Source organism: Arsukibacterium sp. UBA5043 (genome assembly GCA_002415085.1).
GTDB lineage: Bacteria > Pseudomonadota > Gammaproteobacteria > Enterobacterales > Alteromonadaceae > Alishewanella.
Genome location: DIBV01000007.1, coordinates 57,672 through 102,707 on the forward strand (window position 1 = coordinate 57,672; position 45,036 = coordinate 102,707).

The window sequence follows — 45,036 nt, forward strand, 5'->3', positions numbered from 1 at the left end:
AGCCGCGATCCGCTAATGGGTATCCGCGACATAGAAAATGTGCGGCAGCTGGCGCAGCAGCAGGGCTTTGTCTTGCAGCAGGATTGCGCTATGCCAGCCAATAATCGCTTACTATGCTTCGCTAAAAATTTTCAGGTAACAGAGGCTTAGGTTACTTTATGTTTTAACTTGTACTCTGCTTTTATATATTCCTTACTTCGCACGATATCTGCCAATACCTCAACCGAGGTCCACATATCAATAAAGCGCAGATAAAGTGGGGTAAAACCCAGCCGTAAAATATTGGGTGCCCGAAAATCTGCTATTACGCCCTGTTTTATCAATGCCTGGCACAATGCATAAGCATCCTCGTGCTGATAGGCCAGTTGGCTGCCCCGCTCCGCTTCGTTGGCGGGCGTTAGCAGCTGCAAGCTCTGCAGACACTCATGTTGCTGAACTAACTGGTGAAAACAGTTACTGAGCTGTAATGATTTCTGGCGTAGTAATGTCATGTCAACATCATTGAAAACATCCAGTGCTGCGTCTAGTGCGCTCATCGATATGATTGCCGGGGTGCCAGTGAGAAATTGCTCAATGCCCTGCGCTTTCTGGTAATGCTTATCAAAGGTAAATGGCGATTTATGGCCCATCCAACCAGTTAACGGTTGGAGCAGTTTGTGATGATGGCGCTGTGCTGCATAGATAAACGCTGGTGCGCCAGGGCCACCGTTGAAATATTTATAACCACAGCCAACAGCAAAATCTACGTTGCAGGCATCAAGCGCAATGGGTAGCGCTCCGGCACTGTGAGCTAAATCCCATATCACTATAATACCTTTGGCTTGTGCCAACGCGGTTAGCCTGTGCATATTTAAAAGCCGGCCGCTGCGAAAATCTACCTGGGTCAGCATCAGTACGGCAGTCATGGCAGCTAACTCAGGATCAGCTATCGCCTGCTCCAGAGCTAAGTCGTTGTCGCTATCATCAATCAATTTTAAGCTACAGTTTTGCTTACCCAGCAAACTGGCCAGGCCTTCGACCATATATAAGTCGGTTGGGAAATTACCCGCCTGCGACAATACGACTGTACGTTCAGCATTGTTCGCTTGTTGAAGCAGCATAGCGCTACTAAGTACTTTAAATAAATTGACTGACGTTGAGTCACAACAAATTACCTGACCGGCTGCAGCCCCGGTTAACTGTGCAATTTTTTCGCCTACTTTGGCAGGAAGATCGATCCAGCCATGGCTATTCCAGCTTTTAATGAGATCTTGCGACCACTGCTGTGATAAAACATGCTGAGATCTTTCAGCTGCCACTTTTGGCATAGCGCCCAGTGAATTACCATCGAGATAAACGGTGTTTTCAGGCAAAATAAATTCATCTCTCTTTTTTGCCAATGGGTCTTGCTGGTCAAGTTGCTGCAAATATTTTAGGTTAATCTGGGCCGGGCTTGGGTTCGTCACTGTGCAAATAACTCCTGCAACGTTGCAATAAATTTTTTATACGCCAGCGTTTGAGGATGGATCCAATCAAAATGCCCGGCGTCTGCTACCAGCTGGAACGGCATTCCGCTGCCACTGGCCTGAGCAAGCGGCACGATACTATCAGTTGTACCGTGCAATAACATGGTTTTGGGGTGCATTGCCTGCTGCTGTGGGTTTGCTTGCAGATAGTATTCGGGTTGTTGTTCAGCGCTGCCTTGTAGAAATTGGTGGGTGGCTTGTTGGCAACTATTATTACCAACACTATAACCAGGCATATCAGTAATCGCTGCCAGACCAACTACCCCTTTTATTGCAGGTAAACCAGACAATACTGGCTGATGATAACTTTTGCCTGCCGCTAATAACGCCAGCTGTCCGCCTGCAGAATGGCCCGCTAGTACAATATTATTGCTATCAATTGGATAGCCGGATAATAAAGAGGGAACACTACTTATCCCTGCTAGTACATCGGTAAAACTGCCTGGCCAACCGCCCCCACTATCGCCGGTACGGCGGTATTCCAAAGACCAAACTGCAAAGCCTTCTGCCGCAAGTGCCTGACTAAAGGCTCTGCTATGACTTATATCATAGGCATTTAACCAGCAGCCACCATGAATAAACACCACAAGGGGCGCCTTTACCGGCATTGTTGCTGTTTGCGGCAGATACAACTGCCCATACTGCAGTGGTTCAGTACCGTAGGTCAGCCTGATACTGCTGTCGGTATAAGATAATGCTGCCAGGCTGCTATAGCTGACATTATTGATTATGTGCAGGCTGGGCAATTCAGCTGAAGCGCTATTGCTTTGCTCGTCATCAGGCAGCTTCTGAGCGCAGCCGCTGAGCAGCAGAACCGCTCCGATTAATATTGTTATTAGTATTTTAATCATAACGTTAACGATAACACGGTCAGATAATTATTTACTAAGCAGTGTATTACCGTCGATGCGTTACTCATATTCAAATTTAATCTGACTTAGTACTAAATTCTCTGATCAGGTTGGGGCTTCGCCTTGTATTTGCGGCAGGCTAAGCCAATATCTTTAAAATACCTTTGTTTGCTGGCGTAACCATTTAATCAGGAGAGAATAATGAGTAATAACTATACCCCACCAAAAGTATGGCGTGCCGACCAAGAAAGTGGCGGCCAGTTTGCCAGTATTAATCGCGCTGTTTCTGGCGCCACTCATGACAAAAAGTTAGAGCAAGGCAAACATCCTTTGCAGTTGTATTCCATGGCAACCCCAAATGGAGTGAAAGTAACAATTTTATTGGAAGAATTACTGGAAGCGGGCGTTAGAGATGCAGAATATGACGCCTGGCTTATCAGCATTAAAGACGGCGACCAGTTTGGCAGTGGCTTTGTTGAGTTAAACCCTAACTCAAAAATTCCGGCACTGCTTGATAAGAGCACGGGAAGCCGAGTATTTGAATCAGGCTCAATATTGCTCTACCTTGCAGAGAAATTTAATACCTTTATCCCCAAGGAGCCTGCCCAACGTACTGAAACCCTAAACTGGCTGTTCTGGCAAATGGGCAGCGCACCGTTTTTAGGTGGCGGTTTTGGCCATTTTTATGCATATGCTCCTGAGAAGCTTGAGTATCCTATTAACCGTTACACCATGGAAACAAAACGCCAGCTGGATGTTTTAGAGAAACAATTGGCTGAACACGAATATATCGCAGGCGAAGAATACAGTATTGCCGATATGGCTATATGGCCGTGGTACGGAGCTCTGGTGTTAGGCGATCTTTATGATGCTGCAGCGTTTTTACAAGTACAAGACTACCCTAACCTGCAGCGCTGGGCAAAACAACTTAACAGTCGGCCAGCTGTGCAACGAGGCAGAATTGTCAATCGTAACTGGGGGAGCGGTTTGCAGTTACCCGAGCGCCACGGTAGTGCTGATTTTAGCGCGATAACCGCCGGTAGTTAATGCTACCAACCACTTACTGTCTGGGCCGATCTGGCCCAGATATAAGTTACGCCGATCCCTGCCGACCAGCCACCATTTTGCACCACTAACGGGCTATGCTGATTTTTAGCACGAGTTACTGTCTCATACCTGGCAAAACTAAAACCGCGCCATTTCGATGAGAATTTTTTGCTGATAGCAGCCGAAAACCTTAAGGCAATTAAACCTGGTTTAGCATCAAACTCAGGTCGTTCATTGGTAGCAAATTGCTCGGCAACCTGATAGAACCTGTCGGTTAGCTTTTCACTGCCAAATAACGCACTTGTGCCGAAGGTGTAGCTTAAACCGCGGCTAGTTGTAACATCAGCAAACAGTGATGGTTCAAAACTTACCCCAGTGTAACGCATGCCATCCTCAACATCGAATGCTGCCCGCACCGGCATATCCAGACGAAGCCTGCTTCCCCAGATATTATCACTAATGGTCCAACGCAGACGCGGACCTGCCTCAACCAGTGTGCCGAGTTCAGGCATTCCTGCCCGCTCGTCTATATCGCCATCAGAAGCGCCCAGAGCGGCAGCGAAGCCGACATCAACTTCCAGCTTTTCGCTTTTGTACGCCCGCAATCCGACATTATCACGATCTGCCCTTAACAAGTCGCCCCGGTAAATCAGATAAGGCAGAATAAAATTACGCTGCACTTGTTCATTTGCGCCAGGATAGGCCAACTGCTCAATGCTCAGGCCAAGCAAACCCGCTTCCCACAATGGCAGATCCGTTGCTGGCTCAGCGTCTGCTGTAGCATAAAATAAGCTGCTGGTTATCAATGCTAAGGTCGTTTTTACTCTGTTACTCATGGGGAGTTGCCACCTGTCTGGTATTTGAGTGAGTTAAATAAGGCTCAAGTAATTGCCAGATATTAACCCTGGCCCTCAGTCGGGCCGCCAGTAAATATAAGCCAGCGATTTTACGGTGTAAAAATAAAGCATCAGCCGGCGGACTGTGCCAGTAGTTTTGCTGCGTACTAAGGGCCGTACCTGCGTCCCGTAAACGTCTGGCTAAATCACTCTGGCCAAAATCAAAGGCGGCATTCTGGCGCAAAGGTTCGCACGCCAGCTCAACTAAATTCAATACTGCTGTTTTCTGTTCAGGTAAGATAGCCTGACTGAAAAAACCAATCGTGCTTAACGCACTAGCCATTGCCGGCTGGTTATTGCTACAAGCGGCACTGAACAATGCCCGATAGCCATTGCTTATGGTATCGGAATAGTCGCGACAGGCGCCAAAGTCTAGTAGTACCAGCTGCTGGCTATCTGCGTTATACAGGTAATTTGCGAAATTCGGGTCTGTTTGTACCAGTTTAAATTCAAATAACTCTCTGAAAAATAGTTTAAACATCAGCCGGAGCACTCTGTCCCGTTCCGCTTGCGGTGTATTCAGTAAACTTTCAATGGTATCACCCTCAACATAAGACATTATCAGGATATTAGCGCTGGTAAGATCCTGGTACACCTTAGGTAATAGGTAAGTGTCATCATCAGCAAAATAATGCCGATACCGTTGCAAAAACGTCGCCTCTTTTAAATAATCTGCCTCGTTTTTCAGTTGGATTTTAGCTTCAGCTAACAGGCCATGATAATCCATTTCTGGCGGGATCAAGCCGCTTAACCTTAATAAAGTCGCAACATTATCAACATCACTGTCAATACTGGCTCTTACTCCGGGATACTGAATTTTCACCGCCAGTTTGTCGCCATTATCATGATAGGCCTGATGCACCTGGCCAATTGACGCTGCTGCAATAGGTTTAAACGTAAAGTCTGCAAAATGCTGCTGCCACTGCTCTCCCAGGTTCTGCCTCAGCACTTGCGATAACTGTTTAGCCGGCATCGGGTTGGCATTGGCACGTAAGCGTGCCAGTAAATCGGTAAGTTCGGCTGGCAATAAATCGCCGCTATCCATCGACAGTAGCTGGCCCATTTTCATCGCGGCACCGCGCATGTGGGCCAGTTGGTCAGCAACCCGCTTAATATTTGCCGGGGTAAGCAGCATCGCTTTGCCGCTGGGTCTGTTCCCTTGGGCTAATTGCCGGGCCCCTTCTGCTAACATACCTCCGGCGACGCGCCCGGCAAGCGAAGCCAGACCACCTATCCGCCTGATCCTATTGCCAGGTACCTCTGACGTCTTATTAACCATCACTACCCTTACGGTTGATACTCAATAGCAGAAGATACGTGGCCGGCTACCGATAAGCTCAGTAAATGGTGTGATAAATTTTTCTCCCAGCTCAGATGTTTGTCATCTGTGCCGCCTCCGCATCAATAATCTCCCGTTCTCTGTCATCGATATGTCCGTCTGATTTTGCCGCTGCAATAACGGCAATCAGTATTGCTTTGCTATGAACTTCAACTTCTGCTTCAGAGACTCTATCAATATTAGAAAAAAATCGGATTATTTCACGAGGTGATAGTGCTGCAGCAATGCCTGCTGTTCGCGCTGAAAATAGTCAGCAATGGCGTTGTTTAACGGGCTGGGGTTGAAGTGATAGAAGCCATGACGGACAACGGGAACAAAACCTCGTTTAAGCTTATGCTCGCCCTGCGCCCCAGCATCGAACCTGGCTAGGTTATTGGCAATGCAATAGTCGATTCCGGCATAATAACAACATTCAAAATGCAGTTTATCAAACTCTGCCAGGCAGCCCCAGTAACGGCCATACAAACAATCACTGGATTTAAAGCACAGTGAAGCAGCAACCAGTTTTTCGTTAAGATAGGCGGCGAACACCACGATGCTTGTTGCCATTTTCTGGCCCCACAATTGCAAAGTTTCCGGAGTTAAATAACCGTTGTGGCCAGATCTCTTCTGATAGGTTGCCTGATAGAACTGACTGAACTTTCGCCAGAACTCAGCATCCAGTTCTGTGCCGGCATGATGTTGGATGACGATATGTTGTGCGGCAACCTGACGGCGTTCTTTACTGATTTGTTTGCGTTTACGCGAGGGTAATGCCGTTAAAAAATCAGAAAAAGTTTTATAGTTGTTATTGTGCCACTGAAACTGTACATCGAAACGCTCCAACATATCACTTTCACGCATCAAGTGTTGCAAAGGTAGGTCTGGATACAAACATTGAAAATTACTGCAGGCCAGTTGTTGTTGGTGCTGGGCAATGGCGTTAAATAACAAAGCAAATATCTGGTCGGGCTGTTCCGTCGCAGCAATTCCTAATCTTGGCCCTTCAGCCGGAGTAAAAGGCACTGCACAGAGTAATTTGGGGTAGTACGCCACGTTATAATGTTGGTATGCATCAGCAATCGCCCAATCAAACAGGTATTCGCCGTATGAGTGCAGCTTTAAATACATCGGCATCGCCGCTACCAGCGTGTCGTTCCGAAATAGCAACACATGCTGTGGCAGCCAACCACTGCCCTCGCCAACACTGCCTCCCTGCTCTAATCCAGCAAGAAAAGCGTGTTGGCAAAATGGCATATCAGTATCAAACAACCGATCCCAGGCAGCCGCATCCAGAGCAGTTAAATCATCACATAGCGTTATTTCTATCATTAAAAGTCATTTATTACTATTTTGTGGTAATGCCAACCATGATCAATCAAGCCTTTGTGCCGCTTCCAATTCACGCTCCAACCGGTTACTTTCGTCAGCCCGTGGTTTAGCAAAGCGAGCCAGAGCGAGATAAAGAACCGGGGTAAGATACAACGTAAATATCACTGCAATACCCAGACCGCCAAATACCACCCAACCAATTGCATTCCGTGCTTCAGCGCCTGCGCCGGAAGATAAAATCAGCGGCAAGCCACCTAATAGCGTTGACAACAACGTCATGGCAATTGGCCGCAGGCGAATTTGTGCGGCTTCCTCTACGGCTTTACGCACAGAGTAGCCACGATCGCGTAACTGGTCAGCAAACTCAACCAGTAAAATAGCATTTTTTGCTAATAATCCGATTAACATAACCAGACCAATCTGAGAGTAAATATTGATTGAGGTACCGGTTAAAAACAACGCAAATAACGCCGCAGCGATACCAAATGGCACGGTCGCCATTACTACGATGGCACTGTTGGCACTCTCAAACTGGGCGGCTAAAACCAGCAGCACAATAACAAACGCTAACACATAAGTTAGCGTGACTTCACGGGCGGTTTCCTCAAAGGTTAATGCTTCACCTAAAAATACCAGGCCGACATTTGCAGGTAGCTCTTGTTGCGCTAAAGTACGTAATTGTTCAACCGCCTGCTCCAGGGGGAAATCTACCGGCAATTCCATTTCCATTTCAATTGCCCGGCGCTGTGCCTGGCGTTCCAGCTCCGCAGCGACACCTTCCTCTGAAATATATGCCAAGCTGGATAGCGGTACTAAGCCGCCTAAACTTGAACCCACATAGAGGTTTGCCAGATCGGAAGGATTAGTAACCGATGTTGCTGCCGCTTGCAGAATGATGGGTACTGATTGATCACCGACATTCAGATCAGCCAGGTCGTCGCCATTTATTGCTACGCGCAAGGTCGCAGCAATATCCGACAATGGCACACCAAGCTCTTCTGCCCGGCGCCGGTCTATATTTACTCTTAACTGGGGTTGCGTGGGTTGATAAGAAATACGGGGCATTCCCAGTTCAGGCATTTGCTGCTGAATAACCTTTGAAAATGCTTGTGCAGCAGCAAAAATGCCAGCATAAGATTCGCCGGTTAAAGCTAACTCCAGGCCGCCACCCTGGCCGCGTAAGTTTAAACTGTTAGAACCAAAAGCGCGCGCCGGAGCGCCCGGGATGGCCGCCAGCTGCGGGCTGATCTGATTGATAATCTCCTGTTGCGATTTGTCACGTTCACTCCAGTTTTTAAGTGGCACGGTAATAAATACCAGGTTTGGATCCCACTGGCCAACCACCGTATAAATAGAATCGATATCACCACCATTAACATAAGGCAGTAAAATTTCTTCCATTTTATCGGCTTGCCGGTCCATAAAGTTTAAACCAACCCCATCAGGCCCCCGGGCAAACACCCGGATGGTGCCACGGTCTTCGCTTGGCATCAATTCGTTATCAAGTACAGTGTATAATGCACCTGCCCCGCCAGCGGCCAATAAGCAGGCAATAAATACCATCAGGGCATGATCCAAAGTCCAGTGCAAACTTCGGCTGTATACCGTTAACAGTCGGTTACCTATTCCGGCGAACATATTCTTTGCGTTCTGTTTAATCGGCAACCTTGCAGTTAACGCGGGTACCAGCGACAACGCTACAAAGGATGAAATGATAACGGCGGCTGCTAATACGCCACCGAATTCACGGAATAATCGCCCGGCGGTTGACGGTAAAAATGCAATCGGCACAAAAACAGCAACTAATACGGCGGTAGTTGCCACCACGGCAAAAAATACCTCACGGGTGCCGATGACAGCGGCAGCACGAGCACCAAGCCCCATGCTGCGTCGGCGCTGAATATTTTCCGACACCACAATGGCATCATCGACAATCAGGCCGGTGGCAAGGACCAATGCTAACAAAGTTAAAATGTTAATTGAAAAACCCATTAACCAAATTGCTGCTAATGCGCCAATCAGTGATACCGGAATGGATAAAGCAGGCACGATAGTGGCGCGCCAGGAGCCGATAAACAGCCACAGGGTAAAAATAACCAGCAGTACCGTTAGTGCTAAAGAGGTAATCACTTCACGTACTGAACCACGGATAAATTCAGCATCATCAGACGTGACCTGCAATTGCAGTTCCGGAAAGCGGCTTTCAACATTTTTTACCAGCGCCAACACTTCATCAGAGATTTCAATGGTATTCGAGCGAGCCTGACGAATGATGCCCAGGCCAATAACCGGTCGACCATCCAGTCTCACCATGCTGTTGGCATCTGCTGGTCCAAAATACACTGTGGCAACATCTCCAATCCGGGTATCACCACTAATGATAATATCCTCTACCTGCCCGGCGCTTACCGAGGTCGCATCAGCTCTGACAATAAGTTGTTGGTCGGTGGAGCGCAGGCTACCAGCGGGAACATCAAAAGGTGCCTGCCGAAGCGCTGCAGCAACGTCAGTAACCGCCAGATTGAAACTGGTTAGTCGAAGTGGATCAAGGATCACCCGTAGTACGCGTTGCCGGTCGCCATTTAATCTGACATCGGCTACACCTGGTATGGTTAAAAATAAAGGGGCAAGGTCGGTTTCAATGCGTTCGGTCAGGGTTTCTAAATCCAGGGTGTTGCTGGAAACGGCAATACTGACCACAGACTCTGCATCATTATCTGCTTTAATAATAGCCAGGCGTTCCACCGCCTCAGGCAGTTCACGCTGAACCCGGCTAACGGCTTCACGGGTTTCGTTGGCAGCATCATCTAAATTAACACCCGGCCGGAATTCCACCCGCACCCGTGAACTCCCTTCTTCACTCGAGGCATTAATAGATTTGACACCTGATACTCTGGCGACGGCACCTTCAAGTCTGCTGGTCACTTCGGTATCTACCGTCTCTGGTGAACCGCCGGGGAAACTTGCTGTTACCGATACGATTGGTCGATCGACATCAGGTAACTCACGAACTTCCAGGCCATTGATGGCGGCAATACCGGCAATAATGATTAACAGGTTCAGTACAATAATCAGAACTGGCCGGCGAATAGACAGTGACGGTAAATCGCTATGGATTGGATTCGGGTTCATAAACCGGCCCTTTGCACATTAGCAGCCTGCACACTCTGCCCGGCACGCAAGGTTTGGACCCCTTCGGTAATTAACATATCACCTTCAGCTAAATCGGCCGCTACCAGTAACCGGCCACTGAGTCGCTGTTTTATCTGCACGTCGACTTTTTTGGCTTTATTATCTTGTTCCATCCAGACATAAGCGCCGGTGGCGCCCCACAACAAAGCGGCTTCAGGTACAACGGCATAAGCTTCTCCGCTAACTTCAAGTTTCACCCGGAAACTCATGCCAGGGCGGTATAAATCGTCGCTGTTATCAAGCAGAGCCCGTACTCTGATGGTACGGTTAACATTGTCTATGCGGGAATCTACCTGACTAATTTCGGCGTCAAGATTTATGGCGTCACCCTGCCAGGGTTGCAAGGTAAGTTCAGGTTGCTGTTGCAACATGCTCAGGGCAGTTTCCGGAGCCCTGAAATTAATTAATAACTGGCTGCGGTTATCCAAAGTGGTTATCTGGGTTTGCTGCGTAATTCTATCGCCAATTTCAACATCGGTTAAACCAACGACGCCGGCAAACGGGGCTCTGACGGTGCGATCCGCAAGTTCCGTTTCGGCCTCTGTCAACGCCACTTTAATCAAATCACGCGCCGTAGCCGCATCATCCAGTTGGATTTGAGGTACTGCGCCCTGTTGCCGGCTGGTTGTCAGTCTCTCCAGCGTACGCTCAGCATCAGCAAGCTGGATCCGAGCCCGGTCCACCGCCACCCGTTGCCGACGTGCGTCCAGTTCCAATAAAATATCGCCACGCTGTACTTTCTGGCCAGGTTTAAAATGAATTGCAGTGACTTTATCGGCTACAGCAGGATAAATAACCACTGATCGCACTGCTTCAGCTGAGCCAACCGCTTCAATCTGCTTAGTAACACGTTCGAACTCTACAGGCATACTGATCACCTGAGCAGCCCTACCTGCATCGCGGTTCTGAGCAACGGTGCTAAAACTGACACCGTTAACTAATAATAATACGGCGAGGCATATCGCGTTTTGCCATGCTGTTGTCATGTAATGTCCTTCTGCGGCATATTCGCCGTTAATTTACTGGAAAAACCTGAGTGAACTACGTCATTGTCCGCGCGACTCAGTCAGGTCTTTCCGACAGAAAAATGTTTGGTCACATCAATACCTGCAATATACGGTTTTTAGCTGATGATGATCACTAAACTCGCTCAATTGGCGACAGGCTGCGGTAATTTGAGTTAAGCGGTGCATGTGCATCGACAGCACCGCATCTGACTGCTAGCATCGTTTAGCATTTTAGCATTTTAGCATTTTAGCATTTTAGCATTTATACCTAAGCTCAGAGGCAACGCGATGGCCGAAGCAATTATCAGTAATAAACATAGTGTTTATTCCAGCAAGATCCGCTGGTTTATATTTAGTCTTATCGTGATCAGTGTTGTTTTATCCTGGAGTGGCATTATTGATCGCTACACTACTGCTTACATTGATGATGCCTTAATTGAGGCCGGTTCTGCTTTTTTAATTGCCAGGGGCATGAATGCCCTTATTTCTTTTTTGCAATCTGTCACCTTTGAATTCAGTGTAGGAGTTGGTGGCTCTGTTGGCGCAGGTGAGATCCTTGATCCCCTGAACGATCTGGTTGAACAATATTCCTCGGCCATGAAACTGGCTATTGGTTCACTGGTGATTCAAAAAGTATTACTTGAAATTGTCAGCGATACTTTTTTCAAAATAATACTGAGCATTTCCGCATTATCTGTACTGATTAGCTCACTATTACCCGGGGTGTTTACCTCAGGCTATTTAAAGATGCTGCTGCTACGTTGTTTTTTAGCGTTGTTGTTTCTGCGTTTTGCTCTGGTGGTAGTCGTGGCCGCTAATGGCCTGGTTGACCGGGCCTTTTTATACGATCGCACCCAGCAGCAGATGCATATTCTGGAGTCTATTGAAGGGGTTCAGGATCAGGGAAATCAACTCATTAATCCGGCCCTGAGTCGTGACCTGACAGAAGATATTTCGAGCTTACAGCTGCAATTGGCAACAATCAGTCAAACACTGCAAAAACTAGAGCAACAACAACCAATGGCACAACAGGAGCTTGGCCGCCTCGAACAACAATTAAACAATCTGTTGCGCGAGCTTGGGGTACTGCAACGGCTGAATTATCTTAACCCTGATCCCAGAGTTGAACAATTAACTGATAAAATAAAACAGCGCCGTACAATGCAGCAGCGCTGGCAAAATGAGCAGCAAAGCCTGCTTCGCCAACAGGCTGACATTCGTAACCAGATCCAGCTTGCCGAGCTGGCTTTAGAAGGAAAAACACCGGGCTTCTTTGCTGCTATTGCTAATAGCTTTAATTCACTGGGGGATGGTATAGCTGCGGTTAAAGACGCGGTAAATCCCCGGCAGGTTTATCAGTTAAAGCAGCGGCTGGACAATGCAGTAACCAATATTCTTAACGTCATGGCCTTGTTTTTTTTAAAAACCCTGTTGTTACCACTTTTATTTTTGTACATGTTAAATAAGGGATTTAAGGTAATCTGGCAAAGTAAGCCAATAGTAATCTAGTATGTTACCCGCTACTATCTGCGCCTGAGCAAACAGGTATAAGGATTTAAATTCATGTTGTATATGGTGATGTTAGGTGGCAGCCACCCGAAAGCGAATGTTGAATTACATGATGTGGTTTTTGTTGCCGGTGATAACCTTGAGCAAACCTATCCGCAATTACGCGCATTATGGTTTGCCGAGCCAAAAGGGCTACATATTGATGCCTGGATGGCCATATCTGGTGTAGACCGGTTTGCTGTTACCTTAGCCGATACGCCTCAGACCAACGGCCCTAAATTGTTTTTTATTAATTTAGGTGGCTATCTCAGCAGCCTATTCGGTGAAGAACACCGTTATTTCATGCTGGTTGCGGATAACAAAACTCACGCAAAGCAACTGGCAAAACAGCAACTTAATCTTGAATGGGACAAACCTCACACCGATAATGTGTTTGAAGTGGAGCAATGCGTGGCAATAGAACAGGTTGCCGGGCGTTTTGTGCAGTTGCACCCGGCAGAGCACCAGGGTTGTTACTTCGAAAATGACTATATTGTCATTGACTAAGTTAGTATAAAGTAACGGGTTACCAGTAATGCGCCGACACTGACAACCCGTAAAGCGTTATGGCTTAGCGGGTTTCACTGCTTTTTACCTCGTTAACCCAGTTTTTCACTCGTCGTTCTAGTACGCTAAGTGGCAAGGCTCCACCGGTTAAAATCGTGTCATGAAATTCACGTATATCAAAACGCTCTCCCAACTCCTGCTCAGCATAGTGGCGTAATTCACGTATTTTAATCATGCCAATTTTGTACGCTGTAGCCTGGCCAGGCATCACGATATATCGCCGTACCTCAGACACTACCGCGCCTTCAGCAATCGGCGTTTTTTCACGGAAGTAATCAATAGCCTGCTGTTCGGTCCAGCTTTTGCTATGTAGTCCGGTATCAACCACCAGGCGTACTGCGCGCCACATTTCGGTAATAAGCCTGCCAAAATCTGAATAGGGGTTCTGATACGCCCCCATTTCTTTGGCCAGCAGCTCAGAGTAAAGTGCCCAGCCCTCGACGTAGGCGGTAAAACCAGCCTGAGTCCGGAACGTTGGTACAGATGTTAACTCCTGCGCAATTGAAATTTGCATATGATGACCTGGACTACCCTCATGATAAGCAATCGCTTCCATTTCATTTTTCGGCATAGAACGCATATCCGACAAATGGGCGTAGTACACGCCGGGTCTGCTGCCGTCTGGCGTACCCGGGAAGTAGTGCTGAGCAGCACCTGGCTGTTCCCTGAAAGGTTCAACCCTTTTTACAATAAGACCGGCCTTTGGCAACGTGCCAAAAAACTCAGGCAAGCGACTGTTGATAAAATCCAGATATTGCTGGGAATCGTCAATATAGCCCTGACGTCCCGCATCAGTGTCCGGATAGTAAAACTGATCATCTTTTTTTATAAATTTGAAAAACTCCTGCAGATCTCCAGGAAAGCCGACTTTATTTTTTATTGCTGTCATCTCAGCGGTCAGCCTTTCCACCTCGTTCAAGCCAATCTGATGGATTTCTTGAGCAGTTAGATCTGTGGTCGTTGATACTTTCAACTGGTGGTTATAGTAGGCTTCACCGTTTGCTTGTTTTCCAACCCCGGTAGCGACCGAGTCGGTATTATCAATATCATCCTGCAGCCATTGCTTCAGACCGCTGTATGCCGGTTGAAAATACTGCTCTAAGGCCATTCTGGCATCATTACGAAGTTGTTCTGCCTGCTCATCACTGATTTTGTCGGCAGCAATCAGGCTGCTGATTTTAGCCTTAGTGTCGGCCCATAGCGGAATGTCCTGCTCAGAATCCGTTAATGGAGCGCCGGCCAATAGATTATCAAGCTGCTGCATCACGCCTTCATAGGCAAAGCGTGGTGGCCGTACCCCTTGCTCAGCATTTTGCTTTGCCCGTTGCAGTAAGTCGGTAATCGCTTTGCTTATCCCTTCAATTCGCGTCACATAGGCCTGCATATCCTCTGCACTATCAACTTTATGAAAATTGATTAGTATTTGTGGTAGTAAAGCGTGGATGCCCTGCATTTGGGTAAATACAAAATTATTGGTTCTGAACGCGGCACCGGCTTTTGCCATTTCATACTGGTAAACCCAGACGTCGTATGATGTTTGTGCTTCAAGATCAAGCTCATCGTAATTAAAATTGGCCTTCAGTTCAGCAACACTCGCCGCCAGCCAGGCCAGCTGTTGTTCTTCAGCGGCAATAGTGACATCGTCAATTTGATCATATTTGTCTTTGCGGCCAAGAAAAGTCATCTGCAATGGACTTTGCTGTAATTGCTGCTCATATTTTTCTTCAAACCACTGGTTCAAACGCTCTGTGGTGGAAGAAGCCGCTACCGTGGCCTGAGCCGTAACCGGATTTTCAGCTGAATTGTTTGTGGAGTTTTCGGGGGCTGGGCTACAACCGGCCAGAATGCCGGCGACAGCAATACATAACAACGATTTGCGCATTACAGTTCCTTATTAACGGGCGAATATAATTCTCAGCGTACCGTTAATAAGGAGCATAGTCTAAGCACTAAATGTAACAAGGTTTATCCGTCTGACTTGGAAACGCCTTTGTTAACCACTAACCCGTTTATAGTGGCGGTATTGTGGTTTCCAGAAATTATCGTCGATCCGTTGTTGTAACAGATTATCTTCAATCTCCAAAGCCAGTCCTTGTTGCTGCGCCACTTTAGCTACGGCAAAAGCGATTTTTTTGCTCAGCTCTGCCAGAGCAGTAAAAGGAGGTAATAGACCACCTTTACCGGTATTAGCTAATGGCGAGGTCGCTGCTAGGGTTTTGCTGGCTGCCCGCAGCATCTCATCACTGATTAAGCGGGCTTTTACGGCAATAACACCCAGCCCGATACCCGGGAAAATATAGCTATTATTACACTGTGCAATATGATGTGTTTTGCCCTGGTATTCAATCGGCGCAAAGGGGCTGCCGGTTGCAACAATCACCTCACCGTCGGTCCACTCAATTACCTGCTGTGGCGTAGCTTCTACCTGTCGGGACGGATTACTTAGCGGAAATATAATAGGTTTGGCACAGCCTTTTTTCATTGCCCGCACCACCTGTTCAGTAAACAGGCCGGCCTGACCTGACACACCAATCAGTATGTCGGGTGTGGCACAGTGCATCACATCCAGTAAGCTGGGATAATCACCACTGTAATTCCAGTTAGCAATGGCGCTGGTGGTTTGGGTCAGCGCCTGCTGAAAATCGCGTAAATCCGGCATGGCATCAGTCAGCAACCCCGGGCGGTCAATCATAAAAATTTGTGTACGGGCCTGCTGCTCTGTAATTCCTTCGGCTACCATCTGACTAATCACTTGCTCAGCAATACCACAACCGGCTGAGCCGGCACCAACAAAGACCACTTTCTGCGTACTAAGTTTTACCCCTTTGCTTAGGCAGGCGGCAAGTAGAGTACCGACAGTAACGGCAGCGGTGCCCTGGATATCATCATTAAAACAGCAAATCTGATCACGATAGCGCTGCAATAACGGCATAGCATTGGGCTGGGCAAAATCTTCAAACTGAATTATCGCCTCCGGCCAGCGCCGTTTTACCGCCTTGATAAACAACTCAACAAATTCGTTGTAATCTTCCTGATTGACCCGTTTTTGCCGCAAACCCATATACATCGGATCATTTAACAGTTTTTCATTATTCGTACCAACGTCGAGCATAACCGGTAAGGTATAAGCCGGACTTATGCCACCACAGGCGGTATAAAGCGAGAGTTTACCGATAGAAATACCCATGCCGCCGATGCCTTGATCTCCGAGTCCCAGCACCCGTTCCCCATCGGTTATTACGATGACTTTGACTTTGGCTTTTGTGGCATTACGCAGTACATCATCCAGATTATAGCGATCTTCAAAGCTGATGAATAAGCCGCGGGCACTGCGGTAAATGTCAGAGAATTGTTCACAGGCGTCACCAACAGTGGGGGTATAAATAATCGGGATCATTTCTTCCAGGTGTTGCTGCACCAGCCGGTAAAACAAGGTTTCATTATTGTCCTGAATGGCCCGCAGATAAATATGCTTGTTAATCGCCGTATCAAAACTTTTATATTGCATATAAGCCCGGCTTACCTGCTCTTCTATCGTTTCAAAACGGGGCGGAAGCAAGCCAGTTAGGTTGAATACAGCACGCTCTTCTTTGCTAAAGGCACTCCCTTTATTTAATAGCGGTGTTTCTAATAAGGCTGAGCCGGAATAGGCGGTATATAACGAGGCTTTAACTTTTACTTCAGACATAACAGTGTTCCAGATAATAGCGCCGGCACTGCAAACAGTGCCGGTAAAGGATTGGATTAATAAATAGTGCTGATACGGGGGTTTAAAACAGACAGGATAAATAAACCTTCAGTATTGCAAAAATCGATAGCCTTAATTAAGTCTGCTTGTTCCAGATGTAATAATTCCAGCACAAAGGGATCAATCAAAGATTTAATACTATAAATATCAGGGTGCTGATTGGCTAATGCCATCCGCACTGCCAGGTAACTGATTAAGATATCTGGCTCTGCGGCGTTAAACTGGGTGCTGTGCTGCCGGGTCAGGGGTTCGACAATGCTGTCAGGCAACTGCCATAGGTTTAGCAGCTCGCCGCCACACGATGCGTAGGTAAAACCGAGAATAGTTTGCTGCAATTGCCAAGGTTTGACCTCATCATTGTAGTTCTGACAATGAGCTGCATTGTCTGGCGCTTGCTGCATTACGACTAACTCACCAATATTGTGCAGCAAGCCGGTTACATACAGTCGATCAGGCTGACGCAAACCGCAAAAGTTTGCCAGATACTTACCAATCAGAGCCGCATTGATGCTCTGCTCCCAAAAACGCTCTAAATCGATAGACGATGACCGCAGCTTGCTGCATGCTGAACTGACAGCAATGCTGATCACCAGATTGTATAACTGAGATTTACCCAATACTAATAGTGCTTTACTAACAGATTCGACCTGGTACGGCAAGCGATAGACAGCGCTGTTAGCCAGTTTTAACAATTTTGAGGTAAGTACAGGATCAAGTAAAATAACTTCAGCGATGTCATCCAGACTAGCCGTATCCGATTCCATTAGTTCTTTCACGCGAAGGTAGCTATCTGGGAAAACAAATAGATCGACAGCATTTTGCGCATATTGCAAGGCGTTCATCGGGGACATCTCCGGTTGGGTCTATCAGCACCAAAAGCATCTGACGCTTTTAAGTGTTACTGCTGCTGCCGATTTTACAAGTTTTTGCAGGAAAAACTTAGTACTTTTTCATGACATTACGATTAAACGCTGATTTGAAACGAATATGAATAAAAAAACAGCGCCGGGGCGCTGTTTCGTTAACGATGCTAATTTATTATGCGACCAGGCTGCGTAACATCCAGGCCGTTTTTTCATGCACTGTCATCCGCTGAGTTAACAGGTCCAGACTAACTTCATCAGCAGCTTTATCCGCCACCGGCACGATAGATCGCGCTGTTTTTGCAATTGCCTCCTGGCCTTTGACCAAATCTTTAATCATGTCTTCTGCAGCTGGAATACCGTCTGCTTCTTTAATGCTGGTTAGTTTGGCAAACTCTTTATAAGAGCCCGGTGCAAACTCCCCTAGCGCGCGGATCCGTTCAGCAATTTCATCAACGGCTTCTGCCAATTCTATATATTGGGTTTCAAACAACGTATGCAAAGTTTGAAACATGGGGCCGGTTACATTCCAGTGATAATTATGGGTTTTAAGATACAGGGTATAGGTGTCAGCTAACAGCACGGCCAGCCCTTCACAAATTGCTTTGCGCTCGTTCTCTTCAATACCAATATTTACTTTCATACTTACCTCTCCTGTTAACTAAGCGATTGACAAAATAGAATGCTATAACAGTAACGTGGGGCTGGAATGACAAAAAACAAGCCGGCAGCGCAACGCGTTACCGGCTTTTGATCGGGTTGATGGTGTCAATTGCTGAAAGTCAGCTGGCCTGGGCGGTTAAATATTCTTCGTAAGTACCAACAAAATTACGTATATCCTGGTTGGTTATTTCAATGATCCGGCTGGCCAGAGATGACACAAACTCGCGGTCATGACTGACAAAAATCAGGGTGCCTTTGTAATGTTCCAGCGCCATATTCAATGACTCAATAGATTCCATATCCAGGTGGTTAGTGGGTTCATCCATCACCAGAATGTTGGGCCGCTGCAGCATTAACTTACCAAACAGCATTCTGCCCTTTTCGCCACCTGACAGCACTTTCACCGACTTTTTAATTTCATCCTGTGAGAATAATAAACGGCCTAAAATGCCCCGGATAGCCTGCTCATCATCTGAGGGCTGTTTCCATTGACTCATCCAGTCAAATAAACTCATTGCCTCAGAAAATTCATGAGCATGGTCCTGCGCGTAATAGCCAATTTTGACATTTTCAGACCATTTCACGACACCTGATTCCGGCTTTAGATCACCCATCAGACACTTTAATAGCGTGGTTTTACCGATACCGTTGGCACCTAAAATAGCGACTTTTTCACCAACCTCTACCGTCAAATTAAGATTTTTAAGCAGATGCAGGTCAGTAAAGCTTTTATTAAGCCCTTCTACTTCCAAGGCTAAGCGATAAAGTTGTTTTTGCTGCTCAAAGCGGATAAACGGGTTTACCCTACTGGATGCTTTTACTTCTTCTAACTGAATTTTATCAATTTGTTTAGCACGTGATGTTGCCTGCTTGGCTTTCGAGGCGTTAGCCGAGAACCGGCTTACAAAGGTTTGTAACTCGGCAATCTGAGATTTTTTCTTGGCGTTATCGGATAGCAAACGCTCGCGGGCCTGCGTAGCGGCAAACATATATTCATCGTAGTTGCCCGGGTACAACCGCAGCTCACCGTAGTCGAGGTCAGCCATATGGGTGCAGACGCTGTTTAAAAAGTGCCGATCGTGCGAAATAATAACCATTGTGCTATTGCGCTCGGTCAGAACATTCTCCAGCCAGCGAATAGTATTGATATCCAGGTTATTAGTTGGTTCGTCCAGTAACATAATTTCCGGATCAGCAAACAGCACCTGAGCCAGTAAAACCCGCAGTTTAAAACCGGGTGCGATGGCTGACATCAGCCCAAAATGTTGCTCTACCGGAATACCGACGCCAATCAGCAACTCGCCAGCTCTTGACTCAGCGGTGTAACCATCCATTTCGCCAAATGCAACCTCTAAGTCGGCTACTTTCATGCCGTCTTCTTCGCTCATCTCGCTGCTACTATAGATACGGTCGCGTTCTTCCTTGACTGCCCATAATTCGTTGTGGCCCATGATCACAGTATCAATAACGGAATACTGTTCAAAAGCAAATTGATCCTGATGCAATTTAGCGACCCGGTGATTTGGCTCTACCGAAACATTGCCGGCTGTTGGTTCCAATTCGCGACTAAGAATTTTCATAAATGTCGATTTACCACAACCATTCGCCCCGATCAGGCCATAACGGTTACCCTCACCGAATTTAATGGAAATGTTTTCGAACAACGGCTTGGCGCCGAATTGCATTGTAATATTGGCAGTTGAGATCACTAAAAGGTCCGCTACAGATTGTACTGGATGAAAAAGGTGCGCCACTATACGCGCTTTACGTGATAAATTCAAAAAAACCGGCATCTCAGCCGGTCATTTTCGATTTTAATCATCGACTGCTGCAAACACTGGATTAGTTGTCTTGCGATGCCCTTTTTACCGCAACCCGTGTTAGTTCAGTGATCATAAACCAATTTTTTTCACTAACTGCAGTATCTGGCACTATCCAGGAACCGCCGACACAACTAACGTTAGGCAATGCCAGATATTCCAGATAGTTCTTTTCATTAATTCCGCCAGTAGGACAAAACCGAATATCTGAAAACGGACCATAAATCGATTTTAACGTTTTTACGCCACCAGCGGCTTCTGCCGGAAAAAACTTAAAATGGGTATAGCCCAGGCCGGTACCTTCCATTAGCTCAGAAATACTGGCAATTCCCGGGATCAATGGAATAACGGAGTCTTTACCAGCTTGGAGTAACTCCCGGGTCAGGCCGGGACTAATCGCAAATTTCGCGCCTGCTGCAATGACCTGTTCCAACTGGGCGGCAGTGGTAACCGTACCGGCTCCTACAATGGCCTCAGGTACTTGCTCTGCCAGCAACTTGATAGCATCTAACGCCACCGGTGTTCGCAGGGTTACCTCCAGTACTTTAATACCACCAGCTAACAGCGCTTTTGCCATAGGTACGGCGTCTGCCAGATCTTTAATTACAATAACCGGAACTACTGCACCTTGTGCAAATAATTCAGCAGGTTGGAGCTGCCAATTCTCAAATGCCATAGATTAACTCGCCAAAGATTGTTTTAAGTAAACTGCTGCACCAAGTAAACCTGGCTGGGGCGCAGTCACGATATAAGTGGCGATCTGGCGATTAAACGCACTAAACCGACCTTTTGCTTCAAAACGGGTTCTGAATTCGCTCGCTGCCATTAGTGGCAGTAATTTAGGAGTGATACCACCGGCTACATAGACGCCACCAAACGTACTGAGTGTAAGCGCCAGATCGCCGGCTATACTGCCCAGGCTGGCAAAAAATTGTGCCACGGTGGCGCTGGCAAGTTCAGAAGACCCAGCCAGTGCCAGGCTGCCAATTTCACCGGCTGATAATGGGGCAATGTCCAGCTGGCGATGCAATGCAAGTGCACGATATATCGCCTCAAGCCCCGGCCCTGATAGCAGACGCTCTGGCGATACATGGCCATATTCTTTACATAATACCTGCTGAATAAACCATTCCTGTTCGGTTTGCGCCGCCCAGTCCACGTGGCCGCCTTCACCTGGTAATGGAACAAACTGACCGTTAACATTAATCAAATGGGCAACACCCAAGCCAGTACCTGCACCCAGCACAGCCATGGGTAGATGAGGTTGTGCTGTGCCGTTACCAATCTGAACTTTATCGCCCTTGGTCAACGCAGGCAGGCTCATCGCTACGGCGGTAAAATCATTCATCACCAGTAAACGGTTTAAGCCAAGTTGTTGCTGCATCGCACTGACCGAAAAATGCCAGTGAAAATTGGTCATGCTGATAGTATCACTCGTCACCGGACAGGCAATGGCAATAGCAACATGTTTCAAATCAGTAAGTGCTTGTTCTTGCTGATAATGCACCAATGCATCAGCCAGGCTGGCAAAGGTGGCACAGGGATAAACTGCGACTTTATCCAGGTTCAGGCTGGTCAGGTTCACCCTGCTGAAACGGGCATTAGTGCCGCCAATGTCAGCAACAATTGCGTAATCGACATCGTTAGCCATGCAAATGTTCCTCAGTCACGAACAAACTGCAGGCGCCCTGCTCTGCTCCACTTAACTGAGCGCGCATTGCACCAAACATTTCCCGACCCATACCATAAAAATTATGACTTAGATCCGCTTGAGCCTGCTCTCTGGCATTAAATTCGCTCTCATCAACCAACACCTCAAGCTTGCCGCTATTACCATCCACCAGGATCATATCACCGGTTTTAATCCGGCCAATGGCACCGCCATCTACCGCTTCTGGCGTGACATGAATTGCAGCAGGAACTTTACCTGAAGCACCGGACATTCTGCCGTCAGTAACCAAAGCCACTTTAAAGCCCCTGTCCTGTAACACGCCAAGCGGTGGTGTCAGTTTATGCAGTTCTGGCATACCACATGCTTTGGGGCCCTGAAAACGCACCACCACGATGCAATCTTTATTAAGCTCGCCGGATTTAAACGCAGCGTCTAATTCATGCTGACTTTGAAATACCACAGCGGGTGCTTTAATGACTTCCGTGCCATCACGCAACGCTGAGGTTTTTAAGATGGCGCGGCCGATATTGCCCGATAACACTTCTAAGCCGCCATGGCTTTTAAACGGTTTAGCAACGGTAGCAAGCACGTCGGGGTCAAGAGATTGCGCTGGCGCATCTACCCAGTGCAATTTGCCATCTTTTAGCAGTGGTTGCTGGGTGTACCGACGTAAACCGGGCCCTGCGATCGTCTGAACATCTTCATGTAACAAGCCCGCGTCCAGTAACTCGCGGATCAACAATGCCATGCCGCCAGCATGCTGAAAATGGTTAATATCAGCCTGACCATTGGGGTAAATCCGGGTAAGCAATGGTGTTGCAGCAGAGAGTTCTGCAAAATCATCCCAGTTAACGATATAACCCGCTGAGCGCGCTACAGCAACCAGGTGCATGGTATGATTAGTAGAGCCGCCAGTGGCCAATAAGCCAACAATGCCATTGACGAGAGCTTTAGCGTCAACAAGTTTTCCAACTGGTAAATACTCATTACCTAATTGAGTTAACCGCGTAACCTGGCGAGCGGCAGCTTTGGTTAACTCATCGCGCAGCGCGCTACCGGGGTTAACAAAAGAAGATCCTGGCAAATGCAGGCCCATCATTTCAACGACTAACTGATTCGAGTTAGCTGTACCATAAAAGGTGCAGGTGCCTGCTGAGTGGTATGATGCTGACTCTGCTTCCAATAATTCTTCTTTACCGACTTTGCCCTCAGCGAACAATTGACGAACCCTGGCTTTTTCTTTATTCGGAATACCAGAGGGCATTGGCCCGGCGGGTACAAATACAAAAGGTAAGTGACCGAAACTCAATGCTGACATGAGCAAGCCTGGCACGATTTTGTCGCAAATACCAAGCATCAAACCGCCATCAAACATGTTGTGCGACAACCCCACCGCTGCCGACATGGCGATAATATCGCGACTCAGTAAACTTAACTCCATGCCAGGCTGGCCCTGGGTAACTCCATCACACATAGCCGGTACACCACCAGCGAACTGGGCGACGCTACCGACATCGTTAACCGCCTGCTTAATTATTTCAGGATAAGCCTCATACGGCTGATGTGCCGACAACATATCGTTGTACGAAGAAATAATGCCTATATTAGCTTTGGTCAGGCTTCGTAAGTCAGCTTTGTCCTGCTTATTGCAGGCGGCAAAGCCATGCGCCAGATTACCGCAACTTAACACACCGCGATGCGGGCCTTTCTGGCCCGCTTCTTCTATGCGTGCCAGATAAATAGCGCGGCTTTTGCTGCTGCGGGCAATAATACGATCGGTTACCCGTTGAATAACAGGATTCATAACACTTCCTCTAATTAGCGGCGTACATAACGGCCACATCAACTTCTGGCTGTTGCAAAATTGCCCGGATCGGCATAGTGCTGACATCGTTGCCCGCCTGGGCTTTGGTAAGCACCTCAAGCTTGCTCGGACCTACCAGATGAATAAATAACTGCCGGGTATGAAGTAACCTTGGCAAACTGAGCGAAATGCGCTGATGTGGTGCGGTGGTTGGATTAACCGCCAGTACCGCAGGGGCGTCAGCTGCCAAACCAGCGCTGAGTTCTGCACTGCATGGAAACAATGATGCGGTATGACCATCTTCGCCCATCCCCAGAATCACGGCGTCAAAAACAGGGAGATCAGCTATCCTTGGTAAAACATCAGCGACGGCCTCTTCTGCAGACACTGCCGGAGCATACAAACTGATAAAATTCGCCTTTGCTGCTTTTGCTGTTAATAAGTTTGCTTTAACTAATCGCTCGTTACTGTCTGGTGCATCAACCGGCACAAAACGTTCGTCAGCCAGCAACACGGTCACGTTATGCCATGCTAAATGTGCTGCTGACAATGCATTAAATAATGCGGTGGGGGTACGGCCACCGGAAACGACCAGATAGGCGTGACCGCGGGCTGCTATAGCTTCCTGCAGCACGTTTACCAGCTTTGCGGCAAAATCGGTATTCAGCGCCCCGGTATCGGCATATTGATGAAGTTTCATTTATATTTCCGCCTAATTCAGTTATTCGTCCCAGTTACGCTCATCACGTGCCAACATGGAAATGGAAGCAACCGGGCCCCAGGTGCCAGCCTGATAGGTTTTCGCTGGCTCGTTGTTGTTTTTCCAGGCATTGAGAATGCCATCAACCCACTGCCAGGCCTGCTCGACCTCATCCCGACGGACAAACAAATACTGATTTCCCAGCATTGCTTCCAGCAGCAAGCGCTCATAGGCATCAGCAATCCGTTGTGATTTGAACGTTTCATCGAAACTTAAATCAAGTTTACTTTGCTGCAGGCGCATGTGTTCACCCAGCCCAGGTATCTTGTTCATTACCTGAACTTCCACCCCTTCGTCGGGCTGCAGCCGAATAATCAATTTATTGGCAGGCAATTCGTTATAGGTTTCATGAAAAATATTATGAGGTTGTGGTTTAAAGCAGATAACCACTTCACTGTGCTTTTTCGGCATACGCTTACCGGTACGCAGGTAAAACGGCACGCCTGCCCAACGCCAGTTGTCAATATCAACCTTGATTGCCACAAACGTTTCAGTGCGGCTTCCCTGGCGAGCCCCCTCTTCCTCTAAATAACCCGGCACCTGCTTTCCTGCAACAAAACCGCTGGCATATTGGCCACGAACGGTTTTTTCCTGCACATTGCTGCTATCTATCCGGCGTAATGCCTTGAGTACTTTAAGTTTTTCATCACGGATGCTGTCAGCGTCCAATCTGGCTGGCGGTTCCATCGCAATTAAAGATAACACCTGGAGTAAATGATTTTGCACCATGTCACGCATCTGGCCGGCATCATCATAGTAACTCCAGCGGCCTTCCACCCCGACTTCTTCAGCAACCGTAATCTGTACATGATCTATCGCATTATGGTCCCAGTTTGATGCAAAAATGGCATTAGCAAAGCGCAGCGCTAATAAGTTAAGCACCGTTTCCTTACCCAGGTAATGATCAATCCGGTAAATCTGACATTCTTTAAAGTGTGCTGCGACCTGATCATTAATAACAACTGAAGATGCTAAGTCATGGCCAATGGGCTTTTCAAGCACAACTCTGGATGGCTCGGCTGCTAAGCCTGCGGCAGCCAGACCTTTACACAGATCGCCGAATAATGCCGGCGGCGTAGCGAAGTAACTCACCGGAGTACGTTTACTGGCGTCAACCAGTTTGCCGAGTTTCTGATAGTCACTGGTTTGGGTTAAATCGAGCTGAACATATAAAAGCTTTGCGCAAAGTTGCTGCCAAACCGTCTCATCCAATGTTTCTTTTTTCAGAAACGTGGTTAGATTGGTTTTTACCATCTCCAGATAGCCAGCATTGTCCATGTCGTCTCGGGCTACCCCGATAATTCTTGAGTCAGCCGCCAGCAAACCGGCTTTTTCAAGTTGGTATAAGGCTGGTAGTAGCTTACGCCGTGCTAAATCACCTTTAGTGCCGAATAAAATTAAATCGCAGGCGTTATTCTGGGCATTTTGTGCTGTTGTTGTCATGTCTGACCCTTGCAATAATATGTAATTTTACAACACTTACCGCATACTAACGCGGCCAAATGCCGCTGTAAACCCGATTTGTTGTAATTTTATTACATCATAACTAATATTTTGACTAATCTTACATATTAAGGCAGCCTTAGCAATGTAATTGCAGTTTTGTGGTAAATTTAATACTGTTTTGTCGGCAGAATTGGTATATAACCAAACAGGCAACAACATTTTTTACCTTAACAACCTTTATAGATCAGGAATTAGTGGATGAATGTACTGGAAAAAATCGTAGGTAGTGTTACCAGCTTCAGCAAATCTGAGCGTAAAGTTGCTGATGTTATTCTGGCTAATCCACAAATTACTATACACAGTAGTATAGCAGCGCTGGCTAAAATGGCTGATGTCAGTGAGCCTACCGTTAACCGCTTCTGTCGACGCCTTGATACTAAAGGTTTTCCTGATTTTAAATTGCATTTAGCGCAGAGCCTTGCCAATGGTACACCTTATGTAAATCGCCACGTTGAAGAAGAGGATGGCCCGGAGGCTTACACAGCGAAAATTTTTGAATCCACTATGGCGGCATTAGATACCGCAAGGCAACATGTTGATATTAATACTATTAATCGAGCAGTTGATGTATTAACGCAAGCTAAAAAGATCTCGTTTTTTGGCCTGGGTGCTTCGGCATCCGTTGCCCATGATGCCCAGAATAAATTTTTCCGTTTTAATGTTCCCGTAGTGTGTTTCGATGACATTGTCATGCAGCGAATGTCGGCAATAAACAGTTCAGATGGTGACGTGGTGGTATGTATCAGCCATACCGGGCGGACAAAAAATCTGTGTGATATCGCCGCTATAGCGCGGGAAAACGATGCTACGGTAATTGGCATTACCGCCTATGACAGCCCGTTGGCGCGTGAGTGTACCCTGGTGTTGTCTTTAGATGTACCAGAAGATACCGACATGTACATGCCTATGGCTTCACGCGTGGCGCAATTGGTGCTAATTGATATTCTGGCCACAGGCTTTACCTTACGCCGGGGCAGCAAATTCCGTGAGAACCTGAAGAAAGTCAAAGACAGCCTTCGTGGGTCACGCTTTGAAAAGAAAGACTTTAACAATTAATAACAATAGATATCCCGTCAGCAGGTTGAGCAACTGCACCAACCTGTCACGTTTAAGCTTAATGTCGCTGTATTCTGTAATAAAATTACACTACACTAAAGAACGTGTAAGATCCGCGTTCAACAGCAGGAGCATCTGATGCCAAGAAGAACCAAAATAGTCGCAACCCTCGGCCCCGCAACCAATACCCAGCAATCTATAGAAAAGCTTATCAGTGCCGGTGCTTCCGTGTTCAGGCTTAACTTCTCTCATGGCAGTGCTGATGATCACCGGGAACGGGCCGCGATGGTAAGAGCAGCGGCAAATAAACTGGGCGCGCATGTCGCCATACTGGGCGATCTTCAGGGGCCAAAAATTCGGGTGTCGACCTTCAAAGAAGGCGCCGTGTTGCTAGCTGAGGGCCAGCAGTTTGTGTTGGACGCCGGACTTGCTAAAGGCGAAGGCGATCACCATCAGGTCGGAATTGATTACAAAGCGCTGCCACAGGATGTCAGCGATGGCGACCTATTATTACTTGACGATGGTCGGATCCAGCTAAAGGTAGAGCGCGTAGACGGTGATCGGGTGTATACCATCGTTACGGTTGGCGGCAAACTGAGTAATAACAAAGGCATTAACCGGCAAGGCGGCGGATTAACTGCCCCTGCCCTGACTGAAAAAGACAAAGCAGATATTGTTACGGCTGCAGAAATAGATGTCGATTTTCTGGCTGTGTCATTTCCACGTAGTGGTGATGACATGCGTCTGGCTCGTGAATTAGCGCGTGCTGCCGGATCAGAAGCCCGTTTAATGGCAAAAATCGAGCGAGCCGAAGCAGTAGCCGACAATGAAACCCTGGATGATATTATCCGGGCCTCTGATGCGGTGATGGTGGCGCGGGGTGATCTAGGGGTGGAAATCGGCGATGCCGAGTTGGTTGGCCAGCAAAAAAGAATTATCGCCCGTTCCCGCCAGCTTAACCGGGTAGTCATTACTGCAACCCAGATGATGGAAAGCATGATTGAAAGCCCGATGCCCACCCGGGCTGAGGTAATGGATGTTGCTAATGCAGTGCTCGATGGTACTGATGCGGTGATGTTATCTGCTGAGACAGCGGCAGGTAAATATCCAACAGAAACGGTCAAGGCGATGGCCCGTGTTTGCGATGGCGCTGAAAAACACCCCAGCGTGCAAATTTCAAAACACCGGATGGATGTTGCCTTTACTGAAATCAGCGAAACTATCGCGTTATCTGCAATGTATGCGGCGAATCATTTATCTGATATTAAAGCAATTATAGCGTTAACAGAGTCGGGCTACACGGCGAAGCTGATGTCGCGTATTACCTCCCCTCAGCCAATTTATGCGTTATCACGGCATGAGAAAACATTAAATAAAATGGCGCTATATCGGGGGGTCTACCCGGCATTTTTTGATAGCACCGCACTTGTTGAACAGTCATTGGCTGATGCTGCGATTGCTGCCATTCGACAGCAGGCAGGCCTTAAAAGCGGCGATCTGGTTATTATGACCCATGGTGACGCCATGGAAACGATTGGCGCTTCAAATACTTGCAAAATTGTTCAGGTAAAATAGTCATTTGTTATTTCTTCTGACATAAATTACAGCAATAGCTGCAACAAAAAAGGGCCGATGGCCCTTTTTTGTTGCAGCTGACCCGGGTTAAAAGACATCCCGTTGCAACTTTCTGACCCGTCTCGCCGCCCGGTACTCAACAAACTGCGGCGCAAGCGCCGTTAAAGCCGAACCGGTAACCACCATAACTGCGCCAAGCCACGACCAGAGATTAAGGTGCTGGGCTTGCAGAAAATCAGGAAACATCCAGCCAGTGATATTGGCAAATAAAATCGTAAATAAAGGCGTTACTGCCAGTACGGCACTCACCTTCGATGCTTCCCAGTGATGCAATGCTTCGGCAAATGCACCATAAGCAACGACCGTATTCAGACAGCAAAAGACCAACAGAGCCCAATGCAAATAACTCATCATGAATAATGGCGCAAAATCAGATACCGGCATAAAACCAATAGTCCCGGCGACATACAGCAAATACATAATTTGCTTAGAGCTGTAATTAACCAGTAATTGTTTCTGAGCAAGTGCATAAGCGGCCCAGGTGATACCGGCAGCAATCACTAATATTACACCAAGTGATTCTGAACTGGCCTGGATGACCAATTGAACGAGCCGCCCATTAAAAAACAATAACAAGCCACCCAATAATGTTGCAGCGCCAATTTTCTGCCACATTAACAGTTTTTCTTTGAAAATAATGATGCCTCCTAGCATCATCAAAAAAGGAGCAAGCTGGATCACAACCTGTCCTGTTTCTGCACTCAGATAATTTAAACCGCTCAAGTACATAATGTAGTTTGATAATAACCCCGCTACCGCTATCAGCATTAACCCGGCTACTTTACGATTAAGCAGTAATTTCAGAGCGGGCAATTTGCCGCGGGCAGCCAGCCAGATCCCGACAATAACCGCTGCAGCCAGAAACCGGATGGCGGTAATGGTATTGGCTGATAGTACGTCCAATACCATTTTTAGTGCTATGGGCAACATTCCCCATAAAATAGCTGTGGTTAATGCCAGCAACAGGCCAATTAAACTTTTTCCGGTAATTTGGTGCATACAGCAAAGTTTCCTCAAACAGGCGACGGCTGGAAGTCCAGCGTCGATATTGTCGCTTATTTTCAGTACAACTGTCTTGTCGTTTCTGAATATTTGCGACAAATCAAGTTTGCCAGGTTTGAAACATCTATACTGATCCTAAACACAACCTAGCAGCAAAACACCGGGATATACAATGAATAGTATCAAACGATTAGCAGTATTAACCTCGGGTGGCGATGCACCAGGTATGAATGCCTGTATCAGGGCTATTTTACTAACAGCCAGTGCCGGCAACATGGATGTTATCGGGTTCAAACATGGTTTTAACGGTTTGCTGGAGCAGGAATATCAAACATTGCATCCACACCATGTCGATAACATAATCCAGCGTGGTGGAACCATTCTAAAAAGTGCCCGTTGCCCGGCGCTGGAGCAACCTGATGGGCCCGTTAAGGCCGCAGCAATACTGGAGCAACTGAATATTGATGCGCTTATTGTTATTGGCGGTGACGGCAGTTTTCGCGGCACGATGGCCATCAGCAAACACTACCAAGGCCAGCTAATTGGCGTGCCGGGTACCATTGATAACGATGTTGACGGCACCGATACTACAATAGGCTTTGCCACTGCGATAGATACCGCGCTGGACGCGATAGATAAGATACGCGACACGGCCGACGCTTTTGAGCGTATTTTCTTAGTTGAATTGATGGGACGCCATAGTGGTTATCTGAGTCTGGCTGCGGGTATTGCCGGCGGCGCGGAGCAAATAATTTGCCCGGAATTTGGCACGCTTAGCCCAGATAATTTGCGCGAAATTATTAAGCCTATTCAGCATGCCCAGTTACTAAAAGGAAAATCCAGTTACTTAATCGTGGTGGCGGAACATAGCTACCCAGGGGGAGCCACGGCACTGGCCGAAGCACTTACCGCAGCGGTAGGAATAGAGTGCAGAGCCTGCATATTGGGGCACATTCAGCGCGGTGGCAGCCCGGTTGGTGCAGACAGGATCCTGGCCACCAAGCTGGGCGCTTTCGCGGTTGAGCAATTAAAGCAAGGTGCCACATTGATGATGGCCGGCGAGGTTAATGGTGAAGCCCGTTTATACCCTCTGGCTAAAACCGGTGATCGCACAAAAGCGATCGATCCGTTCTTAGTGCGATGGCAACAACATATCGGCAGCTATTAAGCTGCCAACCCCGCACAGACGGTAACCTTCAAATGCTTGAAAAAAGTGCAAGATTAGCATTTTTACGTTAATGACTAAAAACCTGCTTAACTCTGTCTTTATAACTGCGGCTAACTTTAACTGCCTGGCCGTTGGTCAACATTAATTGATGTTCGCCGTTAGACAGCATTTGTAACTTAGCAATAGTATGTACATTAACAATGGCCGAACGGTGTACCCGGACAAACAACCTTGGGTCAAGTTCTTGTTCCAGCTCTTTCATGGTGCGCCGCAGAATGTGGGTTTGACCGTCTTTGGTATGAATACACATATAGTCACCGGCGGCATCCACCCAGTCTATTTCGGCGACAGGCACCCGGGTGATTTCGCCACTATCTTTAATACTAATGGCCTCAGGAAAACGGTCGTTAACTACAGGTTCTGATTTATTCAACCGTTGTAGAATGTTATTAGCCTCGTCGCCGGTCAGTTTTGCGACTGCGGCGGCAAGCTGTCCCTTATGTTTCTGACTGTCAGCCGCCGCATGAAATTTCAATACTTTATCCACGGCAGCTTTTAAACGCTCAGGTTCAACAGGTTTTAATACGTAATCAAGCGCGTTAACTTCAAATGCGTTAAAAGCGTAATGATCATAGGCGGTAACAAAGACGATATAAGGTAATTTAATCTGGTGTTGCTGCAGAGTTTTTAGCACAGCAAAACCGTCCATACCGGGCATTTCAACATCCAGAAATACCACATCAGGCTTTAATTCCAGGATCTGGCTAACCGCTTCATCACCGTTACTGCACTGTGCAACCACTTCTAACTCTGGAAAAGCACCAAGCCTGACCAACATGCCCTTGCGTGCTAAGGGTTCGTCATCTACTACTATTACCTTCAACATGGTTCGTTTCCACTGGCTCTAACTGTAAAGGGATCCGGATATTGACTTTAAGCCCTTTGGGCTCATTGTGAGTCAATACCAGAGCAAAATCGTTATCGTAAAGTGCCGCTAATCGCTCTTTGGTATTGACTAAGCCAACACCGCTGGCACTGTTTCTGGGTATGCCATCACTAATTGGCATCCCAGGTCCGTTATCTGACACTTCTAACAATAAATCGTGCCCGAATTTCTTCGCTGTGATGGCAATTATGCCGCCACTAACCTGGCTGGCTACCGCATACTTAATCGCATTTTCAATTAACGGTTGTAATATTAAACTGGGTACTAACGCCCGCTCTGTGCCCTGCTCTATATCAAAACTGAGGGTTAAGCGCTCAGAAAACCGGACTTTTTCAATCTCCAGATATAATTTCGCAGCATAAAGCTCCTGCTCCAGCGGCACCCTGTTAATTGGATCTTTATAAAGCGAATAGCGTAAAAAGTCGCTTAACCGGGTGACCATTTTATTAGCCGTATCGGTTTCATTAATTAATACCAGCGTCGAAATGGCATTTAAGGTATTAAATAAAAAATGCGGATTCAGTTGATAACGCAACATTTTCAACTGCGCTTCATGCGCTTTATTCGTTGCCGTTAACGACTTCTGCTTCTCTAGCTGCAAGGTCTGATAATATTTAATCCCAAAATACAAGCCACTCCAGCTTAACATGACATAAAAGGCAACTGGAGTATCTTTAATGAACTGCAGCCATTCGTCAGGGCGATAACCATGGCGATAAATTTCCCAGTAATTGAAGTTTCTTACGGTAGTCCATATCGCTGCGATCAGTAATGCCAGTATCAGCACCAATAAAATCATCCGCCAGGGTTGCCAGAACCAGATACGCTGATATATGTAGCGCAGCGGAATAGTGATAAGCCAGCCAACATAGGCATCAAGTGCGACAACAATTAAATAGGCATCCCGGGTTTCCTGCACCAAAGAGCCCAGGTAGTTAACAATGGCGAAACCAAGCCAGCCCAGACTGTGCAAGATCCAAAACTGCCGGTTACGATCTTCAAAAACTTTGTACAAGATTAAAATTCCGGATTATTGCCCTGGGCAAAGTATAACGAAGATAATAACTAAATCCTTGACGCTTGAACTGATTTCAACAGACATTAATCGCAATTGAAACTGATAACAGTCAGCGCCAGCACCCATTCAGAAATCAGCGAGCACAGGGGTTGGTTTACGTTCCGAATCCAGGGCGACAAAGGTAAAGTTACCTGATATTGCTTTATGCTGATCGTCGCTGTACATATTTTCAACAAAGATATCAACGTGAACTTTAATACTGGTTCGACCGACATGCTCAACCCTTGCGACCAGCTCTATAATCGTACCAGCCGGAATAGACTCTTTAAAGTCAACCCGATCAGAACATACGGTAACCAGGGGCTTGCGGCAGAAACGAGTAGCAGCAATAAATGCCGCTTCATCCATCCAGGCTAACGCTTCGCCGCCAAACAACGTATTATGATGATTAGTGCGGCCGGGAAATACGGTTTTAGTAACCCGGGTAACAGCATGGGCCATTCGCTTGGCAATAAGGGCTTCACTGGGTGGCGTGTTTGACATAAGCTACTCGCTGGATAATTAAACTAATTCATGCCGCTTATTATAACAGGCCTTAGGGGCGCACCGTTATCTCAGAATGGTAAATAGCGCATATGGTTTTCATTTCCGTATTTTCTGCCAAAATCGAAACAAGAGGTTTAAATAAAGTGGTCAGTTACCAATTAACAATACTAGATATCAGCAGTCATTTAATCGCGGTAACCTTAAGCTTTCAACCCACCTCTTCTGCACATCAGTTAGGCATGCCGGCCTGGCTTCCCGGCAGTTATATGATCCGTGATTTTGCTAAACACATTACCCGTATCAGCGCCTGTGACGAAGATGGCCCACTGGATTTAGTACAACTGGATAAACAGCAGTGGCAACTTGCATGCCGTCACTCGCAGGTCAGGGTCAGTTATATTGTATATGCTTATGATCTGTCCGTTCGTGCAGCATACGTTGATGATGAGGTTGCAATACTAAACCCAGCGGCTTTATGTCTCGGAGTCAGTCATCTATCACAAACACCACACCAGATCCTGCTGGCTAAACCGGCTGTACAGGAAGTCGAGGCTTGGCGGGTCGCCACGGCTTTAACTCCTGTTAACGGCACCCGCTTGCTGGAATTTGGTACTTATCAGGCGGTCGATTATGCCAGTTTAATTGACAGCCCAATTCTGGCCGGTATCTTTAGTTTTCAACAATTCCTGATTAACGATATTCCTCATTACCTGGTGGTTACAGGTAACAACCTGACAGATTTGACTCGTTTGACTCATGATTTACAACAAATCTGCCAGCAACAGATGCAGGTTTTTGAAACCTTACCAATCGATTTAGACCAATACTGGTTTCTGTTGTGGGTCACAGAGCAAGGTTACGGTGGTTTAGAGCATAAGTTTTCAACTCTTTTACTTTGCAATCGTTATGATTTACCTGCAACTGACATGGTTGAACCTGATAGTAACTATCAACAATTACTGGCGCTGTGCAGCCACGAATATTTTCATACCTGGTGGGTTAAACGGTTAAAACCCGCCGAGTTTCATCCCTATCATTTAGATACTGAGCAGTACAGCAAACAGTTGTGGATTTACGAGGGCTTTACCTCATACTTTGATGATTTAGCGTTAGTGCAAAGCGGTTTGATCCAACCGGAGCGTTACCTGGCACAGTTAGAAAAAACAGTGAGCCGGGTAACCCGTAGCCCTTCAGATAAGTTGCAGAGCCTTACAGATAGCAGTTTTAATGCCTGGACAAAATTTTATAAGCAAGACGAAAACGCCATTAATGCTGTGGTGAGTTATTACGCCAAAGGTGCGTTACTGGCATTTTGTCTTGAGGGCGCATTGCGTCAGCATGGCAGTTCCCTGCAACAGGTTTGCCGGTATATGTACCAGCAATATCTGGCAACGGGTACCGATGAACACAGCCTGTTTGAAAGTTTAACGGCGTTGGGGTTTCCAGAACTTGCTGGCGTTGTCCAGGATTGGGCATGCCAGCACAAGCCATTGCCAGTTCAACAGGCAGCAGCACAACTTGGTTTGAGCCTTACTTTTCGACCGGCAACAGACTATTCTGATTTAGGCGGTTCCGCTAACACGGCCATTCACGCCCTGCCCGCTTATCTGGCGGCAGGTATTAAAGTGCAACAGGGATTAGTCACTGTGACTCAGGTAATAGCGGAGGGGGCGGCATATCAGGCAGGTGTTATGGTTGGCGATCAATTACTGGCGCTTGCTGGCTGGAAAATAACAGAGCAAACATTACCGCAGTTACTCAAACGAGTAAAAGTGGGAACAAAACAGCCGCTGGTCATTTACCGTAAAGACCGCTTACTTACCTTGCAGCTACCGCTGCAGATTGCTGCGGCAAACATTGCCAGCCTGCGATTTACTGACGCCCGGCTGGCCTCAGCTTGGTTACAACAGAGCATTGTTATTCCACCAGCAACAACTGAGGATCCAACCGCTCCTGCAACCAATTAATCCGCCAATCCAGATGAGGGCCGGTTACCCGGCCTGAAGCCCCTACTTCCGCCACTTTCTGACCCTGTCGCACATGCTGCCCCACAACCACATCAATAGCGTGTAAATGCATTAACGTTGAGCTGACGCCCATGCCATGGTCGATAATTAACGTAAAACCAGAATAATACAAATCCTCTGCCAGCAGTACCTGACCATCCCAGGGCGCGAGCACGGGCGCACCTATGGGAGCGGCAATATCAAGACCATAATGCGGATTACGTGGTTCGCCATTAAATACCCGCTGACTACCATAAACGCCAGATATTCTACCTTTTGCCGGCAGGTATGGCTCAGCAAAAATAGCGGTTTTGTCACTCAGGGTATTACGCACCGCTCTGACTTTACGGGTGTCGTTCTGAATACGTTCAGTAACCTCAGCCGGTGGTGTAACATATTTTTGTGCCACCCCCGTAATGTGCTGTATATCGTACTGCCGGGCCTCGAATTGCAACGGTACCACCTGCTGCGAACCATCCGGTTTTATCACTGTTAGCTGATGCCTGAGGCTGGCATCACGGCCAATCCCAAATACAAACTGTCCGCGAGCATTAATACTAAGTTCCTGCTCGTTGAACAGCACCGTTGAGCCAGAAGGTACCTTGCCCCGGATTAAACTACCTTGTATCAACTGGCCGTTGAGTGTTATCTCAGTGTTTGCCCATAAACCCTGGCTGGTTAAAATACTACAACTGAGCAATAGCGCCTTTAGCCACACCTTCATATGCCACGACCTTATACATTTTTTTATTGTCCATTGCTTTTAGTTCACTGGCAATATAATCAGCCAGACATTCCACCGTAGTATCACAGGGTACAATTTCACAATGATTTTGTGGGATCACTAACTCGAACCAGCCCTGGCTGGCCTGATAACGAAAACAATAAGACTCTGGCTGGCCAGTGAGATATTGCAATGAATCGCTTTCACATAAATCTGTTTCACTACCCAGATAACCGTCTTGCCAGCGTTCAGCCCACATTTTATTCAGGCGGGGTGATAGCATACCATCAACATATATCTGAATCGTAGAGCGATGGCCGTGGGCAATCCGTTGGCAATTTCCATCATGCTTTTTTAACCCGTGGCTGTAATGATAATAAAAACCTGTACTGGCTTCAGGGCGCAACGTTAATTTTAAAGATTCAACATTTTGCGGTAATAAGGGTTTAATTTGTTGTTCCAGATACTGGCTAACACTCTTTTCATCAATTTTCAGGCTAGGTATACCCGCAAAAGCTTCAGCCGGGGATGCCAGGCTAATCAAGCCGCGTTCGCTTTGATAGTGCACTAAGTTAACGGTATTATCCTGCGTCAGGCTCAGGGCATCACAGCTTAAGGGCAAGGCGAGCTTATGATCCACTAGCTGATCAATGGCTTGTTTAATCACTTTTTTAACTTTTGCAAAATCGAACACCATGGCGGTGTCATCTAAACTGCCGTGTAATTCGGCGTCAACAATATAACTTTCCCCCACCATTCCCCTTTTAAGGTCCAGGTAAGAAAAATCAATCACGGTTAAGGAGTTTACAAATAAGATCATCTGATAATCCGGGCTAATCCAGTTGCAGCAAAAGCCCAGTATACCAACTCAACGCGCTGGCAGTAAGAGTAAAGCCGCTGCTTTTAACGCTTATGTTCCGTTAGCCAGCTATTCAAAATGCCAATCTGGCCACATTTATGCGCAGCATACATCAAGCGAATTGCATTACTGAGTAAAGTACTGTCGTTCCACTGGGTTTTCTCCTGTATTTCCTGATAGCAACTTAATGCTTCTGGCGTCAGATAGCCGCGTAGTTCTTTTTTGCCAGACGCTTGCTGACGCTCGCGGTAGCGTTGTTGTTTTTCGGCATTACTTAGCGCCCGTTTATTCTCGTTGCTCATTGCTATACTCATACTTATTTATTTGTCAGGTAAGACTGGCCACCCGCTATCAACAGACTGGTCGAAAAAAAGGCGAATCGACAAATCGGACTTGTCTGGCGTACAACTGTTCGCTAAAGTGACGCAGCAATTATAATGGGTTAAACATACATGACTAAGAATAGCTTTACAAAAGAAGATTTAATCGCCTGTGCGAATGGTGAATTATTCGGCGAAGGCAACAGCCAGTTACCCTCTGACAACATGCTGATGATGGACCGAATCGTTCATATATCTGAAGAGGGTGGCCTGTATGGAAAGGGGCAAATTATTGCTGAGCTGGACATTAATCCTGATCTTTGGTTTTTTGCCTGTCACTTTAAAGGCGATCCGGTTATGCCAGGCTGTCTTGGTCTGGATGCTATGTGGCAACTGGTTGGTTTTTTTCTGGGCTGGTGTGGTGGCCCTGGTAAAGGCAGAGCACTAGGGGTAGGTGAAGTTAAATTTACCGGCCAAATATTGCCTACCGCAAAAAAGGTAACCTACACCATTAACATGAAGCGAGTAATCAAGCGTAAGCTGTTTATGGGCATTGGTGACGGTGTGGTGAGTGTTGATGGCCGTGATATTTATGCCGCGACCGATTTGAAAGTTGGCTTGTTTCAGGACACGTCTAGTTTCTAAGTCTGCCAAACTGACTAGTACGAAGAAACCCCGCTTAATCTGCGGGGTTTCTGTTTCTAATCAACAAAATAATACTTTTTTCCTGTCAGAGGCCTTTGTTAAACAAACCGACATTTCGATCTTCCATTGCTTCCCGCCAACCTCCGAGCCATTGTGAGCGGACATCTAAATTTTGATAGGGACAAATTTCTTTCGAGCGTCCGGTAACACCGGCACGATAACCTTGAGCATGAGCACGTTCCAGACGATCACGTTTTTGTCTTTTCATACGGCAGTCTTCCTCAACATATTTGTATTGATTTTTATGCAGTGCAATCGTTATCAGAGCAAGCTTAAACATCACAACCAACTCACTGTAAGCAGTATATTGCAACGATGCACCCATTAATTGATAGCTGACAGCGACAGAAGGTTCAAACGAAATTAGCAGATATACAGCTTGACATAGGCTAACAGACTGAAGTTTCATGTTTTTTAAAAATGTTTTTCTTTATATTATATTGCGCTTAAAATTACGTTTTGATAACCGTTTTAATGCGCCCGGTTTTATTATAAAAAAAGCTGCCGAAGCAGCTCTTTTCAAATTCAGTTTAAGGCGAGTAACGGTTAGCGTCTGCGACGGAATAAAACGCCAAAACCGGCAAGTAAAAACAAACCTAAACTGCCTAAACCACCGGCATTGCGCTCATAGGTATCTTGTTCAGTATTGCAATTTTCTGGTTCACCATTGGCTACCGGCAACAACTTAACCGCTTTAGCCTGCTCTGTTTGTTGCGGGTTGCCACTTTCGTCCAGTATCGGTTGTCCTTTGGCATCAAGTTGCGGTAACACTTGCAACACAGTGGCAAGGATTTCACCATTATTATTGATTGAGCTGGCATCGACTATCGTAAAATCGGCATTACAGCCAACCAACGTATTTAGATCGCGAAAAGTATCGCTGGCAATATCATATACAAAACCATGCTGACGCCGGTCGGTTGTGCCGCCAATGATGATTTCAGCCCGGCCGACAATCTGACCGTTATCATTGATATCTGCGGGTACTGAAGAAGAACTGGCAAAAAAATCAGTTGGAAATACCACAGTATCGGCGGCCACATCGTAATAAAAAAACTTATCCCGGCGTGAGCCATTTATGGTTTTTATCGCATAGCCGGTAGCGATATTATTGTTATTCAAATCGGTAGCAATACTCGCCAGCCACTGTGCCGGATCAACCATGGCACTTATTTCATCACCCTGAAATAAGGTCGCGTGAGGTGCAACGTAGATCTGGCGAAACTCACCGCCAAACCCATCGCGAAACAGAATACTGCGATCGCTATCACTATATATGGAATAACCGACAGCAATACCATTGTCATTAACCGCAGTAGCCGCACTAGCGTAACGAACTTCAGACTCGTCATCGATTTGGTGTACTGCCCCAGTGCCCTTCTCACCAAGAAAGCCGAACGTTTGACTAATGGTGGCACTACCATCCGCTTGTAACTGCCACAGCATTGCCCGCTCAGTATAGCCACTGGGCACGACAACTGTTTGATTACGGTAAATCTGCGACTTTAAATCGAAAAAGTTAGATTCCTGGCTTTCAAGTTCCCGGTTGAGACAATAAACAACGGGTTGGTTTTTGCCATCACATAATGTTTCCAGAAACGTCTGAATCTCTTCATTTAATGCCACAGAGCCCGAGCCAGCTACCAGATTTTGGTTATTAACAGCAAAGGCCTGGCTGAAGCCGCCGCCAATCTCAGTGTAGGATGGTAATAAATTAACCGGGCCATTACTGGTTACTGCAACACCGTATTTAAAACCAGGTTCAGGCTGCCAAACCGTAATGGTTTCTGGTGCTTCTGTTGCCGGATCTTCTGCATCCGGGTCTGGAGCTGGGGTAAATTCCTGTTTAGTAAAGGGAGCAGTAGCGACCCCGACCACGACCCCTTGTTCATTAATATCGTTAATAAACTCCTGGTTAGAGCGAAGTTGGTTTAAATCACGTAACGGGCTCACCGCTGGCGTACCATTTACAGGATGGGCAATCGCCACGGTGCGTCCCACCGGTTGATTTCTCAATCCCTGGCTAGCACCAAGCAATACAGTCAGCGTATTTAATACGGTTGCATCATAAATACCAAGTTTGGCATCTTCAATTTGTTCAGCAGTTAAAATCGCTTTAATCGTATCACTTTCAAAATTGATGGTGCTGACATCAAGCGGAAAATTAATAAAATTAACCGCAGTTCGAGTTGAGCCATCGCGTAATTGCCATTGTACAAACCCCTGACCCGTAACAATCGCATCACCCTGATCGTTTAATGCGGCAGCAAAGTTTGCCTTGGAAATATTGTTTGGCTCCAGCTCTGCCACTTGATACACAGCCGCTGTGGCAGGAAATGCAGTTAGCAAAGGTACTAATGCTAAACTGATCCGAGATAATTTCATTCAACGCCCCTAATGTACTTCTGATGTACTTATAATCTGTTATAAAAATCTATGAACCCGATGCTTCCAACTTTTCCCAACGCGCGTAAGCCTGCGCCAGCTTCGACTCAGTCTGCTGCAATAGGTTCAACGTCTGTTGACTGTCAGCGGCGCTTCGTTTGAAAAACTCCGGATCATTAACCTGTTGCTGTAACGCAGTTAGCTCAGCATCAAGTTGCTCAATCTGCTGGGGTAGAAGTTCAAGTTCACGTTTTTCTTTATATGATAACTTCTTAGCGTTACTAACTAAAGGCTCTGCAGGTTTTTCTGCAACTGTCCGCTCGCTACTGCCAGTTTTATCATTGGTTTTTTTGCTCGCCTGGCGCGCCTGATAAGCCGTTACATCATCATAACCGCCAGCAATTTCAATAATCCGGCCATTTCCGGCAAAGAGTAAGGAACTGGTAACGGTGTTATTGACAAACTCACGGTCATGGCTGACCAACAGCACGGTGCCTTGATATTGCTGCAGTATATCTTCCAGCAACTCCAGTGTTTCTACATCTAAATCATTGGTTGGTTCATCAAGGATCAATAAGTTACTTGGCCTGGCAAATAGCTTAGCCAATAACAAACGATTCTTTTCACCACCTGAAAGTGCTTTAACCGGCGTACGTGCCCGGGCCGGCGGAAATAAAAAGTCTTGCAGATAGCTAAGGACATGGCGGCTTTGGCCATTTTGTTGCACTTCCTGCTTACCATCAGCGACGTTATCCTGCACCGTGGCTTCTAAATCCAGCGCGATTCGGTGTTGGTCAAAATAAGCCACTTCCAGATTAGTGCCGCGTTTTACTGCGCCGCTATCCACTTTGTAATCATCGAGCAGAACTTTGATCAGGCTCGACTTACCTACCCCGTTAGGCCCGACTAAGGCAATGCGGTCACCCCGCATGACCAGCAAATCTAAATTGTCCATTACCGGCTTGCCGTTAAACGCCAGACTGATGCCCTTGCCCTCAAACACCAGCTTACCAGAGCGGTTCGCCTGTTCAATATTGAAATCGACCTTACCTTGTTGCTCCAAGCGTGCTGCCCGCTCCTGGCGCAGCGCTTTTAACGCTCTTACCCGACCTTCATTGCGGGTACGGCGGGCTTTAATGCCCTGACGGATCCACACTTCTTCTTCTGCCAACCGCTTATCAAACAACGCATTATGCTTTTGTTCGTCTTCCAGCATTTTTTGTTTACGATCCAGATATTCCTGATAATTACCAGGATGTGACGTCAGCTCGCCCCGGTCTAAGTCAATAATCCGGGTAGCCAGCGCCCGGATAAAGGCCCTGTCGTGCGAAATAAAAATAATGGCACCGTTAAAATTCAGTAAAAACTGCTCCAACCATTGGATCGCCGCTAAGTCTAAGTGGTTGGTCGGTTCGTCCAGCAATAAAATATCAGGTTTAGCCACTAATGCTCTGGCCAGCGCGGCTTTGCGCAGCCAGCCACCTGATAAGGTCGCCAGGCTGGCATCCGGGTCCATTTCAAACTGCTGACAAAGATCACTCACTCGTGTTTCCAATGACCAACCGTCGCGAGTATCCATTTCATTCTGCAGTTGCTCAAATAAGCGATACTCGGCATCACCTGCACCTTCCAGGTTTTCTGATAAGGTATAAAACTGTTGCAGTTTTTCAGCTAAATCACCGGCACCCTCGCGAATAAAGTCAGCAATTTTAGTTTGCATTTTGGCCGGGGGGTCTTGTTCTAAACGGCTTAGCACAACCCCGGTATTGACCACTATCTGGCCATCGTCCAGATTTTGCTGACCGGTCAGCAATTTTAAAAATGACGATTTACCCGCGCCATTACGACCAACCAAACATACCCGCTCCCCACTGAACAGGCTAAAGTCAACATGATCTAAAATCGGGTTGGTACCAAACGCTAAACACGCCTGCTGAAAACGCAATAATTCCACTACTTACTATCCTTCAATCTACGCATTTTATTAACCTATACACTTTGCAACCAACTGGCGATGCTTTCAGCATCAAAAGGCCAGTACAGCAGTTTGTCACCCGCCGCCAGCACCGGAATATGCACCCGGAACTGCTGCAATAGCTGTTCATCATCAATAATATCTATTACCTGAAAATCTAATTCTGCTGCGACTAACAATGTTTCAGCTTGCTGGCACAGGTGGCAGCCCCAGGTGCTGTATAAGGTATACTGCGCCATTAACGCGTTAACTCAAAACAGACATGAATATTTGGGTTACGTTTAAAATCTTCCGGCAAAGTGGCCGCAGAAATATCTTTTATCTGCCAGCCTGCCTCTTCCAGAGCCGCCTTATCAATTTTAAAACGGCGTTTGTTATTAGAAAAAATGACTTTGCCGCCCGGATTTAAGCGTCCTACCAGCATATTCAGCAAACTGACATGATCCCGTTGCACGTCCCAGTTATCTTCCATTCGCTTTGAATTTGAAAATGTTGGCGGGTCAACAAATATTAAATCAAACTGGTTACGACAGCGGGCCAACCATTGCAGGCAATCGGCTTGCTCAAACTGGTACTGTTTCGCCTGAGCGCCACTGACCACTAAACCATTTTGGGTAAAGTTACGTTTTGCCCAGTCTAAGTAGGTATTGGACATATCTACCGTAGTTACCGATTTAGCACCGCCAATAGCAGCATGCACCGAGGCAGTACCGGTATAAGCAAACAGGTTCAATACAGACTTATCTTTCGCGTGCTCTTGAATTAAGCGCCGGGTTAGCCGGTGGTCTAAAAACAAGCCAGTGTCCAGATAATCACGTAAGTTAACTAAAAACTTAGCGCCGTACTCGGCCACTTCTTTGTACTGGCCAGCTTTAGCCATTGCCTGATACTGATTAGTGCCTTTTTGTTTTTCCCGTACTTTTAAAATCATTTTATCTGAGCTGATCCCAAGCACCTGGGGTACCTGGTTAACCACATCAAACAAGCGCTTCTGGGCAATTTGCTCATCAACAGTTGCCGGCGCAGCATACTCATGTACAACCACTTCACCATCGTACCAATCTACTGCTACGTTGTACTCCGGAATATCAGCATCGTATAGACGATAACAGCTAATGCCTTCCCGCTTTGCCCATTTTTGTAATTGTTTCAGATTTTTAGCCAGGCGATTGCCAAATGAACTACTCTCATTAAAAAACAACGACGGCGCATCAGAGCTAACCGCCACTTGTTTTTCAGTCAGTTCAAACAATGTAAATTCACAATCCAGCGGACCGTTGGTAAATTTATAGGTTTTACTTTTTGACAACCGTAGAGAGCGCAGTAAATCAGCATTAGAGGTAATAATGGCTAACCGCCAGCCCTGGTAATGCTGTTTTAGCGCCAGCGAAAATTTGCTGTATAACGGAATTAAACTGGGTAGATCGCCCAACCGTTCACCATAAGGCGGGTTGGTTACAATAACGCCGGGTATTGTGGCAACACTGCCTTTAAGCTCCGTTGCATCGGCATAATCCACTTTGACATAATCTGCCACGCCGGCCCGGGCAATATTCTGACGAGCTTTAGCTAACGCACGCTCATCGGTATCACTGCCGTAACACAAAATTTGTGCTGGCAAGCTGCGCACTTCCGCTCTGGCTTCATCTTTTAATTGTTGCCAGACATTGGCCCGATGACCAGGCCAGCCTTCGAAGGCGAAGCGTTCACGATTTAAGCCGGGTGCTTTATTCAGGGCAATTAATGCCGCTTCGATAATAATAGTGCCGCTACCACAAAAGGGGTCGAATAGTGGCTGATCGCTGCTCCAACCCGAACGTTTTAACAATGCTGCAGCCAAATGTTCTTTTAACGGCGCTTCGCCCTGTCCTGATCGATAACCGCGCTGGTGTAACGACGGGCCGGAAAAATCCTGCAGAAAATGAAAATAGTTTTTTTCCAACCGAACCTGAAAACGCATATCAGGGTTCAGGCGGTCAACATCAGGGCGTTGGCCAGTTTCTTCCCGAAATTGATCAACAATAGCATCTTTTAAACGCATGCCGCCGAACTGACTATTATCGATGGTGGCATGTTTGCCAACACAATCAACCGCTAGTGTCTGGCGGATAGTCATTAACTGTGGCCAGTCAATTTTGCGGGCTATCTGGTATAAATCTGACTCTGCGGTTACCGGTTCTGACTGAATTAGCCGCATAATACGTGTGGCCAGACGTGACCATAAGCACAGCTGATAAGCACTGCTTAACTCTGCTTTAAAGCGCACCACACCCATTGATACTTTAATGACTTCGCCCTGATGATGGCGTATCTCATCGGCTAACAGCTCTTCGACGCCTTTTGACGTTAAAGCCCAGAATTCCAGCATAACACCCAACCTTCAAATAAAATGGCCGACAGTATAACAGAATGTGCTTTAAACACGTTTGAAGAATTGCAATAGTGCGTTATATCGACGCTTAAATCAGCAAGGTGCTGCTTAAACAAGCAGTTGAGCTGAATAACTTAAAATAACGCGATTAACATCTTGCATAGCCAGATTAAAAACACTAAGATGCGCCCCGCAATGACGGACGCGGGATGGAGCAGCCT

Annotated in this window: 39 protein-coding genes (1 of these 39 cut by a window edge); 9 read left to right on the forward strand and 30 right to left on the reverse strand. The window is 46.9% G+C overall.

The window, feature by feature from the left end:
* Window positions 1–150, forward strand: the final stretch of a protein-coding gene (locus B2Q61_RS09290; protein WP_290615503.1) for a DUF938 domain-containing protein. 483 nt of this gene lie to the left of the window's left edge; the window shows 150 of its 633 coding nt (coding positions 484–633); its start codon lies beyond the left edge, outside the window; it ends in the stop codon at window positions 148–150.
* Here B2Q61_RS09290 and kynU read toward each other — a convergent pair.
* Entirely contained in the window at window positions 147–1,445 is a 1,299-nt protein-coding gene (kynU, locus tag B2Q61_RS09295; RefSeq protein ID WP_290615504.1) for a kynureninase, read from the reverse strand. The genes B2Q61_RS09290 and kynU overlap by 4 nt on opposite strands.
* Entirely contained in the window at window positions 1,442–2,356 is a 915-nt protein-coding gene (locus B2Q61_RS09300) for an alpha/beta hydrolase family protein (RefSeq protein ID WP_290615505.1), read from the reverse strand. The genes kynU and B2Q61_RS09300 overlap by 4 nt, the downstream gene beginning before the upstream one ends.
* 201 nt (window positions 2,357–2,557) lie before the next feature.
* Here B2Q61_RS09300 and yghU point away from each other — a divergent pair, with 201 nt between their 5' ends.
* Window positions 2,558–3,403, forward strand: coding sequence for a glutathione-dependent disulfide-bond oxidoreductase (gene yghU, locus B2Q61_RS09305; RefSeq protein WP_290615506.1), 846 nt, complete (start codon window positions 2,558–2,560; stop codon window positions 3,401–3,403).
* A 2-nt stretch (window positions 3,404–3,405) separates the two neighbouring features.
* On the opposite strand, the gene B2Q61_RS09310 is transcribed toward yghU, so the two are convergent.
* The 6 genes from B2Q61_RS09310 to B2Q61_RS09335 form a co-directional block, all read right to left on the reverse strand.
* Window positions 3,406–4,239: a MipA/OmpV family protein gene (locus B2Q61_RS09310; protein WP_290615507.1), complete on the reverse strand. Its 834-nt coding sequence runs from the start codon at window positions 4,237–4,239 to the stop codon at window positions 3,406–3,408.
* Entirely contained in the window at window positions 4,232–5,578 is a 1,347-nt protein-coding gene (locus tag B2Q61_RS09315; protein ID WP_290615508.1) for an ABC1 kinase family protein, read from the reverse strand. The genes B2Q61_RS09310 and B2Q61_RS09315 overlap by 8 nt, the downstream gene beginning before the upstream one ends.
* 91 nt (window positions 5,579–5,669) lie before the next feature.
* Entirely contained in the window at window positions 5,670–5,864 is a 195-nt protein-coding gene (locus B2Q61_RS09320) for a DUF533 domain-containing protein (RefSeq protein ID WP_349678780.1), read from the reverse strand.
* Window positions 5,834–6,949: a GNAT family N-acetyltransferase gene (locus B2Q61_RS09325; protein WP_290615509.1), complete on the reverse strand. Its 1,116-nt coding sequence runs from the start codon at window positions 6,947–6,949 to the stop codon at window positions 5,834–5,836. Before B2Q61_RS09325 ends, B2Q61_RS09320 begins: the two co-directional genes overlap by 31 nt.
* A 42-nt stretch (window positions 6,950–6,991) precedes the next feature.
* On the reverse strand, window positions 6,992–10,081 hold the full coding sequence (locus B2Q61_RS09330; protein ID WP_290615510.1) for an efflux RND transporter permease subunit: 3,090 nt from the start codon (window positions 10,079–10,081) through the stop codon (window positions 6,992–6,994).
* On the reverse strand, window positions 10,078–11,127 hold the full coding sequence (locus B2Q61_RS09335) for an efflux RND transporter periplasmic adaptor subunit (protein WP_290615511.1): 1,050 nt from the start codon (window positions 11,125–11,127) through the stop codon (window positions 10,078–10,080). Before B2Q61_RS09335 ends, B2Q61_RS09330 begins: the two co-directional genes overlap by 4 nt.
* 309 nt (window positions 11,128–11,436) lie before the next feature.
* Here B2Q61_RS09335 and B2Q61_RS09340 point away from each other — a divergent pair, with 309 nt between their 5' ends.
* On the forward strand, window positions 11,437–12,657 hold the full coding sequence (locus tag B2Q61_RS09340; RefSeq protein WP_290615512.1) for a hypothetical protein: 1,221 nt from the start codon (window positions 11,437–11,439) through the stop codon (window positions 12,655–12,657).
* A 54-nt stretch (window positions 12,658–12,711) separates the two neighbouring features.
* Window positions 12,712–13,203 carry a DUF1543 domain-containing protein gene (locus B2Q61_RS09345; RefSeq protein ID WP_290615513.1) on the forward strand — a complete coding sequence of 164 codons (492 nt, stop codon included), beginning with the start codon at window positions 12,712–12,714 and terminating at the stop codon, window positions 13,201–13,203.
* A 64-nt stretch (window positions 13,204–13,267) separates the two neighbouring features.
* Here B2Q61_RS09345 and B2Q61_RS09350 read toward each other — a convergent pair whose 3' ends face one another.
* From B2Q61_RS09350 to zwf, 10 genes are all read right to left on the reverse strand, one after another.
* Window positions 13,268–15,145: a DUF885 domain-containing protein gene (locus tag B2Q61_RS09350; protein WP_290615514.1), complete on the reverse strand. Its 1,878-nt coding sequence runs from the start codon at window positions 15,143–15,145 to the stop codon at window positions 13,268–13,270.
* Window positions 15,146–15,256: 111 nt separating this feature from the next.
* Window positions 15,257–16,951, reverse strand: coding sequence for an NAD-dependent malic enzyme (locus B2Q61_RS09355; protein WP_290615515.1), 1,695 nt, complete (start codon window positions 16,949–16,951; stop codon window positions 15,257–15,259).
* A 56-nt stretch (window positions 16,952–17,007) separates the two neighbouring features.
* Window positions 17,008–17,853, reverse strand: a complete 846-nt coding sequence (locus B2Q61_RS09360) for an HDOD domain-containing protein (RefSeq protein WP_290615516.1) — start codon at window positions 17,851–17,853, stop codon at window positions 17,008–17,010.
* Between the two features lie 196 nt (window positions 17,854–18,049).
* Entirely contained in the window at window positions 18,050–18,517 is a 468-nt protein-coding gene (locus tag B2Q61_RS09365) for a Dps family protein (RefSeq protein WP_290615517.1), read from the reverse strand.
* A gap of 139 nt (window positions 18,518–18,656) precedes the next feature.
* Window positions 18,657–20,246 carry an ABC-F family ATPase gene (locus B2Q61_RS09370; RefSeq protein WP_290615518.1) on the reverse strand — a complete coding sequence of 530 codons (1,590 nt, stop codon included), beginning with the start codon at window positions 20,244–20,246 and terminating at the stop codon, window positions 18,657–18,659.
* 133 nt (window positions 20,247–20,379) lie between these two features.
* Window positions 20,380–21,033, reverse strand: a complete 654-nt coding sequence (locus tag B2Q61_RS09375) for a bifunctional 4-hydroxy-2-oxoglutarate aldolase/2-dehydro-3-deoxy-phosphogluconate aldolase (protein WP_290615519.1) — start codon at window positions 21,031–21,033, stop codon at window positions 20,380–20,382.
* A gap of 3 nt (window positions 21,034–21,036) precedes the next feature.
* On the reverse strand, window positions 21,037–22,008 hold the full coding sequence (gene glk, locus B2Q61_RS09380) for a glucokinase (protein WP_290615520.1): 972 nt from the start codon (window positions 22,006–22,008) through the stop codon (window positions 21,037–21,039).
* Entirely contained in the window at window positions 22,001–23,833 is a 1,833-nt protein-coding gene (gene edd, locus B2Q61_RS09385; protein WP_290615521.1) for a phosphogluconate dehydratase, read from the reverse strand. The genes glk and edd overlap by 8 nt, the downstream gene beginning before the upstream one ends.
* Window positions 23,834–23,843: 10 nt before the next feature.
* Window positions 23,844–24,533: a 6-phosphogluconolactonase gene (gene pgl, locus B2Q61_RS09390; protein ID WP_290615522.1), complete on the reverse strand. Its 690-nt coding sequence runs from the start codon at window positions 24,531–24,533 to the stop codon at window positions 23,844–23,846.
* Window positions 24,534–24,554: 21 nt separating this feature from the next.
* Window positions 24,555–26,036 (reverse strand): glucose-6-phosphate dehydrogenase, encoded by a 1,482-nt coding sequence (zwf, locus tag B2Q61_RS09395; protein WP_290615523.1) that lies wholly within the window; start codon window positions 26,034–26,036, stop codon window positions 24,555–24,557.
* A gap of 261 nt (window positions 26,037–26,297) precedes the next feature.
* On the opposite strand from zwf, the gene B2Q61_RS09400 reads away from it, so the two are divergent.
* Window positions 26,298–27,155 (forward strand): MurR/RpiR family transcriptional regulator, encoded by an 858-nt coding sequence (locus B2Q61_RS09400; RefSeq protein ID WP_290615524.1) that lies wholly within the window; start codon window positions 26,298–26,300, stop codon window positions 27,153–27,155.
* A gap of 138 nt (window positions 27,156–27,293) precedes the next feature.
* Complete coding sequence (gene pyk, locus B2Q61_RS09405) at window positions 27,294–28,730, forward strand: pyruvate kinase (RefSeq protein WP_290615525.1); 1,437 nt, start codon at window positions 27,294–27,296, stop codon at window positions 28,728–28,730.
* A gap of 87 nt (window positions 28,731–28,817) precedes the next feature.
* Here the strand turns inward: pyk and B2Q61_RS09410 are convergent, their stop codons facing one another.
* Entirely contained in the window at window positions 28,818–29,789 is a 972-nt protein-coding gene (locus tag B2Q61_RS09410) for a DMT family transporter (RefSeq protein ID WP_290615526.1), read from the reverse strand.
* Window positions 29,790–29,964: 175 nt separating this feature from the next.
* Between B2Q61_RS09410 and B2Q61_RS09415 the strand changes: the two genes are divergently transcribed.
* Entirely contained in the window at window positions 29,965–30,960 is a 996-nt protein-coding gene (locus B2Q61_RS09415) for an ATP-dependent 6-phosphofructokinase (protein WP_290615527.1), read from the forward strand.
* Between the two features lie 67 nt (window positions 30,961–31,027).
* Here the strand turns inward: B2Q61_RS09415 and B2Q61_RS09420 are convergent, their stop codons facing one another.
* The 3 genes from B2Q61_RS09420 to B2Q61_RS09430 form a co-directional block, all read right to left on the reverse strand.
* Window positions 31,028–31,846, reverse strand: a complete 819-nt coding sequence (locus B2Q61_RS09420; RefSeq protein WP_290615528.1) for a LytR/AlgR family response regulator transcription factor — start codon at window positions 31,844–31,846, stop codon at window positions 31,028–31,030.
* Complete coding sequence (locus B2Q61_RS09425; RefSeq protein ID WP_290615529.1) at window positions 31,821–32,921, reverse strand: sensor histidine kinase; 1,101 nt, start codon at window positions 32,919–32,921, stop codon at window positions 31,821–31,823. Before B2Q61_RS09425 ends, B2Q61_RS09420 begins: the two co-directional genes overlap by 26 nt.
* A 129-nt stretch (window positions 32,922–33,050) precedes the next feature.
* Complete coding sequence (locus tag B2Q61_RS09430; protein WP_290615530.1) at window positions 33,051–33,467, reverse strand: acyl-CoA thioesterase; 417 nt, start codon at window positions 33,465–33,467, stop codon at window positions 33,051–33,053.
* A gap of 92 nt (window positions 33,468–33,559) precedes the next feature.
* Here B2Q61_RS09430 and B2Q61_RS09435 point away from each other — a divergent pair, with 92 nt between their 5' ends.
* Entirely contained in the window at window positions 33,560–35,437 is a 1,878-nt protein-coding gene (locus B2Q61_RS09435) for a M61 family metallopeptidase (RefSeq protein ID WP_290615531.1), read from the forward strand.
* Here the strand turns inward: B2Q61_RS09435 and B2Q61_RS09440 are convergent.
* The 3 genes from B2Q61_RS09440 to B2Q61_RS09450 form a co-directional block, all read right to left on the reverse strand.
* Window positions 35,388–36,200, reverse strand: coding sequence for a M23 family metallopeptidase (locus B2Q61_RS09440; protein WP_290615532.1), 813 nt, complete (start codon window positions 36,198–36,200; stop codon window positions 35,388–35,390). The two genes, B2Q61_RS09435 and B2Q61_RS09440, sit on opposite strands and share 50 nt — an antisense overlap.
* The gene (locus B2Q61_RS09445) at window positions 36,163–37,020 is read right to left on the reverse strand and encodes a 6-pyruvoyl trahydropterin synthase family protein (protein WP_290615533.1); all 858 of its coding nucleotides are present in this window, start codon (window positions 37,018–37,020) and stop codon (window positions 36,163–36,165) included. The genes B2Q61_RS09440 and B2Q61_RS09445 overlap by 38 nt, the downstream gene beginning before the upstream one ends.
* Before the next feature lie 83 nt (window positions 37,021–37,103).
* A complete protein-coding gene (locus tag B2Q61_RS09450; RefSeq protein WP_290615534.1) occupies window positions 37,104–37,361 on the reverse strand; it encodes a hypothetical protein in 258 nt (85 codons plus the stop codon).
* Window positions 37,362–37,511: 150 nt separating this feature from the next.
* On the opposite strand from B2Q61_RS09450, the gene fabA reads away from it, so the two are divergent.
* On the forward strand, window positions 37,512–38,024 hold the full coding sequence (gene fabA / locus B2Q61_RS09455; RefSeq protein ID WP_290615535.1) for a bifunctional 3-hydroxydecanoyl-ACP dehydratase/trans-2-decenoyl-ACP isomerase: 513 nt from the start codon (window positions 37,512–37,514) through the stop codon (window positions 38,022–38,024).
* An 85-nt stretch (window positions 38,025–38,109) separates the two neighbouring features.
* Here the strand turns inward: fabA and rmf are convergent, their stop codons facing one another.
* From rmf to rlmKL, 5 genes are all read right to left on the reverse strand, one after another.
* Window positions 38,110–38,409 (reverse strand): ribosome modulation factor, encoded by a 300-nt coding sequence (rmf, locus tag B2Q61_RS17780; protein WP_349678778.1) that lies wholly within the window; start codon window positions 38,407–38,409, stop codon window positions 38,110–38,112.
* 221 nt (window positions 38,410–38,630) lie between these two features.
* Window positions 38,631–40,469 carry a DUF3466 family protein gene (locus tag B2Q61_RS09465; protein ID WP_290615536.1) on the reverse strand — a complete coding sequence of 613 codons (1,839 nt, stop codon included), beginning with the start codon at window positions 40,467–40,469 and terminating at the stop codon, window positions 38,631–38,633.
* A gap of 49 nt (window positions 40,470–40,518) precedes the next feature.
* Window positions 40,519–42,423 (reverse strand): ATP-binding cassette domain-containing protein, encoded by a 1,905-nt coding sequence (gene uup, locus B2Q61_RS09470; protein WP_290615537.1) that lies wholly within the window; start codon window positions 42,421–42,423, stop codon window positions 40,519–40,521.
* A 35-nt stretch (window positions 42,424–42,458) separates the two neighbouring features.
* Entirely contained in the window at window positions 42,459–42,683 is a 225-nt protein-coding gene (locus B2Q61_RS09475) for a glutaredoxin family protein (RefSeq protein ID WP_290615538.1), read from the reverse strand.
* The gene (gene rlmKL, locus B2Q61_RS09480) at window positions 42,683–44,812 is read right to left on the reverse strand and encodes a bifunctional 23S rRNA (guanine(2069)-N(7))-methyltransferase RlmK/23S rRNA (guanine(2445)-N(2))-methyltransferase RlmL (protein ID WP_290615539.1); all 2,130 of its coding nucleotides are present in this window, start codon (window positions 44,810–44,812) and stop codon (window positions 42,683–42,685) included. Before rlmKL ends, B2Q61_RS09475 begins: the two co-directional genes overlap by 1 nt.
* Window positions 44,813–45,036: the final 224 nt, after the last annotated feature.

What these genes read in the sequence shown, in the direction of transcription:
- rlmKL (WP_290615539.1), bottom strand. Translation starts at nt 44,812, where the DNA reads ATGCTGGAATTCTGGGCTTTAACGTCAAAAGGCGTCGAAGAGCTGTTA.
- B2Q61_RS09330 (WP_290615510.1), bottom strand. Translation starts at nt 10,081, where the DNA reads ATGAACCCGAATCCAATCCATAGCGATTTACCGTCACTGTCTATTCGC.
- rmf (WP_349678778.1), bottom strand. Translation starts at nt 38,409, where the DNA reads ATGGGTGCATCGTTGCAATATACTGCTTACAGTGAGTTGGTTGTGATG.
- B2Q61_RS09430 (WP_290615530.1), bottom strand. Translation starts at nt 33,467, where the DNA reads ATGTCAAACACGCCACCCAGTGAAGCCCTTATTGCCAAGCGAATGGCC.
- B2Q61_RS09445 (WP_290615533.1), bottom strand. Translation starts at nt 37,020, where the DNA reads ATGATCTTATTTGTAAACTCCTTAACCGTGATTGATTTTTCTTACCTG.
- B2Q61_RS09345 (WP_290615513.1), top strand. Translation starts at nt 12,712, where the DNA reads ATGTTGTATATGGTGATGTTAGGTGGCAGCCACCCGAAAGCGAATGTT.
- B2Q61_RS09310 (WP_290615507.1), bottom strand. Translation starts at nt 4,239, where the DNA reads ATGAGTAACAGAGTAAAAACGACCTTAGCATTGATAACCAGCAGCTTA.
- B2Q61_RS09450 (WP_290615534.1), bottom strand. Translation starts at nt 37,361, where the DNA reads ATGAGCAACGAGAATAAACGGGCGCTAAGTAATGCCGAAAAACAACAA.
- B2Q61_RS09350 (WP_290615514.1), bottom strand. Translation starts at nt 15,145, where the DNA reads ATGCGCAAATCGTTGTTATGTATTGCTGTCGCCGGCATTCTGGCCGGT.
- B2Q61_RS09475 (WP_290615538.1), bottom strand. Translation starts at nt 42,683, where the DNA reads ATGGCGCAGTATACCTTATACAGCACCTGGGGCTGCCACCTGTGCCAG.
- zwf (WP_290615523.1), bottom strand. Translation starts at nt 26,036, where the DNA reads ATGACAACAACAGCACAAAATGCCCAGAATAACGCCTGCGATTTAATT.
- B2Q61_RS09315 (WP_290615508.1), bottom strand. Translation starts at nt 5,578, where the DNA reads ATGGTTAATAAGACGTCAGAGGTACCTGGCAATAGGATCAGGCGGATA.
- B2Q61_RS09365 (WP_290615517.1), bottom strand. Translation starts at nt 18,517, where the DNA reads ATGAAAGTAAATATTGGTATTGAAGAGAACGAGCGCAAAGCAATTTGT.
- glk (WP_290615520.1), bottom strand. Translation starts at nt 22,008, where the DNA reads ATGGCTAACGATGTCGATTACGCAATTGTTGCTGACATTGGCGGCACT.
- B2Q61_RS09465 (WP_290615536.1), bottom strand. Translation starts at nt 40,469, where the DNA reads ATGAAATTATCTCGGATCAGTTTAGCATTAGTACCTTTGCTAACTGCA.
- B2Q61_RS09335 (WP_290615511.1), bottom strand. Translation starts at nt 11,127, where the DNA reads ATGACAACAGCATGGCAAAACGCGATATGCCTCGCCGTATTATTATTA.
- B2Q61_RS09360 (WP_290615516.1), bottom strand. Translation starts at nt 17,853, where the DNA reads ATGAACGCCTTGCAATATGCGCAAAATGCTGTCGATCTATTTGTTTTC.
- B2Q61_RS09355 (WP_290615515.1), bottom strand. Translation starts at nt 16,951, where the DNA reads ATGTCTGAAGTAAAAGTTAAAGCCTCGTTATATACCGCCTATTCCGGC.
- B2Q61_RS09325 (WP_290615509.1), bottom strand. Translation starts at nt 6,949, where the DNA reads ATGATAGAAATAACGCTATGTGATGATTTAACTGCTCTGGATGCGGCT.
- B2Q61_RS09415 (WP_290615527.1), top strand. Translation starts at nt 29,965, where the DNA reads ATGAATAGTATCAAACGATTAGCAGTATTAACCTCGGGTGGCGATGCA.
- B2Q61_RS09375 (WP_290615519.1), bottom strand. Translation starts at nt 21,033, where the DNA reads ATGGCATTTGAGAATTGGCAGCTCCAACCTGCTGAATTATTTGCACAA.
- B2Q61_RS09300 (WP_290615505.1), bottom strand. Translation starts at nt 2,356, where the DNA reads ATGATTAAAATACTAATAACAATATTAATCGGAGCGGTTCTGCTGCTC.
- pyk (WP_290615525.1), top strand. Translation starts at nt 27,294, where the DNA reads ATGCCAAGAAGAACCAAAATAGTCGCAACCCTCGGCCCCGCAACCAAT.
- B2Q61_RS09440 (WP_290615532.1), bottom strand. Translation starts at nt 36,200, where the DNA reads ATGAAGGTGTGGCTAAAGGCGCTATTGCTCAGTTGTAGTATTTTAACC.
- B2Q61_RS09435 (WP_290615531.1), top strand. Translation starts at nt 33,560, where the DNA reads ATGGTTTTCATTTCCGTATTTTCTGCCAAAATCGAAACAAGAGGTTTA.
- pgl (WP_290615522.1), bottom strand. Translation starts at nt 24,533, where the DNA reads ATGAAACTTCATCAATATGCCGATACCGGGGCGCTGAATACCGATTTT.
- fabA (WP_290615535.1), top strand. Translation starts at nt 37,512, where the DNA reads ATGACTAAGAATAGCTTTACAAAAGAAGATTTAATCGCCTGTGCGAAT.
- B2Q61_RS09400 (WP_290615524.1), top strand. Translation starts at nt 26,298, where the DNA reads ATGAATGTACTGGAAAAAATCGTAGGTAGTGTTACCAGCTTCAGCAAA.
- B2Q61_RS09410 (WP_290615526.1), bottom strand. Translation starts at nt 29,789, where the DNA reads ATGCACCAAATTACCGGAAAAAGTTTAATTGGCCTGTTGCTGGCATTA.
- B2Q61_RS09340 (WP_290615512.1), top strand. Translation starts at nt 11,437, where the DNA reads ATGGCCGAAGCAATTATCAGTAATAAACATAGTGTTTATTCCAGCAAG.
- edd (WP_290615521.1), bottom strand. Translation starts at nt 23,833, where the DNA reads ATGAATCCTGTTATTCAACGGGTAACCGATCGTATTATTGCCCGCAGC.
- B2Q61_RS09420 (WP_290615528.1), bottom strand. Translation starts at nt 31,846, where the DNA reads ATGTTGAAGGTAATAGTAGTAGATGACGAACCCTTAGCACGCAAGGGC.
- yghU (WP_290615506.1), top strand. Translation starts at nt 2,558, where the DNA reads ATGAGTAATAACTATACCCCACCAAAAGTATGGCGTGCCGACCAAGAA.